This is a genomic window from Pseudarthrobacter sp. MDT1-56 (genome assembly GCF_059383555.1).
The window spans coordinates 1-57,671 of record NZ_JBWZCK010000009.1 but is presented as its reverse complement, the minus strand read 5'-3'; the positions used below and the strand labels follow the sequence as shown (position 1 = coordinate 57,671).

The window sequence follows — 57,671 nt, the reverse complement described above, 5'->3', positions numbered from 1 at the left end:
CGATACTGATGCCTTCGCTGCGCTGTCCATTGCCCTCGGCGTCCTGGAACTCTGGAGCCGCGCTGCTGCTGCCGCCGGCACGCATGGAGGTGCGTGCCGGCTCGTTAGCGGTGACTTTGCTGACGGAGGACATTGCGCTAGCGGACTCCCTGGGTTCCGGCGTAGGGCAGGAACCCCACCTTGGCGTAGACGTCGCGCAGGGTGACGGAGGCGATTTCGCGGGCCTTGTCGGCGCCGAGCGCCAGCAGCCGGTCGAGTTCCGCGGGGTCATCCAGCAGTTCGTTGGCCCGGTCCCGGATGGGGGTCAGACGCTCCGCCACGACCTCGGCGAGGTCGACCTTGAGGTGGCCGTACATTTTGCCCTGGTAGGCGGCGACGAGGGCCTCCACGCTTTGCCCGGTGATCGCCGAGTAGATGGTCAGGAGGTTGGAGACCCCGGGCTTGGCCTCGCGGTCGAAGCGGATCTCCGTCTCGGCGTCGGTCACGGCGGATTTGATCCGCTTGGCGATGACCTTGGGATCATCCAGGAGGTTGATCAGCCCCGCCGGTGATTCCGCAGACTTGGACATCTTGGCGGTGGGGTTCTGCAGATCGTAGATTTTCGCCGATTCCTTCTGGATGAAGGGCGCCGGAACGTTGAAGGTCTCTCCGAAGCGGGAGTTGAAGCGCTGGGCCAGGTCGCGGCTGAGCTCCACGTGCTGCCGCTGGTCCTCTCCCACGGGCACACCGTGCGGCTGGTAGAGGAGGATGTCCGCGGCCTGCAGGACCGGGTAGGTGAACAGGCCCACGCTGGCCTGGTCCGAGCCGTGCCGTGAGGCCTTGTCCTTGAACTGGGTCATCCGGGAGGCCTCGCCGAAGCCGGTGATGCAGTTCAGGACCCAGGCGAGCTGGGCGTGCTCGGGCACCTGGGACTGGACGAAGAGGGTGCACTTGTCCACGTCCACGCCGCCGGCAATGTACTGCGCGGCCGTGACCCGGGTGCGGTGGGCCAGTTCGGCCGGGTCCTGCGGCACCGTGATCGCGTGCAGGTCCGGGATGAAGAAGATGGCGTCAAATTCATCCTGCATCCGGACCCAGTTCACCAGGGCGCCGAGGTAGTTGCCCAGGTGCAGGGAGTCCGCCGAGGGCTGCATGCCGGAGAGGATGCGCTGCCTGACCCCCAGGGGTACAGCAGTGGTGGGGACGGCGGCGGTGGCGGTGGTGGTTTCGGCGGCGGCGCCGTTGACCGGGGTCACAGTGGAGGGAGAAGTCATGCGTGGGAGCCTTAAGACTAGAGCCGGTAGTCCACTACCAGCGGGGCGTGGTCGGAGAAGCGTGTATCCCAGGACGGTGCCCGGTCGACGACGGCTGACACTGCGGCAGCAGCGAGAGCGGGCGTGGCCATGTGATAGTCAATGCGCCAGCCGGTGTCGTTGTCGAAGGCCTGTCCCCGTTGCGACCACCAAGTGTAGGGGCCGTCGACGTTACCCGCCAGGCCCCTGTGAACATCCTTCCAGCCGATATCCTCGCCGAAGAACCGGTCGAAGTACGCCCGTTCCTCCGGCAGGAAGCCGGCACGTTTGACGTTGCCCTTCCAGTTCTTGATATCCAGTTCCGTGTGGCCGACGTTGAGGTCGCCCACCACGAGGGCGTGGTCGCTGTGTTTGCCCAGCTCGGGAAGCCGGTTGAGCATCACGTCGAGGAACCGGAACTTGTCGTCCTGCTTCGGGGTGCCCGCCTCGCCGGAGTGCACATAGGCGCTGGCGACGGTCAGCTGCGAGGCCTCCCCCTCCGCGTTGCGGACAATGTAGTCGGCTTCGACCCAGCGGCCAGCGGTGGCGAAGTAATCGTCCCCGATGCCCACGCGGGTCTTCAGGGGTTCGGTCCGGGAGGCGATGGCGACGCCTGCGCGGCCCTTGGCTTCGGCTTCGGCGTGCAGGATGTACCAGCCCTCGCCGAGCAGGTCGTGGACGATCGCGTCAGGCGCGCGGACTTCCTGCAGGCAGAGGATGTCCACTTCGCGGGGCTCAAGCCATTCCGCCATGCCGTTCCTGTAGGCGGCACGGAGGCCATTGACGTTGACTGATGCGATGCGAAGGTTGTCCTTCTTCAATGCCGAACTCACCCGATCCACTCTAGTCGACAATGGTTCCGGCGACAGGTTCGTCGGTGCCGGAGGACTTGATCATGTCCCGGGCGTTGGTGGCGGTGATCTCGATGGTCTCTAGTGCCCGACGGATCGTGTCCTGGTCCGAGGCGGCGCCCTTCGCCCGTTCCTGCTCGACGACGCGGACCTGCACCTGCACAATCTTGAACGAGTGGTCCAGTTTCAGGTCCCGGACCTCGTCGGATTCGCGGCGGGCCTGCACGAGGCGGGTGCCGCCGTGGTCAACACTGCCCGACGACGGCGCCCGGCCGGCGGCCGCGTTGAAGGCGTTCTGCGCTTCGGTGAGCTTGGCGCCGGCCTTCTTGGCTGCCTTCTGGATGCTGAAGACCACGAAGGAGGCCAGGGCGAGCCAGAAGCCGGCGATGATCGCCACGAGCCAGCCGACGACGTCGTTCTGGTTCGCAGCAAAGATGACCGCGACGACGAAGGCGATGATAAACACCATCATCCCGGGTCCGCTGATGCGGAACATGGAGAACTTGCCTGCGGCGCTGTTCGGGGACGGCTTGGAAGACGCGGGGTTGCCCAGAGATTGCATGAGCCCATTATCGCAAACCCTCGCGCCGCCCCGGGCACCTTCCACCCGGGGCGAACGGAGGACGCTCGGAGCGGACCTCGGTTTCATGAACTATTTGAGGAACAGCCGGCGCAGCCGGCCGGTGGTGAGCAGCACGCCGAAGGCGATCATCACGAGGTAGTAGCCGATGTGCACCGCCGTCGCCGGGGTGAAAACGCCCACGCTGATCTGCCGGAGCAATTCCACGCCGTGCCACAGCGGCATGGCCTGGATGAGCCACTGGATGTACTGCGGGTAGACGCTGAGCGGGTAGAAGGTGGCACTGAACAGGAACATCGGCAGCATCACGAAGTTGATCCAGTCCATCTGCTGGAACGTCTTCATAAAACTCGTGATGCCCATGCCGAAACTCGCGAAGCCGAAGGCGATAAGTACCGCGGCCGGGATCATCAGGATGGCCCACGGCGTCGTGATCAGCCCCATCACACCCATCACGGCGGTGAACCCCGTGGCGTACATCAGCCCGCGCAGCAGGGCCAGGAAAATCTCCCCCATGGCGACGTCGAGCGGGCCCAGGGAGGTGTAGAGCATGCCCTGGTATAGCTTGGCGAAGTTCATCTTGAAGAAGACGTTCCAGGTGGAGTCGTAGACCGCGCCGTTCATCGCGGACACGGCCAGCAGCGCCGGGGCGATGTAGGCGGCGTAGGAGATCTCCCCGCCGCCGGGCCCCTGCACCGAGCCGACGATCGCGCCCAGGCCGACGCCCATCGAGATCAGGTACAGCACGGGTTCGAAGAAGCCGGAGAGCATGACCATCCAGTTACTGCTCTTGGTGGCCATCAGCCCGCGGGCTACGACGGCGCGGACGTTGCGCGAGTACAACGGCCCGAACTTCCGGTTGCGGGCGGCCTCGGTGGCGCTGTGGCTGGTGGTTACGGCGCTCATCCGGCCATCCTTTTGATGAACTGGCGTTTGGCCAGGACCCAGCCCACCACCGTGAGGACCAGAAGGAAGACGAGGTGTGCGATGGTCAGCAGCGGGGGCTCCTGGTAGCCGTAGCTGAAGACCCGGCCCAGCTCGGTGCCGTGCCAGATCGGTGAGATCCAGCCGATCCAGCGCACGGCGAGGGGCAGGGTGTCCAGCGGGAAGAAGGTGCCGGAAAACAGGAACAGCGGCATCACGATGAAGCGCATCACCATGGCGAACTGGCCCTTGTCCTCCTTGATCGAGGCGGCGTAGGCCATCAGCGGCAGCCCGAAGGACAGCCCGGCGAGGGTGGCGACCAGAATCGATACCCAGCCCCAGCCGCTCGGCGACGCCCCGAACAGCGCCACCACACCGAAGTAGATGGCGGACTGCAGCGCGAAGCGCACCGTGACGGCGATGATCTGCCCGAGGGCGATCTGCTCCGGGGTCAGCGGCGAGGCGTGCGGCCCGTAGTAGACCCGGCGCCATTTGAAACCGTCCATCACCGGGAAGGTGAATTCGTTCGCCGCCGTCATGACCGCGGCCGAGATCAACAGCGCCGGTGCGATGAAGGTCAGGTAGCTGACCCCGCCGAAGCCGGCCTCGCTGTTGGTGTCGACCAGGGTGGCCAGTCCCACGCCCATCGCGAAGAGGTACGCGACGGGCTGCCCCACGCCGTACATCACGATGGTCCAGCCGTAGCTCTTCATCACCCGGAGGACGTGTTCGGCGAAGTAGAGGGAACCCCAGCGCCGTGCCCGGGCGGCCGAGACCTCCGGCGAATGCGCGCGCAGGACGGGAGAGGCCGGGGCGCCCGGGGCCGCGCCGGCCGCGGCCCCGGTAGCGGCCGCCGGCTCCGGCAGCCCGGCTTTCCTAGTCAACGAGGCTCCTGCCGGTCAGGCGCAGGAAGACGTCCTCGAGCGAGGACCGGCGCACCAGCGAGGTCACCGGGCGCAGTCCGCGGGCGGAGACCTCTTCGAGGGCGGCCTCGCCGTCGTGGGCGTAGATCAGGACGCGGTCCGGCAGGGTTTCCAGCCGTTCGCCGATGCCTTCGAGTTCGGCGCCGACCGTGGCGTTGCGTTCCGAGCCGAAGCGCAGCTCCAGGACCTCCCGGGTGGAGTACTCGCGGATCAGGCTGGCGGGCGAGCCCTCGGCCATGATCTTGCCCTTGTCCACCACGATCAGGCGGTCGCAGAGCTGCTCGGCCTCGTCCATGTAGTGGGTGGTGAGGATCAGGGTGACGCCCTGCTCCTTGAGCCGGAACAGCCGGTCCCAGAGGATGTGCCGGGCCTGCGGGTCCAGCCCGGTGGTGGGTTCGTCCAGGAGCAGGAGCCGGGGTTCATTGATGAGGGACCGCGCGATCGTGAGGCGGCGCTTCATGCCGCCGGAGAGCGCGTCGACCTTGGATTTGGCCTTGTCCGTAAGCTGCGCGAACTCCAGCAGCTCATCGGCTTTGGGCCTGAGGTAGCTCATGGGCAGGCCGAAGTAGCGCCCGTAAACCAATAGGTTGTCGCGGACCTTGAGTTCCTCGTCAAGGTTGTCCTGCTGCGGGACAACGCCCAGGTGCGCGCGGACCTCCGGCCCGTTCTGGTCGGGGTCCAAGCCCATGATGCTCAGGCTTCCGGAGGTCCGCTGCGACACCCCGCCGATCATCTTCATGGTGGTGGACTTCCCGGCGCCGTTGGGGCCCAGCAGGCCAAAGGCCTCACCGGCGGGCACGGAGAAGGAGATGCCGTCGACGGCGGCGACGTCGCCGTAACGTTTCGTGAGGTTTTCGGCCGTGATCACGTACTGCGGCGGGCCGGGTTCGGAGGGGCTGCTCAATGGGGCGTCCTTTTGGGAGGCTTCCTTGGCTGAGGATTCTCTTGAGACTAGTTCAGGCACCCGAATCACGGTAGTGGATACCGCCGAACTATGAAAGAGTCTTTTCGTAAAAAATCCAGACGTTTGCCGTTCCGTGATGTCCGGGGCTTAAACGGCTCGGGGCGCCACCTCCGGGAAGGAGGGGCGCCCCGGGCGCGGGCGGGACTCAGGCAGTGCCGGGACTCAGGCGGCGCCGGAGGGGCCCGCCTCTGCCAGGTGGCGTTCGGCGGTTTCGACCACATTGGCCAGCAGCATGGCGCGGGTCATCGGGCCCACTCCGCCGGGGTTCGGCGAGAGCCAGGCGGCGACATCGGCCGCGGCGGGGTCCACGTCCCCGGTGACCACCGCCTTACCCGAGCCGTCATCGACGCGGCTGACGCCGACGTCGAGCACGATGGCGCCCGGCTTGAGGTCCTCCGCCTTGATCATGTGCGGCTGGCCGGCCGCGGCAATCACGACGTCGGCCTGCCGGAGTTCGGCGGGCAGGTCGACCGTGCCGGTGTGCGCCAGGATGACCGTGGCGTTGACGTCCTTGCGGGTCAGCAGCAGTCCCACTGGGCGGCCGATGGTGACGCCGCGGCCCACCACCAGGACGCGCTTGCCGTTGAGGTTGATGCCGTGCCGGGTGAGCAGCTCCACGCAGCCCTTGGGGGTACACGGCAGCGGGGATTTCATCGGGCCGCTGACGTTGGCCACGAGCCGGCCGAGGTTCATCGGGTGCAGGCCGTCGGCGTCCTTCTCGGGGTCCATGGCCTCCAGGATGACGTCCTGGTCGATGTGCTTGGGCAGCGGGAGCTGGACGATGTAGCCGGTGCATTCCGGGTTGTCGTTGAGCTCCCGGACCACGGCCAGCAACTCCTCCTGGGTGGTCTCCTCCGGCAGGTCGCGGCGGATGGACGTGATGCCCACCTCGGCGCAGTCCTTGTGTTTGCCGCCGACGTACCAGGTGCTGCCCGGGTCGGAACCGACCAGGATGGTGCCCAGGCCCGGGACGATCCCGCGGGTCTTCAGCGCGGCCACGCGTTCGGTCAGTTCGGCCTTGATCGTGGCGGCGGTGGCCTTGCCGTCGAGGATCCGCGCGGTTTCAGCCGTTTGTGCGGTTTCAGCAGAAGTCATGGCCTACCACTGCTCGTGCTGCGGGTACAGCGGGAAGTCGGCGGCGAGCTTGTCCACGCGGGACTGGAGCGCCTCGATGTTGGTGGCGGAACCCGCCTTCAGCGCGGTCGCGATGATCTCGGCGACCTCGGTGAACTCCTCGGCGCCGAAGCCACGGGTGGCCAGGGCCGGGGTGCCGATGCGCAGGCCTGAGGTGACCATCGGCGGGCGCGGGTCGAACGGCACGGCGTTGCGGTTGACCGTGATACCGACCGAGTGCAGGAGGTCCTCGGCCTGCTGGCCGTCGAGCTGGGAGTTGCGCAGGTCCACCAGGACCAGGTGCACATCGGTGCCGCCGGTCAGGACGGAGACGCCGGCGTCGGACACGTCGGACTGGTTGAGGCGGTCGGCGATGATCCGGGCGCCCTCGATGACGCGTTCCTGGCGCTCCTTGAATTCTTCCGTGCCGGCGATCTTGAACGCGACGGCCTTGGCGGCGATCACGTGCATGAGCGGTCCGCCTTGCTGGCCCGGGAAGACGTTGGAGTTGATCTTCTTGGCCCACTCCTGCTTGGCCAGGATCACGCCGGAGCGGGGGCCGGCGAGGGTCTTGTGCACGGTGGAGGTGACGACGTCGGAGTGCGGCACCGGGCTCGGGTGCAGTCCGGCGGCAACGAGGCCGGCGAAGTGCGCCATGTCGGTCCAGAGCAGGGCGCCGACCTCGTCGGCGATCGAGCGGAAGGCCGCGAAGTCGAGGTGGCGCGGGTAGGCGGACCAGCCGGCGATGATGACCTTGGGCTTCTCGGCGATGGCCTGCGCGCGGAGCTTGTCCATGTCGATGCGGAAGTTGTCTTCCTCGACCTGGTACGCGGCGACGTCATAGAGCTTGCCGGAGAAGTTGAGCTTCATGCCGTGGGTCAGGTGGCCGCCGTGGGCCAGGGACAGGCCCAGGATCTTGTCCCCCGGAGTGATCATCGCGGAGAGCGCCGCGGCGTTGGCCTGGGCGCCGGAGTGCGGCTGGACGTTGGCGTATTCGGCGCCGAAGAGCTCCCTGACCCGGTCGATCGCGAGCTGTTCGGCGATGTCGACGTACTCGCAGCCGCCGTAGTAGCGGCGGCCGGGGTAACCCTCGGCGTACTTGTTGGTCAGGACCGAGCCCTGGGCTTCCATCACAGCGCGCGGGGCGAAGTTCTCGGAGGCGATCATTTCCAGGGTGCCGCGCTGGCGGCCCAGTTCCTGGGCGAGGACGGCGGCAATTTCGGGGTCAAGGTCGGCCAGCGGCTGGTTGCTCACGGCGGCTGAAGAAAGGCTAAGAGAGGTGGTCACGGGGGAACTCCTGGCTAGGCAACGGGCACTGCTTAAGGTCAGGTTACCGGCTGGCCCGCGGCGGCGCCCCAAGATTACGGCCCCGGGATGCGGGGACGTGCCAGGGGGCCGGCACCCGCAGTGGGCGCCGATGCGGGCCGGCAGCGGGGTGCTGCCAACCGGAAAAACATGACCCTCGGCCCAGGCGTACGATCCGTGGTCTTCGTGAGTGCCGCTCCCTGGTGGTTAGCCACCCAACGCCAGTTGCGACCGTTCCAGACTACCCCAGACCGGCGGCCCGGACCCAGCCCCTGGTTGACCGCGGGTAGGCTTGTCTTCCGTGACTGACGACCAGCTGACTGCTTCCTATATCCTGACCCTCTCCTGCCCGGACCGCCCCGGAATCGTGCACGCCGTCGCGGGCGCCCTGCTCGTCGCGGGCTGCAATATTACGGATTCGCAGCAGTACGGCAGCCAGAGCACCGGCACCTTCTTTATGCGCGTCGAGGCCACGACGGCCTCCTCCCAGCTGGAGCTCCAGGCCGCCCTGGAGCCCGTCGCCCAGGCCTTCGGCATGCAGTGGAGCCTCAACCCGGCCGGCCGGAAGGTCCGCACCCTGTTGATGGCCAGCACATCCGCGCACTGCCTCAATGACCTGCTGTTCCTGCAGCGCTCCGGCACCCTGCCGATCGAGATCCCGGCCATCGTGTCCAACCACCGGGACCTGGCGGGGCTGGCCGAGTTCTACGGCATCCCCTTCCACCACATCCCGGTCACCCCGGACACGAAGGTCCAAGCGGAGGACCAGCTGCGGGCGCTGATGGCCGAACACGACATCGAGCTCACGGTCCTGGCCCGCTACATGCAGATCATCTCCGACGAACTCTGCCAGCAGCTGACCGGCAAGGCCATCAACATCCACCATTCCTTCCTGCCGTCCTTCAAGGGCGCCAAGCCCTACCACCAGGCGCACGCCCGGGGCGTGAAGCTCATCGGCGCCACCGCGCACTACGTGACGGCTGCCCTGGACGAGGGGCCGATCATCGAGCAGGAAGTCATCCGGGTGGACCACCGGCGCACGGCCGAGCAGTTCGTCCAGATGGGCCGCGATGTGGAGGGCCGCACGCTGGCCCAGGCCGTGCAGTGGCATGCCGAGCACCGGGTCCTGCTCGACGGGAACCGGACGGTTGTTTTCAACTGAGCCCGGTTGTTTTCAGCTGACGGCGGTCATTGAATAGGGGTATGGCACTTTCCCCGGAAGATCCGCTGACCGAGTTCGTGGCCCTGCTCAAGGCCGAGGGGCGCGAGGGCGTCCTGGGCCTGGACTGCGGCCAGGGCGCGGACGGGCTGCGCTTTGTCCAGTCCGGCATCCATTTCACCGGCGTCGACCCGTCGGAGGAGCACATCCACTCGGCGCGCGCCCGGGGCCTGGAAGCCTCGGTCGCGGCGGCCGGCTCGCTGCCTTTTGCCGACTCGGTGTTCCCGTCCGTGTGGGCGGTGGACGCCCTCGCGGGACTGCCCCCGGAGGAATGGGACGACGTCGTCCGGGAACTGGGGCGGGTGGCGGCGCCCGGCGCGCCGATCGCCGTCGTCCTCCCGGAACAGGGCCTCCCGGAACAGGGCACCGGCTTCACCGTGCTCCGCTCCCCCGCCTGAAAACACCCGTTGACCTATCAGTTGTGGTTGTTCCCAGCGCTGAGAGTGACCACAACTGAAAGGTCAACGGCTCAGGGGCGGCGCACACTGCGCATGTAGCCGCCCAGGAAACCTCCAACAATCAGCACGACGCCGCCCAGCCGGGCCAGCCGCACGCCCAGCCTGTGACGTCCGCGGGCACGCGCAGCCCAGGAGGCCAGGAAGATCAGCGTCGCCGTGCCGTTCGCCGCGGCATGGACGACGCCGACGCGTCGGGTGGCGCGGTCCGCCTGGGCCCATTCGGCCCAGCCGGTGATTCCCGTGGGGCCGGCCGCGACGACGCCGAGGGCCACCAGCCGGGCGGCTGCCCGCCGGGTTCCCTCGTCGGGGAAGAGGTCCAGGAAGATCGCCATGAACCAGGCCCCGAACGGCACGTCGGTGGCGACGGCATGCGGGATGCTGCCGGTGGCGTCACCCCGGAAAAAGCTGCGCAGCCTGGGGTTGGCCACCAGCCGGCCCGCGAGAGGCTCCGCCGCCCGGACGGCCGGATCGAGGCGGTCCGACTCCTCCAGCCGCCGCATCACTCGTCGGAATCTCCCGTTTTCCGTCACCACGGACCACCTCCCGGACAGCGCCTTTGATGGCCCCGATCCTACTCAGCCCCGGCCCCGGTTCAACCCCCGTTGCGCTATCACTTGTGGTGGTTCTCAGCCCTGAAAACCTCAACAAGTGATAGCGCAACGGGTTGGGGGTGTGTCCTAGGCTGGAGGCATGGCTCCCATTTACGCTTTCGCCGGGGACACCCCGGCCGTCCACGCATCCGCCTTCATCGCACCGAGCGCCTCGGTGATCGGCAAGGCCACGCTCGCCGAGAACTCCAGCGCCTTCTACGGCGTCTCCGTCCGGGCCGACACCGCCGCGATCAGCGTGGGCGCCGGCAGCAACCTGCAGGACAACGTGGTGCTGCACGCGGACCCGGGCTTCCCCTGCACGGTCGGCGCCCGGGTCAGCGTCGGCCACAGCGCCGTCGTACACGGCTGCACGGTCGAGGACGACTGCCTGATCGGTATGAGCGCCACCATCCTCAACGGAGCGGTGATCGGCGCCGGCTCGCTCGTGGCCGCCGGCGCCGTGGTGCTGGAAGGCACCGTGGTCCCGCCCCGCTCGCTGGTCGCCGGGGTGCCGGCCAAGGTCCGCCGCGAACTTACCGACGAGGAGTTCGCGGGCGTGCAGCAGAACGCGGCGCACTACCAGGAGTCGGCCCGGGCGCACCGCGACCTGCACGGCTAAGCACGCCGGGAGACTCAGTCCAGCGAGATCGGGCCCAGTTCGTCCAGCACATCGCCCGGGCCCGGGTTCCCGGCGGCCGATGACCCGCCCAGGTGGTTGACGACGCCCCACACCGCGTTCAGTCCGGTGGTCACGGCGCCCTCGGCCCACCCGGCGGTGAAGGAGACGTCGTCGCCGGCCAGGAAGATCCCGCGCTGCCCCTCCGGGAGGGTGTCCTGCTTGAAGTGGCTGAAGAGGCGCTGCTGGTAGCGGTAGTGCCCCGGCAGGTTGGCTTTGAAGGCCCCCATGAAGTTGGGGTCCGCTTCCCACGAGACGGTGATGGGCTGACCGACGATGTGGCCGGCGATGTCCACGCCCGGGTAGATCTGCGCGAGCGAGTGCAGCATGAGCTCGACCCGCTGGTCCGCGTCCAGCGCCAGCCATTTGAGCGCGTCGTCGTTCCAGGTGTAGGAGAGCAGGATCACCGCAGGCTGGTCGGGTCCGTTGTCCAGCAGGTAGGTGGCCCGGTTCAGCCGGTCCGTCAGCGTCATGGACATGACCTCGCGTCCGGTAGCGGGATCGATGTCCTTCCAGAAGGGCCGGTCGACCATCACGAAGGTCTTGGACGACTGCATGTAGTGCGAGCGTTCGATCGCGGTCCACAGTTCTGCCGGGAACAGGGTTTCCTCGGTGTGGATCCGCGTCGAGAGCAGCCATGACTGGCAGGTGGTGATGACGGCTGGGTAGGCCGCCTCGCGGCCCCACCGTTCCCGGAGGCGGAAGTCGCCGCTGCCGTCCCGGGCGATCCGGTCCACGGCGCCCCGCGGGGCGCCGGCGTGCAGCGATGCCAGCGAGGTTCCCTCGGGCCAGTGGACCATGCCCGACGGCGCGTGCTGCCAGAGCGCTTCGGGGAGCCGTTGCGCTCCGCCGGCAATGAGCCGGTGCGCGTCGTCGGCGTCGGTGTAGACGACGCGCAGGATTTCCAGGATGGAGTTGGGGAAGTCCGTGTCCCAGCCGCCCGTGCCGAAGCCCACCTGTCCGAACGCTTCGCGGTGGGCGAATCCGGCCTGCTTGAAGGAGTCGCTGCCGGCGATGAAACCGTAGAAGGTCTGCTCATCCAGCAGGGGCAGCAGCGCGTTCCACAGCTCCTTGATCCGGGCGGTGTCCCGGGCGCGGATGGCGTCCTGCATCTCGGCGAACTTGGCGCCGTCGTTGACGGCCGCCTTCCAGGCCTCCGCGACTTCCCGGAAGAACGGCGGGAGGTCCGCCGGGGTGCGGGCGTAGTGCTTCTGCCCGGCGAGCTCGATCACCGTGCTGGAGGTCGCCGCCGCCAGCGGGTTGGGGAACTCCTGGGTTTCCAGTCCGAGCAGCTCGACGTAATGGTAGAAGGCCTTGCCCGAGACCGGGAAGCGCATCCCGCCGAGGTCGGCGACGACGCCGGCGGCCGAGGGGAAGGCCGCGGTCCGCAGCCGTCCGCCGATCTGGTCCGCTTCGTAGAGGACCGGGCGCAGGCCCAGTTTCATCAGCTCATAGGCCGCCACCAGCCCGGAGAGCCCCGCGCCGACGACGGCCACTTCGGTCCCGTGGAGCCCGGCCGGGATGGCGCCCAGGCCGTCCGGATGCGCGAGGTAGTGGTCGTAGCTGAACGGAAAGTCGGGGTTCAGCATGGTGATGGGAGGCTGGTCGCCGGAGCCCGGCGCTGCCGGTCCGGGGGCCGGGAGTTCTGTGGCGGTTGTCATGAGTGGTGTGCTTTCATCGGTTCGGGCGTGGTTGTGGAGTCGGACGGCGCCGCGGCGGATAGTTCACGGTATTCCTCGTGGCTGAGTGCCGCCACCCGGGAGTGCCTGCGGCCGTAGCCGAAGTAGACGGCCAGGCCCACCAGCATCCACAGCCCAAAGACCACCCAGGTGTCGGCGCCCAGGTTGAGCATGAGGTAGCCGCACATGGCGGCGCCGAGGATGGGGGTCAGCGGAAACAGCGGGACGCGGAAGCTGCGCGTGAGCTCGGGCCGGTGGCGCCGCAGGTGGATGACGGCGACGTTGACCAGGGCGAAGGCGAAGAGCGTGCCGATGCTGGTCGCGTCCGCCAGCGCTCCGAGCGGGACGAGGCCCGCAGTGAGGGCGACGGCGGAGCCCACAATCAGGGTTCCGGCAACCGGGGTGCCGGTGCGGGGCGAAACGCGGCCGAAGACCCTCGGCACCATGCCGTCCCGTGCCATCGACAGCAGGATGCGGGTCTGTCCGTAGAGGACCGTCAGCACGATGCTGGCGATGGCCAGCACGGCCCCGACGGCGAACACCAGCGCAATCCAGGGCTGCCCGGTGGTCTCTTCCAGGATCTTCACGAGGGCGGCTTCGGTGCCGTCGAACCAGCCCCAGGGCCGGGCGCCGATCGCGGCGACCGCGACGAGGATGTAGATGGTGGTGACGATCACCATCGAGAGCAGGATGGCCCGGGGCAGGTCGCGCTTCGGATTGCGGGCCTCCTCGCCGGCCGTGGAGGCTGCGTCGAACCCGATGTAGGAGAAGAACACCCGGGATGCGGCGGCGGAGACGCCGGCGGCGCCCATCGGCATCAGCGGTTCGAAGTGTGCGGCAGTAAAGGCGGTGAAGGCCACGGCGCAGAAGAACACCAGGATGCCCACCTTGACCACCACAATGGCCGTGTTGATCCAGGCGCTTTCCTTGGCGCCGCGGACCAGCAGCGCCGTGGCCAGGACAACGATCACGATCGCCGGCGCGTTGAGCACTCCGCCGTCTCCGGGCGGCTGCGAGATGGCGTCCGGCAGCGCCAGGCCGAAAACGGCGAGGGCTTCGTTGACGTATTGGCCGGCCCCGACCGCGACGGCGGCCACGGAGACGGCGTATTCCAGCACCAGGCACCAGCCGCAGATCCAGGCCATGCCTTCGCCCATGGTCGCGTACGTGTAGGAGTAGCTCGATCCGGCTGCGGGCACCATCCCGGCCATCTCGGCATAGGAGACGGCAGAGAGCAGCGCGGCGAGTCCGGCGATTGCGAAGGCGATCCAGATGGCCGGACCGGCCAGCGGCACGGATTCGCCCAGGATCACCAGGATGCCGGTGCCGAGGGTGGCGCCGACGCTGATCATCGTCAGCTGCAGCACACCGAAGCTGCGGACCAGCCGCGTGCCGCCGTGGCCGGTTTCGGCTTCGCTGACGAGCTGTCCGATCGGCTTGCGGCGAAGCAGCTGCGCGGTCAGTCCGGGACGGCCCGTGGTGGCCGGTGGCCGTTCTCCAATAAGAGTTGGCGCAGTCATCGTTGACGTCCTTATCTTCAGTAGTGGTCTTTTTTCCCCGCATCCAGCCTAGGCTTGTGAGCCAGCTCTCACGGTTGTGCAAAATGACCTATAGTCTTCAGCCATGAGACTTAATGCACCGACGCCCGCGGCCTTTGACCCCCGTGGCAGCCGTGGCTGCTGACGACGGCGAGCGGCTGGGCTTCGTCACCCTGGCGCAGTTCCTGCGCCAGCTGCCGCCGGAGTTGGTGGTGCTGCACGACGGCGGCAACGGAGCGGAGCGGCTGCGCTGGGTGGAGCCGAGCGAGCTGGAGGATCCCACCCCGTACCTGCTCGACGGCGAGTTCCTGCTCACCGCCGGCCTCCCGTTCCTGGGCGGGGGCGGCGCAGAGGAACCCGCGGATGCCTACGTGCAGCGCCTGGTCCGAGCGCGCGTCTCCGCCCTGGGCTTTGGCCTGGAACCGTACTTCGACGCAGTGCCCGATACCGTGGTGCAGGCCTGCCGGCGGCACAACCTGACCCTCGTGGCTGTCCCGAAGACCGTTCCCTTCGCCGCCGTCGGCCTGGAATTCTCGCAACTGCTGGAATCGGACAACGCCACGACGTTCCGGCAGCTCGCGGACACTAACCGGCAGCTCATGCGGGCCGTGCTGTCGGCGCGGCCGGAACACGAGCTCCTAGCCGCCCTCGTGCAGCGGGTTCCGGTCTGGGCGGTCCTCGTGGGCGCCGACGGGCGGGTGCGAGCCCGTGGAACCGCCGGCGCAGCGGGGGCCACCTCTCCGCCGGGCGTGGACGCGGCAGCGCTGCAGCCCCTGCTGGCGAGGCTGCTCTCCGGCAGCGGCCCGCGCGTGGAGCTGGACTCCTTCGGCACGGCAGGTTCGGCGCTGGTCTTCGGGTATCCATTGCGCAGCACCCGGGACGCCAACCTGGGTGCCCTGGTCCTCGGCACCGACGCCCCGCTGACCCCGGCCCAGAACAGCGTCGTCTCCACCGCCGTCGGGCTGCTGGAACTGCTGGTGCGCCAGCGCACCAGCGGCTCGCTGGCCCCCAGCCAGCTGGCCACCGCGCTGCTGCTGCATCCGGACAGCCTGGTCTCGGGAGGCACCCGCCACCTCAACGGACTCAAGGACCTGCTGGCGCAGAGCGTCTCCTCCACCCGGTCCGGGCAGCTGCGTGTGGTCCTGGGCATCCGCCCGGAGGCGGCCGGGACTCCCGCCGCCCCGGCGGGCACCGCCGTACCTGTGGGAACCGCCGCCCGTGGCCGCGCCGGCCACTCCGGCGACAGTCCCGTGCGGGAGCTGCTGGAGTGGCGGCGGATGTTTGATACCAAGCTGGTGGAGATCACCGCCGACGGCTTTGCCGCCATCACCCGGCTGAAGGTCGACGACGCCCTGCTGGCCGGTGTGGAACGGCTCGGCTGGCGGCTCGTGATCGGGAGCGCCACCGAGCTCTCCGGCTTGGGAGAGTCCTACCAGCGGGCCTGGTCCCTGCGCGGCCGCGTCACGACCACCGGACGCAGCGTCCGGGTTGATGACGTGACGTGGTCCGTGGCCGGACTGCTCGGCAAGGAGGCCGGCGGCATGCTGGCCGCCCGGCTGCTGGCCCCCGTGCTGGCGCTGGCCCCGGAACGGCGGGACGCCCTGCTCGGCATCCTCCGCGCCTGGCTCGGCGAGAACGGCAGCTGGGATGCCACGGCCAAAACCACCGGCCTGCACCGCAACAGCGTGCGCCGGCAGATCGGCATGCTCGCAGAGCTGCTGGAGCTGGACCTCAACCAGGCGCAGGCGCGGGCGGAGCTATGGATTGCCCTGCAGTACACGGACGAGCTGCCCGGGATGCCGGCGGAGGCGGCCGCCCCGGAATCCGGTACCGGTCAGCTGCCCCAGGAGCGGTAGATCTCCGGCCGAAGATCATCCAGGTAGGCTACATCCGGCCCGGCCTGGTCCGGCTCCGGCAGCTCGGCGTACAGCAGCTCGGCGCCGGTTCCGGCCGCGGCCAGGAGCCCGCCATCCGGGGCCGCGATGACGCTGCCGCCCAGGAAGTCGCAGCCGTCCTCGGTCCCGGAGTGGTTGGCGTAGGCCACCGTCAGATGGTTCTCCAGTGCCCGCGCCCTGACCAGCACCTGCGGCACGGCGTCGAATCCCTCCGCGAGGGCCGTCGGCACCAGCAGCAGTTCGGCGCCGCGCACCGCCGCGGCACGGACAGCCTCAGGAAACTCCACGTCGTAGCAGATCACCAGTGAGGTCCTGACCCCGTGGAAGTCCACGACGCCGGGGCTGGCCGCGGCCGGGACGAAGGCCTGCCGCTCCTCCGGGCCGAACAGGTGGACCTTGGCGTAGCTGAGGAGCTCGTCCCCGTTCTCATCGACGAGGGTGGCCGTGATCTGCCATTCCCCCGCAGCGGTGACGGCGGGGAGGCTGTAGACCAGCGCAATGCCGTTCCGGCGGGCAATTTCCGCCAGGGCGCGCCGGAGGGCGGGCAGCGCCGCCGGGTCCAGCTCCGCCCGCAGCCGCAGCGGCGCGTACCCCACCGGGAAAAGCTCCGGGGTGAGGACCAGCCGGGCGCCGGCTGCGGCGGCCTGGCCGGCGGCGGCATCCACCGCAGCGCAATTGGCGTCAATGTCCAGCACGGCGGCGTTCGCCTGCATCAGGGCCAGTAGCACCATTACCACCTCAGCGTCCCGGGGTCCGCCCTTGGCGGCGGACTCTCGCTCCTCCAGCGTAGCGACGCGGCAGCGTCGCCGTCGCGGTGCATTTCCGCCCGGCTGCAGCGGGAGCAGGACAGAATGCCCCGCAGGGCACGGCGGGCGCTGCGGCAGAGACGGCGTCGGGCCCCGCGCCGAACCCCGCACCGGCCCCGCCAGCGGACTTCCGACCCGCCATGCGTTAACTTCTTGACTACAAGACGCGGATGGGGCACTCTTCATTGCATGCCCTCACCAACGCGCTCAACGAGGAGCCGAACCAAAAACCCCGGATCACAATCCGCGCTCCGGCATCTGAACCAGCAGCGGATCATCGAATGCCTTCTCGCCGGGCCCTCTACCCAGGCGGAACTGGCACGGCAGACCGGCCTCTCCACGGCCACGGTCTCGAACATCGTCAAGATCATGCAGGACGCCGGACTGGCCTCCACCGAACCGATCACCAGCTCCGGCCGGCGGGCCCTGAACGTCCGGCTCAACAGCAACGGCGCCGTCGCCGTCGGCATCGACTTCGGCCGCCGGCACCTGCGCGTAGTCCTCGCCTCCCTGAGCTACCACGTGATCGCCGAGGATTCGGTCCTGCTCCCGCTGGGCCACCACGCCGAGGAGGGCATCACTGCCGCCGTCGGACTGCTGGACCGGCTCCTGGCCGGCAGCGGCGTGGAACGCAGCGCGGTCGTGGGCGCCGGTGTCGGCATCCCGGGCCCCATTGACCGCCGCACGGGAACGGTGGCGCAGGGTGCCATCCTGCCCGAATGGGTGGGCATCAACATCCTGCAACGCCTCGAGGAAGCACTGGATCTCCCGGTTTTCCTCGACAACGACGCCAACCTGGGCGCCCTGTCGGAGGTCACCTGGGGGCCGCACACCGGCATCAGCAACCTGTTGTTCCTCAAGATCGGATCCGGCATCGGCGCGGGGCTGATCCTGAACGGAATGCCCTACTACGGCAACGTGGGCATCACCGGCGAAATCGGCCACGCGACCATCCACGAGCACGGGCTGGTCTGCCGCTGCGGGAACCGCGGCTGCCTGGAAACCATCGCCTCGACCACCACCATGATTGAGCTCCTGGGCCGCGGCGAGGACGCGCCACTCACCCCGGAGGACATTGTCCGCAAGGCCCTCGCCCGGGACTCCGCGACCCTGCGGGTGGTGGACGACGCCGGACTCGCCGTCGGCCGTGCGCTGGGCAATGTGGCCAACCTGATCAACCCCGAAGTGATTGTGGTCGGCGGCCCGCTGGCGGGACTTGGCGAGCTGCTGCTGGACCCGATCCGGCGGGGCCTGGTCCGGCACGCCGTGCCCGTCATCGGCGAGACTACAACGCTCACGATGTCCTCCCTGGGGGACCGGGCCGAGGCACTGGGCGCCACCGCGCTGGTCTTCCAGCACGCCGGAATCCGGCGCGGCTGAGCTTTTCGTTATCGGGCCGTTGCGTTAAAGACTTGACGACAAGGCCTGTGATCCAGTTTACTTTTCCATCAGACGACCCTGCGGTTTGCAGGGGCGGACAACGAAGTCATGCATTGGAGGCGTAAGGGCAGATGACGTCCCTCAACACGCACAGCGATCCGATAATTCTCGAGATGCGCTCCATCACCAAAGAGTTCCCCGGCGTTAAAGCATTGTCCGAGGTGAACCTGCGGGTAAAGGCCGGTGAGATCCACGCGATCTGCGGTGAGAACGGCGCCGGCAAGTCCACCCTAATGAAAGTGCTCTCCGGGGTTTACCCCTTCGGCAGCTACGACGGCGACATCGTGTACCAGAGCGAAGTCCAGCAGTTCAAGGACATCCGGGCCAGCGAGCACGCCGGCATCGTGATCATCCACCAGGAACTCGCCCTGATCCCCGAGCTGTCCATCATGGAGAACATCTTCCTGGGTAACGAACCCACCAAGCGCGGGGTGATCGACTGGGCCGAGGCCCGGATCCGCTCCACCGAGCTGCTGGCACGGGTCGGTCTCCGCGAGGACCCGGAGACCCCGATCAAGGAAATCGGCGTCGGCAAGCAGCAGCTCGTCGAAATCGCCAAGGCCCTGAACAAGTCGGTGAAGCTGCTCATCCTCGACGAGCCCACGGCCGCCCTGAACGAATCCGACTCCCAGCACCTGCTGGACCTGATGCTCGGCCTGAAGGGCCGCGGCATCACCTCGATCATCATTTCCCACAAGCTGAACGAGATCGAGCAGATCGCGGACTCCATCACCATCATCCGCGACGGCAAATCGATTGAGACCCTGGACGTCAAGGCCGACGGCGTCGACGAGGACCGCATCATCAAGGGCATGGTGGGCCGGACCCTGGAATCCCGCTTCCCGGACCACGAGCCGAAGATCGGCGAGGTCTTCTTCGAGGTCAAGAACTGGAACGTGGGCCACCCGCAGGTCCAGGACCGCATGGTCTGCAAGAATTCCAACTTCTTCGTCCGCCGCGGCGAGATCGTCGGCTTCGCCGGCCTGATGGGCGCCGGGCGCACCGAGCTCGCCCGCTCCGTCTTCGGCCGGTCCTACGGCCGGTTCCTCTCCGGACAGATCCACATGGACGGCAAGGACGTCGAGCTCAAGAGCGTCAAGCAGGCCATCGACGCCGGCCTCGGCTACGTCACCGAGGACCGCAAGTCCCTGGGGCTGAACCTGCTCGATGACATCAAAGCCACCACGGTCTCGGCCAACCTGCGCAAAGTCAGCAAGCACAACGTGATTGACGCTAACAAGGTCTTCACGGTCGCCGAGCAGTACCGCAAGTCCCTGCGGACCAAGGCCCCGTCGGTGGAGGAGGGCGTGGCCAAACTCTCCGGCGGCAACCAGCAGAAGGTGGTGCTGGCGAAATGGATGTTCACCGACCCCGAGCTGCTGATCCTGGACGAACCCACCCGCGGGATCGACGTCGGCGCCAAGTACGAGATCTACGGCATCATCCAGCAGCTGGCCAACCAGGGGAAGGGCGTCATCGTGATTTCCTCGGAACTGCCCGAGCTGCTGGGCCTCTCGGACCGCATCTACACCATCTTCGAAGGCGCCATCACTGGCGTGCTCAACAAGGACGAAGCCAGCCAGGAAACCCTTATGAAACTCATGACTTCCGCCCGCAAGACTGCCTGACCCGCTGTGGCCAACTGCTCCGTACACTCCGGAAACAAGGACTGAAACAATGAACGCGCTCAAGAAGCTCTTTGGCGGCAACACCCGCCAATTCGGCATGATCTTCGCCCTGGTGGCCCTGATCATCTTCTTCCAGATTGCAACCGATGGCCGGACGCTCACCCCGGGCAACGTCATCAACCTCTTCAACGGCAACTCCTACATCCTGATCCTTGCCATTGGCATGGTCCTGGTGATCATTGCCGGCCACATCGACCTCTCTGTTGGTTCGGTTGCGGCGTTCGTGGGCGTTTGCGTGGCCCTCTTTATCCGGGACTGGGGCATCCCCTGGTACCTCGGAATCCTGATGGGGCTGCTGCTGGGCGTGCTGATCGGCGCCTGGCAAGGGTTCTGGACGGCCTACGTCGGCATCCCGGCGTTCATCGTCACACTGGCCGGCATGCTGATCTTCCGCGGCGCCAACCAGTACGTCGGCAAGTCGAACACCATCCCGGTGCCCGCCGACTTCCAGAAGATCGGCTCCGGCTACCTGCCCGAGATCGGGCCGAGCACGGGCTACAACAACCTCACCCTGCTGCTGGGCCTGCTCGCCGTCGCCTTTGTGGTCTTCAGTGAGATCCGCTCCCGCCGGAACGCCAAGGCGCTCGGCGCCGAGGTGCCCGAAGCCTGGGTCAGCATCACCAAGCTGGTCCTGATCTGCGGCGCCATCCTCTACGCAACGTACCTGTTCGCCACCGGCCGGCCGGGCACGTCCTTCCCGATCCCGGGCCTGATCCTGGCAGCGCTCGTGATCATCTACGGGTTCATCTCCTCCAAGACCGTCATCGGCCGCCACATCTACGCGGTCGGCGGCAACCGGCACGCCGCCGAGCTCTCCGGCGTGCAGTCCAAGAAGGTCAACTTCCTGGTGATGATGAACATGTCCGTCCTGGCCGGCCTCGCCGGCATGATCTTCGTCGGCCGTTCCACCGCCTCGGGCCCGTTCGACGGCGTCGGCTGGGAACTGGACGCCATCGCGGCCGTGTTCATCGGCGGCGCAGCGGTGACCGGCGGCGTCGGCACCGTGATCGGCTCGATCGTCGGCGGCCTGGTGATGGCCGTGCTGAACAACGGCCTGCAGCTCCTCGGCGTCGGCGCCGACCTGACCCAGATCATCAAGGGCCTCGTGCTCCTGATCGCCGTTGCGTTCGACGTCTACAACAAGTCCCAGGGCAAAAAATCCATCATCGGGCTGATGTTCAAGAACTTCGGCCGCAGCAGCGAGATGAAGCCCGACGAGACCACTTCCACCAAAGAGGTCATCTCCAAGGGCATCTGATCCTCTCCATCACGATTCTCCGTACACCATCTAAAGAAAGTGAACCAAGCAATGCGAATGATTGGTAAAGCAGGAAAGGCAGCAGCAATCGCTGCTATTGCGGCACTGGCGCTGACAGCCTGCGGCCGCGCCGACACCGGCACCACCGGCGGTTCCACCGCCGGCGGCGAAGCGTTCCCGAAAGACTCCATGATCGGCGTCGCACTCCCCCAGAAGACCAGCGAAAACTGGGTCCTGGCGGAGACGCTCTTCAACGACGGCCTCAAGACTGCCGGCTTCAAGCCGGACGTGCAGTTCGCCAACGGCGGCGTTTCGGAACAGCAGAACCAGATCAGTGCCATGATCACCAAGGGCGCCAAGGTCATCATCGTCGGTGCCATCGACGGTGCACAGCTGGGTACCCAGCTTCAGCAGGCCAAGGAATCCGGCGCCACGATCATCGCGTATGACCGTCTGCTCCTGAACACCGCCAACGTGGACTACTACGTGGCCTACGACAACTTCAAGGTCGGTGAACTCCAGGGCCAGGCCCTGCTGGACGGCATGAAGGCCAAGAAGCCGGAAGGCCCGTACAACATTGAGCTCTTCGCCGGTTCCCCGGATGACGCCAACGCGAAGGTCTTCTTCGACGGCGCCATGAGCGTCCTGAAGCCGAAGATCGACGACGGCACCCTTAAGGTGCTGTCCGGCCAGACGACGTTCGAGCAGGCCGTGACCCAGGGCTGGAAGGCAGAGAACGCTCAGCGTCGTGCCGACACCCTGCTGACCGGCAGCTACGGCACGGAATCGCTCGACGGTGTGCTGTCCCCGAATGACACGCTGGCCCGCGCCGTCCTGACCTCGGTCAAGGCTGCCGGCAAGCCGCTTCCGGTCATCACCGGGCAGGACTCCGAAGTTGAGTCCGTGAAGTCCATCATGGCCGGCGAGCAGTACTCCACCATCAATAAGGACACCAGCAAGCTCGTGGAGCATGCAATCACCATGGTCAAGGACCTCCAGGCCGGCAAGACGCCTGAGATCAACGATGACAAGTCCTACAACAACACGGTAAAGGTTGTTCCGGCGTACCTGCTGGAGCCAGTCATCGTGACGCAGGAGAACGTCAAGACGGCCTACGTCAACGATCCGGTACTCGGGCCGCTGACGAAGTAATTCGTTCGTTTTAGTCAACAAAGGGCCCCGGCCCCGCCACCTGGCGGGCCGGGGCTTTTTGCTGCCTGGCGTCCCGCCGCGCTTCACAGCGGATCCATAGCTCCGGAGGGCGATCCGCACAGCAGCCCGTACCACTCTGGGATGAGCCGCCGGCCATACCGGCCGGTCTGAGATCCCTAGGAGTCACGTGAGCGTCCTTGCCCGGAGTATAGGCAACGCCTTCAGAAACAAGGTCCGAACAGCGGCCGTGGTGGCCGTGCTGGCGGTTGCCATCGGCCTCGCGCTGGCCATGCTGGTGGCCAACCAGGCCGTCGCGGGGAAGGTCGCGGAGCTGAACGCATCGGTGGGCACCGTGCTGACCGTCAATCCCGCCGGCGGCCAGGGCTTCGAAGGCGGCGGCGAGCCGCTGACCGCCGAACAAGCCGCCACAGCGGCCACGGTGCCCAACGTGAGCACCGTCGTCGGCACCAAGGCGCTGCGGCTCCGCAACGCCGATACCGCCGCCCAGGCGGGCGGGCAGGGCGGTCCAGGCAGCCAGGGCGGGCCCGGCGGGCAGTCCGCCACCGTGACCACAAGCCTCACCGCCGCCGTCGACGCCGGGACGCTCGGCACCCGCAACCAGGCCGCGGACGGCAGCACGGGTGCGTCCGGCGGTTCTGCAGCCTCCACCCCCGTGCCCGCCTTCTCCGTGCCGATCACGGCCACCGGCATCGGAGCCGAGGTAGACGCCACCGGCAAAGCCCTGGAACTGACGCAGGGCACGGGCCTGGGCGACTACGCCGCGGCCTCCACCGGCGCCCTGCTGGGCACCACCCTGGCCGAGAAGAACGGGCTGGCCGTCGGCTCGACGTTCACCGTCAAGGACCAGAGCTTCACCGTGGCGGGCCTGTTCGACGCCGGCACGGCCTTCGGCAACAACACCCTCTACCTCACGCTCCCCACTGCCCAGACGCTCGCGGAACTCCCCGGGGAGCTGTCCACGATGATCGTCACGGTGAATTCCCTGGAGAACGTCGACGCCGCCAAGACGGCGTTGCAGGCAGCGCTCGGCACCGACGCGGCGGATGTCAGCCAGGGCCAGCGCAACCTCGAAACCGCGGTCAGCTCGCTCGACAGCGTCAAGAACATCTCCTTCATCGCCTTCGTGGCGGCCCTGGCCACCGCGGGCCTGATCATCCTGCTGATCATGGTCATGCTGGTCCGCGAGCGCCGCCGGGAAATCGGTGTGCTGAAGGCGATCGGCGCCCCGAACCGCACCATCGGCCTGCAGTTCGTCCTGGAGGCGCTGGTCCTCGTCGCCCTGGGCAGTGTGGTGGGTGCCGCCGTCGCGTCCTTCGCCAGCGGCGGTATCGCCTCCGTGCTGATCAGTTCCAACACCGCCACGGCCACCGCCACCACCATGGCCGGGCAGCGCGGGGGCACCGGGGTGCCCGGCGGGATTCCCGGCGAGAACCCCTTCGGCGGGGCCGGCCAGCTGCTGACCTCCGTGACTGCGAGCGCCTCCCCCGGCGTCATCGCCGCGGGAGTTGCCGCCGTGTTTGGCGTCGCCGTCATCGGGGCGCTGGTGCCGGCCCTGCTCACTGCCCGCATCCGTCCCATCGAAGTCCTCCAAGGAGAGTAGCCATGATCGAAGTCAAAAACCTGGTCCGCACGTTCAAGTCCGGCGACCGCACCATCAAGCCGGTCAACGATGTCAGCTTCGTGCTCGAGCAGGGCACCCTGGCCTCGATCGTGGGCAAGAGCGGCAGCGGCAAGAGCACCCTGCTGTCCCTGCTTGGCGCCCTCGACAAACCGACAAGCGGGGATGTGCTCGTCAACGGCGTGAGCCTGGCCGGCATGCCGGACAGCAAGCTCACCGAATACCGGAGGCGCGACATCGGCTTTGTGTTCCAGCAGTTCAACCTGATCCCGAACCTCTCCGCGGTGGACAACGTCATGCTGCCGATGGAGTTCGCCGGGGTCCGGAAGGCCGCCCGGCTGGAGCGTGCCCGGGAGTTGCTGGAGCAGGTGCAGCTCGATCCGGACAAGCATGGGCGCCGCATCAACCGGCTCTCCGGCGGCGAGCAGCAGCGGGTGGCGATTGCCCGTGCGCTGGCCAATTCGCCGAAGCTGATCCTCGCTGATGAGCCCACGGGCAACCTGGACGAACAGACCGGGGAACACATCATTGAGCTCCTCAGCTCGCTCAGCCGGGACCACAACACCACCATCCTCGTGGTGACCCATGACCGTTCGCTGGCCAACAAGACCGAGCGGCGGTTCCGGCTCCAGCAGGGCCGGCTGACCGAGGAGCCGGCGCGCGGCCGGGCCGTGGCAGGGGCCCCCGCGTAGCGACCCGCGCCGCAACTGGCGCACAGCCGCCGCGGAAGCCGGAGGCGGGACCCTCGACCCACTCCGGCCTCCGCGGCCCCTCCGCCGGCGTAACAGCCCGCACGGCGTGCACAGCCGGATCTTCCGTACCCGGGTGAGAAGATGACTCCATGACCGCCCACATCGCAACACCCTGGCTGTTCAGCCAGCCGGACACCGATCCCCGCACAGCAACCGGCGCCAGGCTGCGCTGGGGCGTCATCGCCACGGGAGGCATCGCGGCGTCCGTAACCCGCGACCTGGAGCTCCTTCCCGATGCCGAGCTCTACGCGGTCAGTTCGCGCAGCCAGGCGGCAGCGGACGCCTTCGCCACGGATTTCGGCTTTGCCCGGGCGTACGGGGACAACAACGGGCAGGCCGGCTATGAACGGCTGCTCGCCAACGACGACGTCGACGTCGTGTACGTCGCCACGCCGCACGCCCACCACCACGAAATCGCGCTGGCGGCCCTGACCGCCGGCAAACACGTGCTGTGCGAGAAGGCGCTCACCGTCAATGCCCGGGAGGCCGCCGAGCTGGTGTCGCTGGCGCGGGCCAAGGGCCTGTTCCTGATGGAGGCCATGTGGAGCCGCTTCCTGCCCAGCATGCAGCGGGCCTTCGAGATCGCGGCTTCCGGCGAGATCGGCGAGGTCAAGTGGGTAGGAGCGGATCTGGGCTTCCCGGCGCCGTACTCGCCCGTCTCGCGCCTTTGGGCCCTCAAGGACGGCGGCGGGGCCCTGCTGGACCTCACGGTGTACCCGCTGCTCTGGGCGCTGGGAACCTTGGGCTTCCCGCAGACCGTCAGTGCCACCGGCTGGCTGAACGACGACGGCGTGGACGCCCAGAACGCGCTGACCCTCGGCTACCACCACGGCGCCCAGGCGCAACTGACCTCATCCCTGCTGGCGCACGGTCCCCGGACGGCCACGGTGGCCGGCAGCGAGGGGTTCCTGCAGGCCATCGGATCGATCAACAATCCCAAGGAGCTCCTGGTACGGGTCGGCTTCGACGAAACCCGCAGCGAGTCCTTTGACGTCGTCGGCCGGGGCTACAGCTACGAACTGCGCGAGGTGACCCGGTGCATCCAGCACGGACTCACCGAGAGCCCCGTGATGCCGCTTGAGGACTCCCTCAACACCATGCGGCTGTTCGACGGGGTGCGCGCCCAGCTGGGCGTGAGTTATCCGAATGACGCGCGGTGACGGGCGCCTGCGCCGCCTGAGCCCTTAGAGTTTGCGGCGCGCTATGGACTCGCCCCCGCGCGCGGACTTACCCTATAGGGAACCGTCGACCTTTCCGGGAAATGGGGTGTGCGAGTGGACGCAGCAACAGTCCCGCTACGCCCGCGCCGTCCACTCCGGCGGGTCATCCTGGGCGGCGCCGCCGGACTCGCCTGGCTGGTTCTCTCGGCAACGGCTGCCAGCGCGGACGATGCTGCCACCCCCGCTCCCACGACCGACGTCACTGTCTCGGAAACCATCGCGGCCAATGCGCCCGACGTTGCCGCGCCAACACTCGCACCGCCACCAGCCTCAGCAGTAGGCGATACCGCAGTCGGGGCCAGCGTCGCTCCCGCGGAAACACACTGGGCCACGGCCCCGGTCACGGCCCCGGCCTCCACCGTGGAGCCGGCACCGATCCTCCCGACCGAGCCCGTTCCGGTTCCGGCTCCCGACCCCGAGCCCACTGCCCTGCCGACTACCCCGGCGCCGGAACCCGAACCTACAACGCTGCCGACCACCCCGCCGACTCCCGACCCCGTGTCCGAGCCGGTCACCGACCCGACGCCAACCCCCACGCCGACTGATTCCGGCCCCACGCCCTCGCCCGCTCCGGACCCGGCCGTCACGTACCCGGCTCCCGCACCGGATCCGACCGCACCCGTCGTCGATCCCGAGCCAACACTGCCCGTCACTTCCCCGGCCCCTTCCCCGTCGCCCACGGCGCTGGTCCCTGATCCGTCACCGACGGCACCAGCCGACCCGGCGGCAACGGACCGGCTGCCGGCCGCGCCGCCGGTTCCGCCGGCCGGACCGGCAGTTCCGGACTTGGTCCTCCTTGATTCCGCGTTCCCGGGCCTGTTGGCCCCGGCGCCGGTTCCCATTCCCCCGGACCCCGTGCCCGCTGCGGAATCCGAGGTCCCGGCAGGCTGCGACGTCACGCGCGATCTCCTGGCTGCTTTGCAGGAACCCCCGCCCGCGCCAGGCATCGAGGTGTTCGGAACCGGCCTATACCTCCCGGCCCTGGACACTGCTGTCCGGCCGAGAGCGGACGGCCAGCAAAACGAAGGCGCTCCCCCGGCGGGCGCCATTCCGGAGGGCACCGTGCCGCCATCACCTGCCGGCGACGACAGCCCCACCCGCTTGCCCAACGGGACAGGTCTGCCCGCTCCCGATGCGTTGCCCGCGGCTCCCGGCTCTGGATCCGGAAACAGCGCCTCCACCGGCGGACCCGCCGGCGGCGCCGCCTGGCTTCCCAGCCCTTACTTGGTCATTCCCACAGCCGGCGCTGATCCAATCCGTGGTCCGCTGCAGCACGTGCACTCAGCCGTCGCCGCTGACCCCGGTTCATCTCCTGACTAGTTAGCCGTCTCTGCCCTCCACAGAGCACGGCCACTCGGGCTGCCCTGCGCGCCCGCCAACAGTCATTCAGGAGACCCCCAATGGACGGCACCGTCCGCTGCCGGTATTCCGGCGCACCATTTTGCCCTCCCGCTTCCCCCGCCAACGAACGGACGCCTTCAGCGCCCGCGGCGCTGCACGCTGCGCCGGCCCGCCCGGCCGGACCCCTGACGCGCCGCAAACCGTCCCCGCACGCCCAGGAACGCCCGCCTTAGGGTCTCTGCCGCTTCTGCGCGGGTCTTGTGAGTCCGGAGTGAAGTCGTTGGGTCCGCTGGGGGACTCAACGGCCTCGCGGGCTCCGGAAAAGCAGTCCGTCGTTGGGTCCGCTGGGGGACTCAACGGCCTCGCAGGCTCCGGAAAAGCAGTCCGTCGTTGGGTCCGCNNNGTCGTTGGGTCCGCTGGGGGACTCAACGACCTCGCAGGCTCCGGAAAAGCAATCCGTCGTTGGGTCCGCTGGGGGACTCAACGACCTCGCAGGCTCCGGAAAAGCAATCCGTCGTTGGGTCCGCTGGGGGACTCAACGACTGTTGCAGGATACGCCAGCATCCACGCGCACTGCGGCCGCCGGTCCGCGGCCGCAGTGCGCGGAGCCGATACCCATCCCGGTATCATTCTTGAGGGGCGCCGCCGTGGCGCACGGGGGAAGGGACGGGGACAGCGTGGACAGCGTGGACAGAAGTTCGCCCAATAGCGTCACGGCAGAGCTCTTGAGCGGCCGCTACCAACTCGGGGACGTGATTGGACGGGGCGGAATGGCGTCCGTCTATAGCGCCAAAGACGTGAACCTCGGCCGCGACGTGGCACTTAAGCTGTTTGCCCCGCAGTCCGCCGACCCTGACGAACTCCGGCGCCAGGAAGCCGAAATCGAACTCCTGGCCACCCTGAACCATCCGAGCCTGGTGACCCTCTTCGATGCCGGCACGGACACCCGTATCCCGGAGGAACCGCGGCCGTTCCTGACCATGGAACTGGTGGACGGGCAGGACCTTCGCGCCCGGATCCGGCACAGCCCGCTTCCGCTGGCCGAGATCGCCGTCATCGGAGCCGGCGTGTCGGACGCCCTGGCCTACGTCCACTCGCTCGGCATTGTCCACCGGGACATCAAGCCGGCCAACATCCTGCTCGTTACGGTCCGGCCCGGAGAGCCCCTGCGTCCGAAACTCACCGACTTCGGGATCGCCCGCATGGTGGATGGGACCCGTCTAACGGCTACCGGCACCATGGTGGGAACCGCCGCGTATTTGAGCCCGGAACAGTCCCGCGGCGCCGACCTGGGGCCGGCCAGCGACATTTACTCCCTGGGGCTGGTCCTGCTGGAGTGCATCAAGGGTGAGCTCGAGTACCCCGGCAGCGCCGTGGAATCCGCCGTCGCGAGACTGCACCGGGCCCCGGCCATCCCCGACTCTGTGCCCGCGGAATGGGCCACACTGATCCGGGCCATGACAGCCCTGGATCCCCTGGACCGTCCGTCCGCCGCGGACCTCGAAGTGGCGCTGCGGCATGCCTTGATCTCGCCCGAGGCACTTCCCGGGCTCCTCGCCGAAGAACGCACCCGCGTCCTGCCTGCCCCGCCGGCCCGGCCCCCGCGGCGGCCCTCCGCCGGACCAGACGCCCCCACCGGCTCCCTTGCCGCTCCTCTGTCCTCCCCCGCTGCCGCCACCAGCAACGGCGCCAATGCCGGCACCGGTGCCCCGGCCGGATTCCTGCTGGACCCGGATGCGGTCACCACCCCGCAGGCGCGGCGCGGCTCCTGGAGGTCCCGGACCGCCTCGCGCTTCCGTCTGGCCCGCCGCCGCACCCAGATCCTGCTGTCCCTCGCGCTCCTGGCGCTCGTGACGGGCGCCGTCACGGCCGCCGTCGCCCTCGCAGCGCCGGCTCCACCCGACGTCGTCCCCTATCCGGCCGTGACCGGGGACCTTGGACAGCACCTTCAGGAGCTGCAGAAGAGCGTGGAACCATGAACCTGACCACTCCGCCGGCCCAGGGTACCCGGCCCAGCGGCTCCCGCCCCAGCGGCGCCCGTCCGCGCCGCATCCGTCCGCTCCTCGCGGGTTGGCTCCTCGGCACGGTCCTGCTCACCGGCGCCCTGGCTGGCTGCGCCGCCGCGCCGGAACTAGACCGTGACGCCGCCCGGCAACTCCAGTCCCAGGTCCTTGCCGTGACCGAGGCCGCCGCGGCGAATGATCCGGCGGCGTCGCTGAAACACCTTGACGAGCTCGTGCTGAAGCTGGACGAGGCGGCCGCCCGTGGTGAGGTGTCCTTTATACGGCACCAGAGCATCCGGAAGTCTGTCGATACCGTCCGCGCGGACCTCGGCGCCCTGCAGGCCCAAGCTGAGGCCGCAGCCGAAGCCGCCCGGGTTGCCGCCGAACAGGAAGCGGCAGCGCAGGCCGCGGCAGCCGCAGCGCAGGCCGAAGCGGACGCGGCAGCCGCGGCGGCGGCCGCTGCGGCAGCGGCAGCTCCCCCGCCCGCCGTTGCTCCCGCGCCGCCTGCCGACAATGGCAAGGGCAAGGGCAAGGGCAAGAACGACGACTAGTACGACCCTTGCCATGCCGGCGGGCCGGAACACGAAGGAGGGAGCAGCCCCGCGGGGCTGCTCCCTCCTTAGTTTCCGTCCATCCTCCGAGCCCTGCGGCCGAAGGGTTGCGAGGGCGTCGTTGGGGGTCTAGACCCCGGTCGCCGGGAAGCGTTCCCATGCCCGGTGTGCAGCGAGCAGCCCGGTGAGCTGCGCCACGACGTCGTCGGGCCCCTCCCCCAAGGCGATTCCCGCAGCATCCGGCGGGATGCTTGCCCCGGCAAGGCACGTGACGGCCGGGCCCCAGCCGCCGATTGCCTTGGCGTGGCGGAACATCTCCGAAAGCAGCAGCACAACACGGGGGTCAAGCGATGCCCCCGGCTCGCCGGCTTTGGCGTCCCGTCCCTGCGCGGCATCCTTCGCCGGCGCCCCCGAAGCGGCAACCAGCACGGCGTCGAACTCGGTCGAGCGGGCCGTGAGATAGGTCCGCTGAACCGGGATGCCGCCGTCGGCTCCGCCGAGGAAGCCGCCGGCCGGGGCGATCACGAGCGGTACGATCCCGGCTGCGTCGAGGGCGACCCGGGCAGCCTGAACGGCGTCCAGGTCACTGTCCTCATCGGCGATGATTCCCACCACCCGGCCGGCCACCGGCCAGGAGCCTCCCAGTTGGGAGACCGCCGGGCTCGGCGCCGTATCTTCCACCTGTTCGCTGGCCTGCGGGGCGGGCATGCCGAGTCCGGATGCCACGGCCGTGCACAGGTCGGGGTCGATGTTGGCCAGTGCCAGCAGCTGGCGCTGGCGGACGGTCTCCTCGCGGCACTTCCCCAGTTCGAAGGTGTACGCCTGGATGACGTGGTCCTGTTCCACCGGGGTCAGGCTGCGGAAGAACAGCCGCGCCTGGCTGTAGTGGTCATCGAAGGATGCGGGCGACTTCCGTTCCTTGACCGCGGCGGCGAGTTCTTCCGGGACGTCGATGAACGCCCCGAGGTCGGCGCCGGCCAGGAACGGGCAGCCGCCGTCGAGCGAGTTCGGGTGGTAGGGCGCTGCTCCCCCGTGCACCGCCGTCTGGTGCATGCCGTCGCGCAGCATGTCGTTGACGGGGGCGTGCGGCCGGTTGATCGGGAGCTGGCTGAAGTTGGGGCCGCCCAGCCGGCTGATCTGGGTGTCGATGTAGGAGAACAGCCGGACCTGCAGCAGCGGATCGTTGGTCACGTCGATGCCCGGGACAAGGTGGCCGGGGTGGAAGGCGACCTGCTCGGTTTCGGCGAAGTAGTTCACCGGGTTGGCGTTCAGGGTCATGATGCCGATCGGCTGGACGGGCGCGAGTTCCTCGGGGACAAACTTCGTCGGGTCGAGCAGGTCGATCCCCTCGAAGAACTCCTCCTCCGTGTCCGGGAAGACCTGCACGCCGAGTTCCCACTGCGGGTAAGCGCCAGCCTCGATCGCGTCCGCCAGGTCCCGCCGGTGGAAGTCCGGGTCCATGCCGTTGATCAGCTGGGCTTCCTCCCAGAGCAGTGAATGCACGCCCTGCTTCGGCTTCCAGTGGAACTTCACCAGGCTCGTGGTGCCCTCGCCGTCGACGAAGCGGAAGGTGTGGACGCCGAACCCCTCCATGGTGCGGTAGGAGCGCGGGAGGGCACGGTCGGACATGTTCCACATGGTGTGGGCCTGGGCTTCTGTATGCAGCGAGACGAAGTCCCAGAAGGTGTCGTGGGCGCTCTGGGCCTGCGGAATTTCGCGGTCCGGGTGCGGTTTTGCGGCGTGGACAATATCCGGGAACTTGATGCCGTCCTGGATGAAGAAGACCGGGATGTTGTTGCCCACGAGATCGAAGGTGCCCTCGTCCGTGTAGAACTTGGTGGCGAAACCGCGGGTGTCCCGGACGGTGTCGGCCGAACCGCGGGAGCCCAGCACGGTGGAGAAGCGAACAAAGACGGGCGTCTCGACGTCCTTGGCCAGGAACCCGGCGCGGGTGATGTTCGACGCCGAACCGTAGGACCGGAAGACGCCGTGCGCTCCGGCGCCGCGGGCGTGGACCACACGTTCCGGAATGCGCTCGTGGTCGAAGTGCGTGATCTTCTCGCGCAGGTGGTGGTCCTGGAGCAGCACCGGGCCGCGCCGTCCGGCCTTCAGCGAATGGTCCGTGTCCGAAAGCCGGAGCCCCTGGGCCGTGGTGAGATAGGCGCCGGACTGTGCCCGCGAGTTCACCGGGGCGCCGGTGGGGCTGCCGGTCGGTGACACGGCCTCGGGTCCCTGCTGGTCAGGCTTGGGCGGAAGGGGTTCCCGCGGCGTGGTGGGCTCCTCCAGCGTGGGCGGTTCCACGGAGACGGCACCGGGGATCTGGATGTTGCGCTCTGCTGGCATGCGACGACTCCTCAGGGTAGGCAACCTTGGCCCCGAACCGGCGGCCCTGTGGCGCGCCAGCCGAAACTAAGCTTGCTTAGTACACTAGGTGACGGCGTCCTCCCAGGCAACAGTCATCCGGTGGCCGATCCCATAAAACGCCGAACGGCGCACCGGAAATCTCCGGTGCGCCGTTCGGGGTAAAACGCCCATTCGGGGTGAAACTGCCGGCAGGAGGCCGGCTCAGCGGAACTAGCCGAGCATGGACAGCACGTCGCTGAACTTCGCCGAGGGCCGCATAGCCGCGGTGACCTTGGCTTCGTCCGGGTGGTAGTACCCGCCGAGGTCCACCGGGGAGCCCTGGACGGCAAGGAGCTCGCCGAGGATGGTCTCCTCTGCGGAGTCCAGCGCGCCGGAGACGGCGGCGAACGCAGCGGCCAGCTCGGCGTCGTCGGCCTGACGGGACAGTTCCTGGGCCCAGAACTTGGCCAGGTAGAAGTGGCTGCCGCGGTTGTCGAGCTCGCCGGCCCTGCGCTTCGGGGACTTGTCCTCCAGCAGGAAGGTGCCGGTGGCGCGGTCCAGGGTGTCGGCAAGGATCTGTGCGCGGGCGTTGCCCGTGGACGTGGCCAGGTGCTCGAAGCTGACGGCCAGGGCCAGGAACTCACCCAGGCTGTCCCAGCGCAGGTGGTTTTCCTTGAGCAGCTGCTGCACGTGCTTCGGGGCGGAGCCACCGGCGCCGGTTTCGAAGAGGCCACCGCCGTTGATCAGCGGCACCACCGAGAGCATCTTGGCGCTGGTACCCAGTTCCAGGATCGGGAAAAGGTCCGTGAGGTAGTCGCGCAGCACGTTGCCGGTCACCGAGATGGTGTCCTCGCCCTTGCGGATGCGCTCCAGGGTGAAGGCCGTGGCCTCCTCCGGGGACATGATGCCGATCTGCAGGCCCTCGGTGTCGTACTCCTTGAGGTACTCCTCAACCTTCGCGATCATCTGGGCGTCGTGGGCGCGGCCCTTGTCCAGCCAGAAAATCGCCGGCATGGCGGAGGCGCGGGCGCGGGTGACGGCCAGCTTGACCCAGTCACGGACCGGGACATCCTTGGTCTGGCAGGCGCGCCAGATGTCGCCCGGGGCGACCTGGTGCTCGATCAGGACGGTGCCGGCGTCGTCAATCAGCTGGACGGTGCCGGCGGACTGGATCTCGAAAGTCTTGTCGTGGCTGCCGTATTCCTCGGCGGCCTGCGCCATCAGGCCGACGTTCGGGACGGTGCCCATGGTGGTCGGGTCGAAGGCGCCGTGGGCACGGCAGTCATCGATGACGACCTGGTAGATGCTGGCGTAGCTGCTGTCCGGAAGGACGGCGAGCGTGTCGGCTTCCTGGCCGTCGCGGCCCCACATGTGGCCGGAGCTGCGGATCATGGCCGGCATGGAGGCGTCCACAATCACGTCCGAAGGCACGTGCAGGTTGGTGATGCCCTTGTCGGAATCGACCATGGCCAGCTCGGGGCCCTCGTTCAGGCCCTTCTTGATAGCCGCCTCGACGTCGCCGCGGATCTCCTCGGGGAGATCCTCGAGGCCGTTGAGGATCGAGGCCAGGCCGTTGTTGGGGCTCAGGCCGGCTGCGGCGATCTGGGCGCCGTAGGTGTCAAAGAGCTCGGCGAAGTACGCCTTGACGACGTGACCGAAGATGATCGGGTCCGAGACCTTCATCATGGTCGCCTTGAGGTGGGCGGAGAACAGCACACCGTCTTCCTTCGCGCGGGCAACCTGGGCTGCAAGGAAGTTGTCCAGGGCGGCGGCGCGCATCACGGTGCCGTCGATGATCTCGCCGGCGAGTACGGGGAAAGCCCGCTTGAGGATCTTGACCGTGCCGTCCTCCTTGACCAGCTGGATCTTGACGTTACCGTCAGCCTTGATGACCACGGACTTCTCGTTGGAGCGGAAGTCATCGGCGTCCATGGTGGCGACGTTGGTCTTGGACTCGGCGGTCCAGGCGCCCATGCTGTGCGGGTTCTGGCGGGCGTAGGCTTTGACCGAGAGCGGTGCGCGGCGGTCGGAGTTGCCTTCACGCAGCACCGGGTTTACGGCGGATCCCTTGATCTTGTCGTAGCGGGAGCGGATGTCCGTCTCTTCGTCCGAGGAGGGGTTGTCCGGGTAGTCCGGGAGGGCGTAGCCCTGGCCCTGGAGCTCCGCGATGGCGGCCTTCAGCTGCGGCGTCGAGGCGCTGATGTTCGGCAGCTTGATGATGTTGGCTTCGGGCTTCTTCACGAGGCCGCCAAGTTCAGCCAAGGCGTCAGTGACGCGCTGCTCTTCGGTGAGGTAGTCGCCGAACGCGGCGATGATGCGGCCGGCCAGCGAAATGTCGCGGGTCTCCACTTCCACACCGGCCGTCGAAGCGAAGGCTTCAACAATCGGCAAGAACGAATAGGTGGCCAGCATCGGCGCTTCGTCGGTGTGGGTATAGATAATCTTTGCCATTGCTCGGGCGTCTCCCTGAAGGTCTGGGTATTTCCGGAATTTTGTGCCAATTCAACACACCTAACTTACCCGAGGGAGTAGGGTTGCCGCCTACCGGCGTCGTACGCCAGCGGCTCCGTGACGCCAGCAACATATCGTGACAAGAATTGACAATATGCTTTACAAGCCCGTCAAACTCCCGTAGTTTCGTTCCCATCACAGCGGCCACCACCGGCAGCCGCCCCGCTTTCCACCGGTTAGGACAACCATGAGAACACCCAAGACTCTGGCCACCAGCCTCCTCAGCCTCTCGGCAGCGGCACTGTTGGCTCTGAGCGCTGCGGGCGCAGCGAGCGCCGCCCCGGCACCCGGCAACGCACCAGCGGAAACGTCGGGGGTCAGCAGCCACACCGTCGTCGAGACCGGCGGAGCGGAGTACTGGACGGAAGAGCGGATGCGCAACGCCATCCCCGGCGACGTCCTGGCCGAGAAGGCCATGCAGAGGAGCGCCAACTCCAAGACCGCCGTGAACCGCCCGGCGGAAGCGGGGGCGCCCAGCACCGTCGAGTCCCAGGCGCCGAGCCTGCAGGCGAAGGAGATCCAGAGCAAGGCGAACGCGAGCGAAACCCCGGTCAAGCACATCGGCAAGGTCTTCTTCACCCTGGGCGGCTCAAACTACGTTTGCTCCGGCAACTCGGTCTCCTCCACGAACAGGAACACCGTTTCCACGGCCGGGCACTGCCTCAACGAGGGTCCCGGCGCCTTCGCCACCAAGTTCACCTTTGTCCCGGCCTACCTCAACGGATCCGCTCCCTACGGCATGTGGACGGCCAAGTCCCTCCACGCGCCCACCCAGTGGAGCTCCGGCGGCGACATGACGTACGACACCGGCTTCGCGGTCATGAACCCGCTCAACGGCCAGACGCTTTCGGACGTCGTGGGGGCCTCGGGCCTGGAGTTCAACGCCGCCCGCGGCCTGAGCTACAAGGCGTTCGGCTACCCCGCAGCCCGGCCCTTCAACGGTGAGTCCCTGAAGAGCTGCAGCGGCACCGCCACGAACGATCCCTACAACCCGCAGTTCAACTCCCAGGGCATCCCCTGCAACATGACCGGCGGATCCTCGGGCGGCCCGTGGTTCATCGGCTCAAGCTCGACCGGCTACCAGAACTCGGTCAACAGCTACGGCTACGGCAGCAAGTCCACCACGATGTACGGCCCGTACTGGGGCTCCGTCATCCAGCAGGCCTACAGCACCGCGGCCGCTTCCTAGGTAGAGCTTCCCGCACCCAGCACCACGCACACCAGCGCGGGGTCACTCGAGGCCCATCTCCAGCAGCGGGGATGGGACCGGGTGGCCCCGCGTTGCCGTGTGATCAGGGGCCGGGCCCGGGCTGGCTGGATGGCTGGACATGTTCCCGGCACCCCCGCACCACAGGACATGTCCCCCGGCATGCCCCGGCTCCACAGGACATGTCCCCCGCAAGGCCCGGAGCTTGGACATAGTCCCAATATGCCCAGTCCTTAGCTCGAACAATGAGCATGTCCCCCGGCCCACGACTCCGCGCGCGAGCCTGGTCCTCCCCGCACCACGGGACATGTCCCCCGCAGGGCCCGGAGCATGGACATAGTCCCAATGTGCCCAGTCCCCGGCTCGAACAATGAGCATGTCCCCCGGCCCACGACTCCGCGCGCGAGCCTGGTCCTCCCCGCACCACGGGAAATGTCCCCCGCAAGGCCCGGAGCATGGACATAATCCCAAAGTGCCCAGTCCTCGGCTCGAAGACTGAGCATGTCCCCAACCCACGACTCCGCGCGCGAGCCTGGTCCTCCCCGCACCACGGGATATGTCCCTCGCAACGCCCGGAGCATGGACATAGTCCCAATATGCCCAGTCCTTAGCTCGAAGACTGAGCATGTCCCCCGGCCGACTCCGCGCGCGAGCCTGGTCCTCCCCGCACCACGGGATATGTCCCCCGCAACGCCCGGAGCATGGACATAGACCCAATACGCCCACCCGTAGCCACGAAAAATGGACATGCCCTCCGGTAAAGGGAGGGCATGTCCATTCGTGCTGAAGCAGTGTGCGGAACCCGTGAGGATTCAGCGCGGCCTCTTAGTGGAAGAAGTGCCGCGCGCCGGTGAAGTACATCGTGATGCCCGCGGCGTTGGCTGCGGCGATGACTTCCTCGTCGCGGACCGAGCCGCCGGGCTGGACGACGGCGCGGACGCCGGCGTCGATCAGGATCTGCAGGCCATCGGCGAACGGGAAGAACGCGTCCGACGCCGCCACGGCACCGCGGGCACGCTCGGGTGCCCCGCTCGCCTCTGCTGTCGACGGACCAGCTGCACCGCCGGCGCCCTCGACGTCGGAGTCCACGCTCACACCCAGGGAGTTGGCGCGCTCGACGGCGAGCTTGCAGGAGTCGAGCCGGTTGACCTGGCCCATGCCGATGCCCACGGAGGCACCGTGGTTTGCCAGCAGGATGGCGTTGGACTTCGCCGCGCGGCAGGCGGTCCAGGCGAAGGCAAGATCGGCCAGGGTGCCGGCGTCGGCGGCCTCACCGGCGGCGAGGGTCCAGTTGGCCGGGTTGTCGCCCTCGGCGTCGACCCGGTCCGACATCTGCACCAGCACACCGCCGGAGACCTGGCGGATTTCGGAGGGATAGCGGCCGTAGCCCTCGGGCAGGGCGAGGAGGCGGATGTTCTTCTTCTTGGACAGGATCTCCACGGCCTCGTCCTCGAAGCCTGGGGCAATGACGACCTCCGTGAAGATGCCGGCGACGGTCCGGGCCATGCCGGCGGTGACCGTGCGGTTGGCCGCAATCACACCGCCGAACGCGGAGACAGGGTCGCAGGCGTGCGCCTTGGCGTGCGCGTCAGCGATGGGGTCCGCGGCGGAGGCCGAACCCACGGCCACGCCGCAGGGGTTGGCGTGCTTGATGATCGCGACGGCGGGCTCGGCGAAGTCGAACGCGGCGCGCAGGGCGGCGTCGGCGTCGACGAAGTTGTTGTAGCTCATCGCCTTGCCGTGCAGCTGGTCGGCCTGCGCGATGCCCGCCGGGGCGGCTTTGTCCACGTAGAGGGCGGCCTGCTGGTGCGGGTTTTCGCCGTAACGGAGCACCTCGGAACGCTCAAGCGCCAGGCCGGCGTAGGCGGGCCAGTCGATAACGCCGTCGCCGTCCTCATCGAGGAACTGGCTCGCGGTCCAGCTGGCCACGGCGGTGTCGTAAGTGGCGGTGTGAGCGAAGGCCTTGGCGGCGAGCCGGCGTCGGGTCTTCAGGTCAAAGCCGCCGGAAGCGGCGGCGGCAACGACGTCGTGGTACGAGGACGGGTCCACCACAATCGCGACGGCGGCGTGGTTCTTCGCGGCGGAGCGCACCATCGCGGGGCCGCCGATGTCGATCTGCTCGACGACGTCGTCCTGCGCAGCGCCCGACTTCACGGTTTCCACGAAGGGGTAGAGGTTCACGACGACAAGGTCGAACGGTTCGATGTCCATCGACGTGAGCGTGTCCATGTGGGCCGGGACGCGGCGGTCGGCGAGGATGCCGCCGTGGACGCGCGGGTGCAGGGTCTTGACCCGGCCGTCGAGCATTTCCGGGGAGCCGGTGACTTCTTCGACTTCCTGCACCGGGATACCGGCGGCGGCGATCTTCTTGGCGGTGGAGCCGGTGGAGACGATCTTGACGCCGGCGTCGTGCAGGCCCCTCGCGAGCTCCTCCAGACCGGTCTTGTCGTAGACCGAAATCAGGGCCCGGCGGATGGGAACACGGTCGATGGATACACGGTCAAGCGGCGTGAAGCTCACAAAAGTCTCCGTCTTATATCGCGGCGGGGCCGCGGGTGGTGGGGATGCGGCCAGTTTATCGCGTCAGCGCGCCGGGCCTTCCCGCGCGCCGGAGTATGAAGCGCACCGCACCTGCTCCCCGGGCCACGTAGAGTTTTCCCAGGAGGCTGAGATGAATACGTACACCACTGTGCCCAGCGGCGAACAGGTGGTCCAGGAACTGCCGTGGCGTTGGAAAGTGCAGGGCCGGATCTTCCTGATCGGCGGCCTGGGCTTTATGTTCGATGCCTGGGACGTCACGCTCAACGGCATCCTGATCCCGTTGCTGTCCAAGCACTGGTCCCTCACCCCGGGCGAGGCCGCCTGGATCGGGGCCTCGAACCTGATCGGCATGGCCCTGGGCGCCTTCATCTGGGGCACCATCGCGGACACCATCGGGCGCAAGAAGGCCTTCACCGCCACCCTGCTGATCTTCTCGCTCTTCACCGTGCTCGGCGCCTTCTCCCCCGATTTCCTCTGGTTTGTCGCGTTCCGATTTATGGCCGGCTTCGGCCTGGGCGGCTGCATCCCGGTGGACTACGCGCTGGTGGGCGAGTTCACGCCCCGCAAGCAGCGCGGCAAGGTCCTCACCGCGATGGACGGCTGGTGGCCGATCGGCGCCGCATTGTGCGGGTTCGTGTCCGCCGGGCTCGTGGCCCTGTACGGGGACTGGCGGCTGACCATGCTGGTGATGGTGCTGCCGGCGCTGCTGGTGTTCTGGGTCCGCCGCAGCGTCCCCGAATCCCCGCTGTTCCTGATCCGCAAGGGCCGCCGGGAGGAGGCCGCCAAGGTGATCGATGACCTCGTCGCGGCGACCGGCGCCGAGCCCCGCGTCTACAGCCTGCCCGAGGCGCAGGACGCGCCGCGGCTCTCCGCCGGCAGCGCCTGGACCCAGCTGCGCCTGCTCTGGCAGTACGACTGGAAGATCACGACGGCGGCCTGGTCGCTGTTCTTCAGCATCCTGCTGGTCTACTACCTGTCGTTGACCTGGATGCCGCGGATCCTGATCGGCGCCGGCTTCGAGGAGTACAAGGCCTTCCTTACCACCGCCTCCATGGCCGCCGTCGGGCTCCTGGGCGTGGTGGTGGCCGCGCTGCTGGTGGAGCGGGTGGGCCGGAAATGGATCCTGGCGATCACCGGCCCGCTGTCCGCGCTGACCCTGGTGATCGTGGCGATCGTGGTGGACATCCCGACGGCGGCCGTGTTCTGGCTGCTGGTGTTCGGCTTTGTGGTGCAGGTGGCCATCCCGGTGCTCTACGCCTATGTCTCGGAGCTGTATCCGACGGAGCTGCGCGGTTCGGGCTTCGGCTGGGCCTCGACGTTCTCCCGGCTCGGCGCCGGCTTCGGCCCGCTGATCTTCGCGGCGTTCCTCTGGCCGGAACTGGGCCTCGCGACCTCGTTCGCCATCGCCGGGGTGCTGGTGCTGCTGAGTGTGCTGTGGATGGCGTTCTTCGCCCCCGAGACCAAGCAGCGCCACCTCGCCTAAGCCGCCGGACTGCGCCCGGTTGCGCCCCTCCCCTCGGTTTGCCCTGTCACTTTTGGTGCTTCTGAGGGGCTCAGAGGCACCAAAAGTGATAGCGCAACGGGGTGTTCAGGCGTGTGTTCAGGCGGGGGCGGGGGTTTCCGCGGTGGCGAGGGAGGCCAAGGTGGAAACCAGCAGCCTGCGCTCCACCACCTTGATCCGTTCGTGCAGGGACTCCTCGGTCTCGCCGTCCGCGACCGCCACGGCTTCCTGGGCAACGATCGGGCCCGTGTCCACCCCGGCGTCGGCCCAGTGCACCGTGCAGCCGGTGACCTTCACGCCGTAGGCCAGCGCGTCGCGGACCCCGTGCGCGCCGGGGAACGAGGGCAGCAGGGCCGGGTGGGTGTTGAGGTATTTGCCGCCGAACGCGTCGATGAAGTCCGCGCTGACGATCCGCATGAACCCCGAGGACACGACGACGTCGGGCGAGTACCCGGCCACGGTGTCGGTGAGCGCGGCGTTCCAGGCTGCCCGGTCCGGGTAGGCCTTGAAGTCCACCACGAAGGTCGGGATTCCGGCGGCGGCCGAGCGCTCCACCCCGAAGGTTCCGGGCCGGTCCGCGCCGACGGCGGCGATCTCGACGTCGAGCCTGCCCTCGTGCACGGCGTCGATGACGGCCTGGAGGTTGGAGCCGGTGCCGGAGACGAGGACTACGATGCGCATTGTCCTAGCTTATGGGGCCGCTCGCGTAGGCTGGAAACCATGAATCCCCCGAACGACTCCGCCGGCAGCAAGGGCGGCCAGCCGCAAGGCCAGCACCCGCTCAGCGACGCGGCCAAGGCCTCGCAGGCCAAGACCCATAATCTGTTCCGCAGCTTCGTTGTGGCGGTGCTGGGGTCGTTCTTCGTCTACCAGCTGGACATCAATTACCTCTGGCTGAGTGCACTTCTGACGGTGGCCGCGATCGTGCTGGGCATCATGGTGCTGGTCCGGTACGCCAAGCTCAAGGAATCCAAGTTCGTGCTGTTCGGGACGATTTCGGGGATGGTGGTCCTGGCCGTCCAGGTGCTGCTGCTCGTGACCTCGGCACTGTTCTTCAACCAGGTCCGGGACTACCAGCAGTGCAGCCGCCAGGCCCTCACCCAGCAGGCCGCCTCAATGTGCCAGACCCAGCTGGAAGAGTCGCTGCCGCGGTTCCGCTGAGTGCGGTTCCGCTAACCGCCGGGCGGCGTTAGACGGACGCCGTCTCCAGGTCCGCTTCGCGCAGCTTCTGCTGGCGTTCCAGCCACGGTCCCGCGGCGTAACCGATCACGACGCCGATCCCCACCTCCGCGGCCACGAACAGTGCCGTCCGGAGCGGGTCGGGTCCGATCTCCGTGAGCCGTCCGATCCCGGCGGAGCCGCTCGCCAGCCAGGCCAGGCCCGCTGCCAGCAGCCCGGCGACGCTGCCGACCATCACGCCGAGCGCCAGGGTGGAGACCGTGGCGGTGAACCAGCGGGCGTGGATCTTGATGGAGAGCCATTCGTCGAAGTGGTTTTCGCCTTCGCGCAGGAACCACCAGCCGGCCAGGGTTCCGGCGAGGACCGGCACCACCATCGCGGCCACCGCGAAGTCCAGCGGCCCGGCCGGCAGCGCCGCGAACACCGGGATTGAGGGCAGCGGCCCGACGGCGGTGCCCAGCGCCCCGGCCTGGGAGCCGACGCCCAGGGCGACGCCCGCACCGGAGATCCAGGCGAGCGCGAACACCGCCAGGTTGGGCAGGAAGCCGAGCTGCGCGATGGTGAGCATGGCACCTCCCGTCGCTCCGGCGTCGAGCGCTTCATAGACCGCGACCACGAGGTTCCAGTGGACGAAGAAGGTGGCGGCGAGCAGCACGCAGGACATCGCCAGGCTCGCCATCAACGCCACGAATCCGGCCTTGAGCGCGGACCCAAGGTAGGAGCCGGCCCAGCGTGAATGCTGGCTGGTGCGGGCGAGCCAGTCCACGGCGTCGACGCCGATCAGGCGGCTCCAGGAACCTGCCTCGCGGCGGGCGCCGATCACCATGCCCAGCCCGAACGGGATCAGCGGGATAAAGGCGGCGGACCAGAGGCCCACGCCGACGTCGTCCGTACGGCAGACAAAGCCGGTGGTCAGACCGAATGCGGCGTACATCAGCCAGGAGCCGAGCAGCGCCTGCCAGAGCTGATCCGTGTACGAGGCGCGGGCCAGCCGCCGGCCCGCGCGCCAGGCCAGCAGGAACGGGATCAGGGTGAGCCCCAGCGGGGTAAGCGAAAGGACGCCGGACTGCGGTTGGGCGGCCGCGGAGCCTGCGCCCACGATGTCCAGCAGCAGCGGGACGCCATGGATCAGCAGCCATGCCTGGCCGGCGAGGCGGGCCAGGGCGTCGGGTGCGCCGTTCAGGAAACCGGCGGTGGCCCACACGGCGAGGATCGGGGCGGCCACCACCAGGGCGGAGATAATGGCTGCCTGCGCGGACTCAAGGGCTCCCTGCAGCCACAACGGCATCGGAAGTCCACGTTCCCCGGTCTGATCAGCGCGCAGTTTCATCGTGTTCCATGGTGCCATGTGCGGGGGTTCCTGCCCGTTCCGACAGGCTCAATCGGCCGATTTGACCGGGATTTTGCGCGTATTGCGGGGTTCCGGGATGAATTCAACTGCCCTCCTTGCCGGCGCTTTTTTCCCTACTCCGCCGTAAAATTGGAGTGTCCGCAATCAGTGGTTGGAGGCAGAAAATGACTACCGCATCTCCACATGCACACGGCGCTCACTTCGGACGGACAGACGTCCAGAACGTCGGCATGGGTGTAGGTATCGTCTTGATAGTCGTGGGCATCCTGGGGTTCATCCCCGGCATCACCACGCAGTACAACTCATTGGCGATCGTTGGACCGAATTCCACGGCCCTGTTCCTAGGCCTGTTCCAGGTATCGATGCTGCTGAACATCATTCAGGCCCTCATCGGCACCATCGGCATAGTGATGTCCCGGGACAACCCCATGGGCGCCCGGAACTTCCTCATGGGCTTTGGCCTGCTGTACATCGTCCTTAGCGTCTACGGGCTCATCGTTGGTGTGGACTCGGCGGCCAATTTCCTGTCGCTGAACGTCATGGGCATCTGGGGCTTTATGATCTTGGGCGTAGCAATGGTAGGCGCCGGTTGGCTGATGTCGAGGCATCTGGCTGACGACGCAGGAACCCGGTAAGCAAACAACCGGGAAAAAGGGAGCCGCGAATGAGTAACGTTTCATAGCATTCTGAAAATTCGTACTACCTGCTGGTGCAGTCGCCTCGCGGAAACGCAGCGGCTGCACCAGCTTTATTTGTGCTCGGGGCCTGGTGGGAGTTGGTCGTGTTTCGGGGGTTGGTCGTGTCTCGGGACGTGGCGGGGGGCACCCGTTCGCCACACCCGCCGGCCCGGCAGACTGACGACGAAGGCTCCAGGCTTCCGCACCGTCGGTGCCTGGTATCGACGAACTCACGCCCATACGCCACAAGCGGCCGCTAAGCATCCTTTCTTAGCGGCCGTTTGCGTCCAATCGCCCACATATGGGCTGCGGCTAGAAGCGGATCAACGAGTACGGCAGGCTCGGCAGGTTCCCCGCAGTCCAAGGGCGGTCCGATTTTTCGACCGGAATGAGCCCGCGGCCGTCGCGAACCACCAGCACCACCGTGCCAACGATGGCGAGCAAAGCTACCGCAGCCAGAATGATCAGCAGAACCACAAAGGACCCAGTCATGTCCAACACCTCTAACATCAATTTTACTGCGGTCTGCTGCTGCGAGAATGGCCAGATGACCGCCATCATCCTGGGCTGGAACCCGGACCGCTGGAATGACTGGAACTACGCCGACGCCGTGGAGCGCGTGGCCGCGACCGGGCTGCACCTTGAGCGCTGGAGCGTGGGCCGCCACCGGAATATCAGCGCAGGTACGGACGCCTGGCTGCTCCTGCAGGGAGACCGCGGCCGGGGACTGACCGGCCATGGTGTCGTGATTTCCGTCCAGCCCGAAGCCGGCCCGCACTCGCTCTCCTCAGAGGAAGCCGCGCCGGATGAGGCCCCGATGTATGCGCAGGTCGCCTTCGACGCCCTCCTGCCGCCCGGTGAGCAGATCGCCGTCGACGTACTCACGGAGGCGCTGCCCGGGGTGCCGTGGGACAGCGATGATGCCATCGAGCTGAGCGTTGAGCCGGCCGAGGAAGCGACCATCCGGGCACTTTGGCAAGACTTCGGACCCCCGCTGGGCGTGGACCCCACCCGGCCCGGACATGGCACCTACCCGCAGCACGCACTCACCCGGGTCATGGTGAACCGCTACGAACAGGACCCCGACGCGCGGCGGGCCTGCATTGCGCACCACGGCAGCAGTTGCGCGGCCTGCGGCTTCTCGTTCGAGCAGACGTACGGCGAGATCGGCATGGACTTTATCCCGGTACACCACCTCGTCCCGGTCTCCCAGCTCGGCAGCGGCTACCAACTCGATCCCATCACCGACCTCGTCCCGCTGTGCGCCAACTGCCACGCCATGGCGCACCAGGGTGTGGGCACGCCGCGGACGGTGGCCGAGCTGCGCCGGATCATCGGCGACGCCGGGTTCCTCCGCGGATCCACGGTCACCGAAGAACAGCTCGAGGCCCAGCGGCAGGCCCGCGAGCTCCTGGGACCGCAGTAGCACCATCCGTTTGCCACAAATGGCCGCTATCCGCGGTTGGACATGCTCATTCTGCGCTGCAACGGGTGGGCATATGGGGACTATGTCCAGTCCTCGGCCCGCACGGAGGGCATGTCCAGTGGGCCAAGCGCCCCCAGCCCTGAACCACGCCCCGTTAACCCACTCTTCCCTCCCGCGCCATCCCCCTCACCCCGCGCCGACAGCCTGCCCCCGCACTGTGGAGGGGTGAGGATCGCAATTGTTGCTGAGTCATTCCTGCCGCTGATGAATGGGGTAACCCACTCGATCCTGCGGGTCCTGGAGCATCTGCAGGATCGCGGAGACGAGGTGCTCGTGATCGCGCCCTCCACGCAGGACGCGGAGTCCCCCACCGAGGTCTACGGGGCGCATGTCCACCGGCTGCCCTCGGTTCCGCTGGCGGGCTACGCGAACGTACGGGTGGCGATGGGCGGTGTCTCTCGGGTCAAGCGAATCCTTGCCGAATATGCGCCCGACGTGGTCCACCTGGCGTCGCCGTTCGTGCTCGGCTGGCGCGCGGCCCAGGCCGCCCACCAGCTGGGGATCCCCACCATCGCCATCTACCAGACCGAGGTCCCGGGCTACGCCGGCCGGTACGGTGTCCCGTTCCTGGAGAACTGGGCCTGGAACAGGGTGGAGAACATCCACCTGCTCGCCTCCCGGACCCTCGCCCCGTCCAGCTTCGCGCTCAACCAGCTCCGCGGCCGCGGCATTCCGCGGGTCGAGATGTGGCGGCGCGGCGTGGACACCGAACGGTTCTCCCCGGGCAAGCGCGACGCCGGCTGGCGGACCGCCGTCGCCCCCGCCGGCGAGCGCATCATCGGCTACGTGGGCCGGCTCGCGGTCGAGAAGCAGGTGCAGGACCTCGCCGTGCTGGCCGATGTCCCCGGCACCCGGCTGGTGATTGTGGGCGACGGGCCCCAGCGGCAGGCCCTTGAGGACGCCCTGCCCCACGCGGTCTTCACCGGATTCCTCGGCGGCGAGCAGCTGGCCCGGGCGGTGGCGTCCTTCGATCTCTTCGTGCACCCCGGCGAGTTCGAAACCTTCTGCCAGACCATCCAGGAGGCGATGGCCTCGGGCGTGCCGGTGGTCGCCACCGGCCGCGGCGGCCCACTGGACCTCGTCGAGAACTCCTGCACCGGCTGGCTGTATGAGCCGGGGAACCTGACCGCACTGCGCTCCCATGTGGTGGACCTGATGGGCGACGACGCCAAGCGCCGCGCGTTCGCAGCGGCGGCCCACGCCTCGGTCCAGGGCAGGACGTGGACCGCCCTCGGCGCCGAGCTGGTCCAGCACTACCAGGCGGTCCTCGCCGCCGACATTTCCAGCACAACCACTCAAGGAGTCGCCCTGTGAGAATTTCCGTGATCGGCTGCGGTTACCTGGGAGCGGTGCACGCGGCCACCCTCGCCTCGATGGGCCACACCGTGGTGGGGATCGACGTCGACGCCGCCAAAGTGGAGCAGCTGGGCCGCGGTGCGGCCCCGTTCTTCGAACCGGGGCTGGACGAACTCCTCCGCGACGGCATCGCCACCGGCCGGCTCAGCTTCTCCACGGAATTCGCCGACGCCGCCCGCGCCGAGCTGCATTTCCTCTGCGTGGGCACACCGCAGTCCAAGACCTCCGACGGCGCCGACCTCAGTTACCTCGTCGCCGCTACGGAGGCGCTGCTCCCCCACCTCGCCGCACGCTCCGCCGTGGTGGGCAAGTCCACTGTCCCGGTCGGAACGGTGGACATGCTCACCGGTGTACTGTCGCCGCGGCCGGACGTGCTCCTGGGCTGGAACCCCGAATTCCTGCGCCAGGGCACCGCGGTCAAGGACTCCTTGGTCCCGGACCGCCTGGTTTACGGCGTCCCCGAGCACGGCCCCGCCCGCACCGGCCCGGCCCCCACCAGCTCCGCCAGGCCCACCAGCCCCGCCAGCACCGGCGCAGCGATCACCGCAGCCCTCGATGCCGTCTACGAACCCCTGCTCACCGCCGGGATTCCGCGCCTGGTCTGCAACTTCGCCACGGCGGAACTGATCAAGTCGGCGTCGAACGCGTATCTCGCCACGAAGCTCAGTTTCATCAACGCCATGGCCGAGCTCTGCGACGCGACGGGCGCGGACGTGAAACAGCTGGGCACGGCGATGGGCTTTGATCCGCGCATCGGCAGCCGGTACCTCCATGCCGGCCTGGGCTTCGGCGGCGGCTGCCTGCCCAAGGACATCCGCTCCCTCCGGGTCCAGGCTGCGGGGCTGGGCGTGGATTCGGTGGATCAGTGGATGGCGGTGGTGGATTCCATCAACCAGGACCAGCGTTCCCGCACTGTCGGGCTGGCCCTGGAACTGTGCGGCGGCCAGCTCGGCGGCCGCCGGGTCACCGTGCTCGGCGCCGCCTTCAAACCGGACACGGACGACATCCGGGACTCCCCTGCCCTGGCCGTTGCCCTCCAGCTGGCATCGGCCGGTGCCCATGTCACGGTGACGGACCCGGCCGCGATCAACAATGCGTGGCTCCGCTACCCGCAGCTGCGCTTCGAGCCGTCCACGTCCCAGGCCCTGGAAGGGGCCGAACTCGTGCTGCTGCTGACGGAGTGGGACGAGTACACCGCGATCCAACCGGCGGTCGCCGGCGCGCTGGTCCGTCGCCGGACCCTGCTGGACGCCCGGAACGTCGTCGACGCTGCCGCCTGGGAAGCGGAAGGCTGGACGGTCCGCGGCCTGGGCCGGGGCCAGGCGGCCAGCCCGGGCGAAGCCGCAGGTCACCGGCTGGTTTCGGCCAGCCCAGCCACCGCAGGCCGGTCCCAATGACGCACCGGGCGCCGAAACCCGGCCGCTGAAACGCCGGGCGCATGTGGTCACCGCCCAGCCGTGAGGCCCCTATGATTTCCTGAGGGGAGGACTCTATATGAACTACCGGTGGTCTCAAACTCTTACGGCGGTGGCACCGTGACGGCTTCCTCGCACCCGCCGCCCGGCGTCGACGCGGTGCTGGAATCCAGCCCCGATGCCCTTCTGGTGATCTCCGAGGACGGCACCATCCGCCTGGTCAACGCAGCCACGGAGCGCATGTTCGGCTACACCCGCGAGGAGCTCGTGGGCCAGGACCACCGCATGCTCCTCGCCGAGGGCTTCCGCAGCGGCTTCCACCGGCTCCTCTTCGCCCTCCGCAGGGAGGCCGACGCCGGCCCCGTCACCAACGCCGACGCCGCCGGCCCCGCCACGGAGCCAGACGCCACCGCCTTCGCTGCCTCCACCACCGCCAACCCCGGCCTCCCGCCGGTCGAGGCCTACGGGGTGCGGCGCGACGGCACCGAGTTCCAGGGCGAAGTGGCCTGCTCGCTGCTGGTCCAGGACGCCGACGGCGCCCCGATGAGCATGGCCGTCGCCGTCCGCGACACCTCGCACCGGCTCGCAGCGGACGCGGGACTCCGCGAAGCCCTGTCCCTGCTCAGCGCCACGCTGGAATCCACGGCCGACGGCATCCTCGTGGTCGGCGGCAACGGCCGGATCGCCGGCGTCAACAACCAGTTCATCTCCATGTGGGGCGTCCCGCGGGAGCTGCTGGCCACCCAGGACGACGAGGCCGTGATGGGCTTCGTCCTGGACCAGCTGGTGGATCCCGCACAGTTCGTCGAAAAAATCACCGCGCTCTACGCCGATCCGGACGCCGAGAGCCACGACGTCCTGGACTTCCGTGACGGCCGCACCTTTGAGCGCTATTCCCGCCCGCAGAAGGTCGCGGACCGGGTGGTCGGCCGGGTGTGGAGTTTCCGCGACGTGACCCCGGCCCGGATCGCGCAGGACAGGATCACCCAGGCCCTGGCCGATCTTGCCGAGCAGGCCGCCCAGCTCAAGGCCCTCGCGTTCCAGGACCCGCTGACCGGTCTGTCCAACCGGCAGCTCTTCAACGACCACCTCGAAGCAGCCCTGCGCGGGCCGTGCGGCACCGCCGTCGACGTCCTGCTCCTGGACCTGGACGACTTCAAGGAAGTCAACGACATCCTGGGCCACCACGCCGGGGACCAGCTGCTGATCGAGGTCGGCCGGCGTCTGCGGGAGTGTGTCCGCCCGAACGACGTTGTAGCACGCCTGGGTGGTGACGAGTTCGTGGTGCTGCTGGTCGGTGCGCTGGCCCCCGACGCGGTTGCCGAACGGATCGTCGCGTCCCTGCGGGTGCCGCTCTGGATCGACGGGACCATGCTGCGCCCGAGCCTCAGCCTGGGCCTGGCGTCGATCAACGAGGACGCCGTGGACGCCTCCGAGCTGCTGCGCCGGGCCGACATCGCGATGTACGCGGCGAAGGCGGCCGGGAAGAACCGGTACCTGCGGTTCCGCCCGGCGATGATGAAGTCACTCGTGGAACGCACCGAGCTGGAGGCCGGGCTGCGGCTGGCCGTGGACGCCGGCCAGATCACCGTGCACTACCAGCCCATCGTCTCGGCCCGGAGCGGTGTTGTGGTGAAAGTGGAGGCACTGGCCCGCTGGGAGCGCGACGGCGGCACCGTCCCGCCGTCGCAGTTCATCCCGGCAGCGGAGCGCAGCGGCCTGATCGTAGAGATCGGCACGGAGGTGCTGCTGAAGGGCTGCACCGAGCTGAAACCCTGGCTGGCGGAAGACGCCGAACGGTCCCTCGCCGTCAACGTCTCCGGGGTGCAGCTGCAGCACGGGGACTTCGCCGAGCTGCTGCTGGCCGTCGCCAGGAACACCGGCGTGGAACCGCGGCAGCTGGTCGTGGAAGTTACCGAAAGTGTCTTCTTCGTCGACGACTGCCATGTGATCCAGCAGCTCAGCGCCCTGCGGACCGCCGGCGTGCGGGTGGCGCTGGATGACTTCGGGACCGGCTTCTCTTCGCTGGGACGGCTTCAGGGGCTCCCCGTGGACACCCTGAAAATCGACCAGTCCTTCACGTCCATGATCCACACCGGCGATGAGAAACTGCCGATCCTCAGCTGCATGATCGCCATGGCCCACGGCCTGGGCCTGAGCGTCACGGCGGAAGGCGTGGAGACGGCAGCGCAGGTCGAATACCTGATGAAACTGGACTGCGATTCGCTGCAGGGCTTCCTGTTCTCCCGCCCCACCGCCGGTCCCGGCCTGAGGTCCGCCATTGCCCGGTCCAACGACGCGTTCGCCGCCTTGCGGGGAGAACGGGTGTCCGGGCCGCGGTGACCCGGCACTTTGGGTTGCCGGGGTACTGGACAAGGACCCCCTGACCCTATGATTCAGGAACGCACTGTCCGCGGCGCCGCCGTGGAACAGCCATCAACACATCATCCGTCGCTTCGGGGGGCCGGTATCACCGTGGGAACAGGGATTGAAGAAAGCCTGCTGGAGCATGGTCCCGATGCTGTCCTGCTGCTGACCGCCGAGGGAACCATCGCCTTTGCGAACGCGGCCGCCGAGCGTCTCTTCGGCTACCCCCGCGAGCAGATGCTCGGAGCACAACACACCATCCTGCTCTCCGAGGACGAGCGCGGCGGCTTCCTGCGGGTCCTGGGCCGGCTGGGCCGCGGCAGCCTGTCCGGCAGCCGGCCATTCGCGGCGGCAGGCCGGCGTCGGGACGGCAGCGAACTGTCCCTGGAGATCACCTGCTCGCTGGTGACGCTCGACGGCGGCCCGGCCATGGCGGTTGCCGTCCGGGACGGCAGCCACCGGGAGGACACCGATTCCGGCCGCCGGCTGGCGGTCTCGCTGCTCGACGCCACGCTGGAATCCACCGCCGACGGGATTGTGGTCATCTCCAATGAGGGACTCATCACCGGCATCAACAACCAGTACCTCAAGCTGTGGGGCATGCCGCCGGAGCTGCTCGCAGCGGAGGACCCGACGGCGCTGGTCACCTTCATCTCCCGGCAACTGCGCGATCCGGAGTACTTCCTGCAAAAAGTCACGGAACTCCAGGCCGACCGGTCCAGGCAGAGCCACGATGTGCTCGAGTTCAAGGACGGCCGCACCGTGGAGCTCTACTCCCGGCCGCAGAAAGTCGCGGACAAGATCGTGGGCCGGATCTGGAACTTCCGCGACATCACCTCCACACAGCGCGCCCAGGACCAGGCACGCCGCGCCCTGGCGGAACTCGCCGAGCAGGCGGACAAACTCAAGGAACTCGCGTTCCAGGACCCGCTGACGGGGCTGGCCAACCGGACCCTCTTTACCGAACGCGTCGCAGCCGCCCTGCTGACCCACGACCCGGTGCACGTGCTCCTGCTGGACCTGGATGACTTCAAGGAAGTCAACGACATCCTCGGCCACCACGCCGGCGATGAGATGCTGGTGAAAATCGCCGGCCGGCTGCAGCAGTGCGTCGGGCCGCACGGCACCGTGGCGCGCCTTGGCGGGGACGAGTTCGTGGTCCTGCTGATCGGCTGCAACGATTCGGACGCCGTGGCCCAGCGGATAGTGGCCACCCTTAACGCCCCCTTCTCCATCGAGGGAAGCCTTATGCGGCCTGCCCTCAGCCTGGGGGTCGCCTCGCGCGGCGCCGGGGCCATGACCTCCTCGGAGCTGTTGCGGCAGGCGGACTTGGCCATGTACGCGGCCAAGGAAGCCGGCAAGAACTGCTACCTCCACTTCCAGCCGGCGATGCTGGCCGAGCTGGTGGCACGGACCCAGCTGACTGCCGGGCTCAGGCGGGCCGTGGAACTGGGGCAAATCGTGGTGCACTACCAACCCGTGGTGTCCACGGAGCTGCTGGAGGTGGTGCAGTTCGAGGCCCTGGCCCGCTGGCAGTTCGAGGGGAAGCTGATGCCTCCGGATGAGTTCATCAGGACCGCGGAACGCAGCGGCCTGATCCGGGACATCGGGGCGGAGGTGCTGCGGCGCAGCTGCGTTGAGCTGCAGCCCTGGCTGGCGGAGGACCCGTCCCGGACCCTGGCGGTGAACGTGTCCGGCGTGCAGCTGCTGCACCGGGACTTCGCCGAACGCGTCCTGGACATCGCGGAGTGGGGCAACGTGGACCCGCACCAGCTGGTGCTGGAGGTGACGGAGAGTGTGTTCTTTGACCCCCGGTCCCACGTCATCGACCAGCTCGAGAGCCTGCGCGGGGCCGGCGTCCGGGTGGCCCTGGACGACTTCGGCACCGGCTACTCCTCGCTGGGCCGCCTGCAGCAGCTCCCGGTGGACATCGTCAAGATCGACAAGTCGTTCGTCTCCATGCTGCGCACCGGGGCGGAGAAACTCCCCATCCTGACCTCGATGATCCACATGGCCCGCAGCCTGGGCTTGAAGGTCACGGCCGAGGGCATCGAAACCCCGGAACAGGCCCACTACCTGATAGCCCAGGGCTGCGATGCCCTGCAGGGCTTCCTCTTCTCCCGCCCCGAGCCGGAGCACCGCCGCGAGCTGGGCATCCGCAACACCGCCGCGGCCGCCGCGGCCCTGGCCGGCGCCTCCCGCCCGGGATAGCCACCAGCCCGGGGTGCCTGGGGGCATCTTCTTGGGCGCGGCATGAGGCGCAGCACGCCGCAACCGGCTCCTGCGCATATGCTTCAGGGAGCGCAACCCGCCTTGCTCTCCGCAAGTGTGGCTGCCATCCATATCCACCGGCTTGGGGGCAGGCAAACACATGGAAGCTGGACTCGCACAAGTGCTGCTGGAGCACGGCCCGGATCCGATGCTGCTGCTGGCTGCGGACGGGTCCATCTCCTACCTGAACACCGCCGCGGAGCAGCTCTTTGGCTACTCCCGGTCACAGCTGCTGGGCACGGACTCCAGCCTGCTCCTGGCCGAACCCTTCCGCGCAGACTTCCTCGCTCTCCTCGCCGGGCTGTCCGGCTCGGCACCCCGCTGCGCCGAGCCCTTCACGGGCTCCGGCCGCCGGGCTGACGGCACCGATATCCCGCTCGACATCACGTGCTCACTGCTGCCAGCGGCCGCGGGGGCAGGCTCGGCCGCGCCGTCCGTCGCGGTGTCGGTCCGCGGCGCCGGGCACCGAGCCGAGCTGCGCGGAAACCACCCGGACGACGGCGGCAGTACAGCGGGCGGGGCGGCGCACCGCCGTCGGACGCTGGCGGCGTCCACGGCCGCTCCCGCCGCCTTCGCCGGGCACGATGACCAGGTGCGGGCCGGGGTGCTGCGCGATCCGCTGACGTCGCTGCCCAACGGCACCCTGTTCAACGAGCGCCTCGCCGCGGCGCTGCGCCGCCCGGACCCGGTGGACGTACTGCTGCTGAACCTGGATGACCTCAGGAACCTCAACGACGTGCTGGGGCGCTCCGCCGCGGACCAACTGCTGGTGGAGGTCGCGAGACGGCTGCGGAACTTCGTCCGCCCGCATGACACCGTCGCCCGGCTCGGCGGCCGCGAGTTTGCGGTGCTGCTGACCGAATGCCTCAACGCGGAGGCGGTGGCGGCTCGGATCGCCGAGTCGCTGCACGTGCCCCTGCGTGTTGGTGGCGCGCTGGTCCGGCCGGGTGTGAGCATGGGCCTGGCCTCCCGGACTTCTCCGACGCTCGACGGCGCGGAGCTGCTCCGGCGGGCCGACGCGGCCATGACGGCGGCGAAGACCGGCAAGAACGCCTGGTTGCAATTCCAGCCGGAGATGCTGGAGTCCGTGGCCATCACGGCCGAGGTGGACACCGGTGCCGACGGCCAGGCCGGGCTCCGGCAGGCGGTGGAGCTGGGCCAGATCTCGGTCCACTACCAGCCCGTGGTGTCCCCGGGGCTCGGTGCCGTGGTGCAGTTCGAGGCGTTTGCGCGCTGGGAACGGCACGGCCGGCTGGTTCCGCCCAAGCAGTTCCTGCCCGCGGCGGAGGAGAGTGGACTGATCCGCGAGATCGGCGACGAGGTCATGCGCCGGGCCTGCGGCGAGATCCGGCCCTGGCTGGCCGGCGACGCCGCGTGCAGCGTTTCGGTGAACGTCTCCGGCCTGCAGTTCCAGAACCGCGACTTCGCCGCGGGGGTACTCGCGATTGTGGCCTCCGCCGGGGTGGACCCGCGCCAACTCATGCTGGAACTGACGGAGAGTGCGTTCTTCGCGGCGGACTCGGCCGTGCTGTACCAGCTGCGGCAGTTGCGGGACGCCGGGGTGCGGATCGCGATGGACGACTTCGGCACGGGCTACGTGTCCCCGGACCGGCTCACGGAGCTGCCGCTGGACAAGGTGAAGATCGACCGCTCCCTGGTGGCCATGATCAGGACCGGCCAGGAACAGCTGCCGTTCTTCGGCATCATGATCGACGCGGCGCACGCCCTGGGCCTGAAGGTCACGGCCGAGGGCGTCGAGACGCCGGCCCAGGCCCGGTACCTCATGGACCGCGGCTGCGACTCCCTGCAGGGCTATTTGTTCGCCAGGCCGGCCCCGGCCAGCGGGCTGGCCGGGGCAAGGGATCGCGCACTGGCGGCGATCGCCACGGTTGACGCCGCTCAGTAGCCCCGCTGGGGCCGGCGGGTGCTTGCGCTTACTGCCGGGCCTTACTGCCGGCGGTCGAGCTCGTCGAGGTCCGCGCCCACCATCGCCGCGCTGCGCTCCCACAGCTCCCTGGCCAGCTCCGGGTCGTATGCCTGTTTGTTGGCTTTCGCCAGCGCCCGCTTGGTGTAGTACGCGCCGGATATCCAGTCCTGCCCCGGAGTGGCCGTGGCGAGCCACACCAGGGTGTCCGCGCCTTGTTCGGGGTTCAGCATGAACCGGTTGAGGAAGCTCCGGTAGATGAACCGGAACGGGCTGGTGGTGTCCGCGGCGAAGTTGGTGGCCACGACGCCGGGGTGGAAGGCCGCCGTCGAGATCCCTGCCGCCTGGTAGCGGTTGTTCAGCTCGGCGGTGAAGAGAATGTTCTCGAGCTTGGCGTTGCCGTAGGCCAGGTTGGCGGAGTACTTGTTGGCGGTCTCGAGGTCGTTGAGGTCCAGCTTGCCGTACAGCGAGTTCGCAGCGCTGGAGGTGTTGATGACGGTGGCGTGGCTGGCGGTGAGCACGTCCATCAGCTCGGTGGTGAGCAGGAACGGGGCCAGGTGGTTGATCTGGAAGGTCTTCTCGTGTCCGTCCACGGTGAGCCCGCGGTGGCCCATGATGCCGCCGGCGTTGTTGGCCAGGACGTCGATCCGCGGGTACGTCTCCTTCAGCTGCGCGGCGAGTTGGCGCACCTGTGCCAGCTCGGCGAAATCGCTGACGAAGTAGTCCGCGCCGATCTCTTTCGCGATCCGCTCGGTTTTCTCTGCGGAACGCCCGACGACGACCACCCGCTCTCCCTGTTGGCTCAGCGTCCGCGCGGCGGACGCGCCGATGCCGTCGCTGGCTCCGGTGATGACAATGGTCCGAGCGGTCATGAGGAAATCCTTTGAGTTGAGCGAAGGCGGCAACGGGCCTGGTCTGCATCGAGCCTACCGAACCCAGTATCCGCGAACGCCCAGGAGCCCGCAGATTCGGCGATGACCAGCAGAATTATGGGCGGCTGGCGGCCGAAAATCGAGTCACGGGCCACTAATACTTGGTTCTATTTTCCCAATCACTGGCCAATTCCCATACGTCTACTTGGGTCATGGACAGGGCTACGTGGGATCCAAGAATTATTCCGGAAGAACGTACTCGGACAGCGCGTGGGCGGTCATTTTCCGTTGAGTTTCAGCGCTTTTGTCATGATACTGAACGCGTGCGCTGATGCTGGGGCGAGGTCCAGAGTCAGCGTGCGCCGCAGGCACATCGGAGTTTCCAGATGTGGCTGGGGTTTCGGGGGGAACGGGATTGTGGGCACAGTTTAACAGGTGCCCGGGGGGATATCGCGTATTCCATGACAGTTCTTTCTCCGCCATGAAAGACAACTGAAAACTACAGAAAAGAAAAGGACTCTTTTTCGCTTCCGGTCAGAGTGGCTAGCTTCACGCTAATCGGGAGTTATCAGCAGGACCACCATGGAAACGGCGATCAAACGCATGAAAGAAACGGCGATGAACATGAAACGTACCGCCAGCTGGCTCAGCAGAGTCGTAGTAATAGCGTTAGTTGCAGCCGGGGGGCTGTTGGGAATTTCCACCAGCGCTACCGCGGCCGATGACTACGGCTATGAGGGCAACAGCTTCGCCGGCGTGAGCAATCCGCCCACCTCGGACAAACCGCAGAGCAAGCTCTGGTGGCATGACGGATCCTGGTGGGCCGACATGTGGACCACCGGCACCGGCTGGGAGATTTACCAGCTGGACGTTGACTCGAAAACCTGGGTCAGCACGGACCTCACAAACGACACCCGTGCCAACACGCTGGCGGACACCCTGTGGGACGGCACGCACCTGTACATCGCCTCGCACGTCGTCACGGTGACCGGTGACACGACGCCTACGGCGTCGGTCCCAGGCCAGCCGGCCAAGCTGTACCGCTACAGCTACGCAAACGGAGAGTTCTCGCTGGACAGCGGTTTCCCGACCACGATCATGAACAACAGCAGCGAGTCGATGACGATCGACCAGGACAGCACCGGCGCCATCTGGGCCACCTGGACCCAGGTCTCCGAAGATTCAGCGGGCGACTTCACCAACACCGTCTATGTCAACCGCTCCGCGCCCGGCGGAACCAGCTGGAATTCCCCGTTCGTCATCCCCGTCGCCAACCCGACCCTGGCACCGGATGACATCTCCGCGATCGTGGCCTACAGCAGCAACAAGATCGGCGTCATGTGGAGCGACCAACTCACAGGCGCCGTGCGCTGGGCGACCCGCACCGATGGGACCAGCCCCACCGCGGCGTCCTCATGGAAAGTCCAGGACGCGGTCAAGGGCAACAAATACGCCGACGATCACCTGAACCTCAAGACGCTGCAGTCCGACAACTCGGGCCGGGTGTTCGCCGCGATCAAGACCGGCCTCAACGATAACGAAACCGACCAGAGCCTGGCGCAGGTTGAGCTGCTGGTCTTCAAGCCCGGAACCGGTTCTTTCACGGTGTCCACGATCGCCACCATCGAGGACTGCGTGTCCCGCTCGCAGATCGTCCTCGATTCAGAGCACAACACGGTGCACGCCTTCCATACGGCGCCGGGCACCGATGTCAGCGGCTGCGCCTACTCCGGCATCCCCGGCGCCATCTATGAAAAGACGGCATCCATGGACGATCCGGTCTTTGAGCCCGGACGAGGCACGCCGATCATCCAGGACGGTGCGTCCGACAACATGAACGATGTGACCACCAGCAAGCAGAGTGTCAACAGCACCACCGGCCTGGTCGTGCTGGCCAGCAACAACGTGACCAAGCGCTACTGGTTCTCCTACCGGGACCTCGGTGACACGACGGCGCCGGCAGCTGCTCGCCTGAACGATTTCGACAATGACGGCAACACTGATGTGATCGCCCGGGACGCTTCGGGGCAGCTGTGGCTGTACCCGGGCACGGGTACCGGTGACTGGTTCACCCGGCAGAGCCTGGGCGGCGGCTGGAATGTGATGACGTCGATCGTCAGTGCCGGTGATTTCAATGGCGACGGCGATGCCGATGTTATTGCCCGGGACAGCAGCGGGGAACTGTGGCTCTACCGGGGCACCGGGACCGGCGACTGGCTCCAGCGCCAGAACATGGGTGGGGGCTGGAACGTGATGACCTCCATCGTGGCACCGGGAGATTTCAACGGCGACGACATGCCGGACCTGATTGCGAGGGACAGCAGCGGTGAGCTGTGGCTGTACCCGAACAACGGGGAGGGCGACTGGTTCAAGCGGGTTGACCTGGGCGGCGGGTGGAACATTATGAGTTCCATCGTGGCTCCGGGGTACTTCGACGCCGATGGGAACGTGGACCTGGTGGCCCGCGACACCAGTGGCCGGCTGTGGCTCTACCCGGGTAACGGGCAGAACGAGTGGTTCACCCGGGAGAGCCTTGGGGCGGGCTGGAACGTCATGAACGCCATCACCGCTCCCGGCGACATGGACTCCGACGGCCTCTCTGATGTAATTGCCCGCGACACCACAGGGGAACTCTGGCTCTACCCGAACGACGGTGCCGGTGACTGGTCCACCCGCATCGATCTGGGTGGTGGGTGGGGTCCCATGACGGCGATCCTGTAGGACTGTAAGAGGTGGGTTAAATGCGGGAGAGCCCCGACCGTGTGGTTGGGGCTCTCGACCGTTTAATGATGTTCCGGCGGTGACCTACTCTCCCACACCCTCCCGGGTGCAGT

Annotated in this window: 45 protein-coding genes and 1 riboswitch (1 of these 46 running past the window's edge); of the genes, 25 read left to right on the top strand and 20 right to left on the bottom strand. The window is 67.9% G+C overall.

The window, feature by feature from the left end:
• From AC50YC_RS13505 to glyA, 9 genes are all read right to left on the bottom strand, one after another.
• A protein-coding gene (locus AC50YC_RS13505) for a 2'-5' RNA ligase family protein (RefSeq protein WP_494954020.1) crosses the window boundary here: on the bottom strand, window positions 1-133 show its 5' portion. Its footprint begins 539 nt before the window's first position; only the first 133 of its 672 coding nucleotides appear in the window; it begins with the start codon at window positions 131-133; its stop codon lies beyond the left edge, outside the window.
• Window positions 134-137: 4 nt separating this feature from the next.
• Window positions 138-1,253: a tryptophan--tRNA ligase gene (trpS, locus tag AC50YC_RS13500; protein WP_494954019.1), complete on the bottom strand. Its 1,116-nt coding sequence runs from the start codon at window positions 1,251-1,253 to the stop codon at window positions 138-140.
• Between the two features lie 17 nt (window positions 1,254-1,270).
• Window positions 1,271-2,104 (bottom strand): exodeoxyribonuclease III, encoded by an 834-nt coding sequence (locus tag AC50YC_RS13495; RefSeq protein ID WP_494954018.1) that lies wholly within the window; start codon window positions 2,102-2,104, stop codon window positions 1,271-1,273.
• A gap of 10 nt (window positions 2,105-2,114) precedes the next feature.
• Complete coding sequence (locus AC50YC_RS13490; RefSeq protein WP_494954017.1) at window positions 2,115-2,684, bottom strand: hypothetical protein; 570 nt, start codon at window positions 2,682-2,684, stop codon at window positions 2,115-2,117.
• 90 nt (window positions 2,685-2,774) lie between these two features.
• Window positions 2,775-3,608 carry an ABC transporter permease gene (locus AC50YC_RS13485; protein WP_494954016.1) on the bottom strand — a complete coding sequence of 278 codons (834 nt, stop codon included), beginning with the start codon at window positions 3,606-3,608 and terminating at the stop codon, window positions 2,775-2,777.
• Window positions 3,605-4,492 (bottom strand): ABC transporter permease, encoded by an 888-nt coding sequence (locus AC50YC_RS13480; RefSeq protein WP_494954147.1) that lies wholly within the window; start codon window positions 4,490-4,492, stop codon window positions 3,605-3,607. The genes AC50YC_RS13485 and AC50YC_RS13480 overlap by 4 nt, the downstream gene beginning before the upstream one ends.
• 10 nt (window positions 4,493-4,502) lie before the next feature.
• Window positions 4,503-5,453, bottom strand: coding sequence for an ABC transporter ATP-binding protein (locus AC50YC_RS13475; RefSeq protein WP_494954015.1), 951 nt, complete (start codon window positions 5,451-5,453; stop codon window positions 4,503-4,505).
• 222 nt (window positions 5,454-5,675) lie between these two features.
• Window positions 5,676-6,608 (bottom strand): bifunctional methylenetetrahydrofolate dehydrogenase/methenyltetrahydrofolate cyclohydrolase, encoded by a 933-nt coding sequence (locus AC50YC_RS13470; RefSeq protein WP_494954014.1) that lies wholly within the window; start codon window positions 6,606-6,608, stop codon window positions 5,676-5,678.
• Between the two features lie 3 nt (window positions 6,609-6,611).
• On the bottom strand, window positions 6,612-7,913 hold the full coding sequence (gene glyA / locus AC50YC_RS13465) for a serine hydroxymethyltransferase (protein ID WP_494954013.1): 1,302 nt from the start codon (window positions 7,911-7,913) through the stop codon (window positions 6,612-6,614).
• Window positions 7,914-8,084: 171 nt separating this feature from the next.
• A riboswitch (ZMP/ZTP riboswitch) is annotated at window positions 8,085-8,170 on the bottom strand.
• A 62-nt stretch (window positions 8,171-8,232) separates the two neighbouring features.
• Here glyA and purU point away from each other — a divergent pair.
• Both purU and AC50YC_RS13455 read left to right on the top strand, forming a co-directional pair.
• Window positions 8,233-9,093: a formyltetrahydrofolate deformylase gene (gene purU / locus AC50YC_RS13460; RefSeq protein WP_494954012.1), complete on the top strand. Its 861-nt coding sequence runs from the start codon at window positions 8,233-8,235 to the stop codon at window positions 9,091-9,093.
• A 41-nt stretch (window positions 9,094-9,134) separates the two neighbouring features.
• Window positions 9,135-9,548, top strand: coding sequence for a class I SAM-dependent methyltransferase (locus AC50YC_RS13455; RefSeq protein WP_494954011.1), 414 nt, complete (start codon window positions 9,135-9,137; stop codon window positions 9,546-9,548).
• A 71-nt stretch (window positions 9,549-9,619) separates the two neighbouring features.
• Here AC50YC_RS13455 and AC50YC_RS13450 read toward each other — a convergent pair whose 3' ends face one another.
• Entirely contained in the window at window positions 9,620-10,108 is a 489-nt protein-coding gene (locus tag AC50YC_RS13450) for a DUF2231 domain-containing protein (RefSeq protein ID WP_494954146.1), read from the bottom strand.
• 190 nt (window positions 10,109-10,298) lie between these two features.
• On the opposite strand from AC50YC_RS13450, the gene AC50YC_RS13445 reads away from it, so the two are divergent.
• Window positions 10,299-10,817: a gamma carbonic anhydrase family protein gene (locus tag AC50YC_RS13445; protein WP_494954010.1), complete on the top strand. Its 519-nt coding sequence runs from the start codon at window positions 10,299-10,301 to the stop codon at window positions 10,815-10,817.
• A 14-nt stretch (window positions 10,818-10,831) separates the two neighbouring features.
• Here the strand turns inward: AC50YC_RS13445 and AC50YC_RS13440 are convergent, their stop codons facing one another.
• Together AC50YC_RS13440 and AC50YC_RS13435 are read right to left on the bottom strand one after the other, a co-directional pair.
• Window positions 10,832-12,535, bottom strand: coding sequence for a flavin monoamine oxidase family protein (locus tag AC50YC_RS13440; protein ID WP_494954009.1), 1,704 nt, complete (start codon window positions 12,533-12,535; stop codon window positions 10,832-10,834).
• Window positions 12,532-14,073: an amino acid permease gene (locus AC50YC_RS13435; RefSeq protein ID WP_494954008.1), complete on the bottom strand. Its 1,542-nt coding sequence runs from the start codon at window positions 14,071-14,073 to the stop codon at window positions 12,532-12,534. The genes AC50YC_RS13440 and AC50YC_RS13435 overlap by 4 nt, the downstream gene beginning before the upstream one ends.
• A gap of 113 nt (window positions 14,074-14,186) precedes the next feature.
• Here AC50YC_RS13435 and AC50YC_RS13430 point away from each other — a divergent pair, with 113 nt between their 5' ends.
• Window positions 14,187-15,947, top strand: a complete 1,761-nt coding sequence (locus AC50YC_RS13430; protein ID WP_494954007.1) for a PucR family transcriptional regulator — start codon at window positions 14,187-14,189, stop codon at window positions 15,945-15,947.
• Here AC50YC_RS13430 and AC50YC_RS13425 read toward each other — a convergent pair.
• Window positions 15,926-16,717: a nitrilase-related carbon-nitrogen hydrolase gene (locus AC50YC_RS13425; RefSeq protein ID WP_494954006.1), complete on the bottom strand. Its 792-nt coding sequence runs from the start codon at window positions 16,715-16,717 to the stop codon at window positions 15,926-15,928. The genes AC50YC_RS13430 and AC50YC_RS13425 overlap by 22 nt on opposite strands.
• A 264-nt stretch (window positions 16,718-16,981) precedes the next feature.
• Between AC50YC_RS13425 and AC50YC_RS13420 the strand changes: the two genes are divergently transcribed.
• The 10 genes from AC50YC_RS13420 (at window position 16,982) to AC50YC_RS13375 (ending at window position 29,836) form a co-directional block, all read left to right on the top strand.
• Window positions 16,982-18,172 (top strand): ROK family transcriptional regulator, encoded by a 1,191-nt coding sequence (locus tag AC50YC_RS13420; protein ID WP_494954005.1) that lies wholly within the window; start codon window positions 16,982-16,984, stop codon window positions 18,170-18,172.
• 131 nt (window positions 18,173-18,303) lie between these two features.
• A complete protein-coding gene (mmsA, locus tag AC50YC_RS13415; RefSeq protein WP_494954004.1) occupies window positions 18,304-19,860 on the top strand; it encodes a multiple monosaccharide ABC transporter ATP-binding protein in 1,557 nt (518 codons plus the stop codon).
• Between the two features lie 49 nt (window positions 19,861-19,909).
• Window positions 19,910-21,178: a multiple monosaccharide ABC transporter permease gene (gene mmsB / locus AC50YC_RS13410; protein WP_494954003.1), complete on the top strand. Its 1,269-nt coding sequence runs from the start codon at window positions 19,910-19,912 to the stop codon at window positions 21,176-21,178.
• Between the two features lie 51 nt (window positions 21,179-21,229).
• Window positions 21,230-22,330 carry a substrate-binding domain-containing protein gene (locus AC50YC_RS13405; protein WP_494954002.1) on the top strand — a complete coding sequence of 367 codons (1,101 nt, stop codon included), beginning with the start codon at window positions 21,230-21,232 and terminating at the stop codon, window positions 22,328-22,330.
• A gap of 187 nt (window positions 22,331-22,517) precedes the next feature.
• Window positions 22,518-23,951: an ABC transporter permease gene (locus AC50YC_RS13400; RefSeq protein ID WP_494954001.1), complete on the top strand. Its 1,434-nt coding sequence runs from the start codon at window positions 22,518-22,520 to the stop codon at window positions 23,949-23,951.
• A 2-nt stretch (window positions 23,952-23,953) separates the two neighbouring features.
• Entirely contained in the window at window positions 23,954-24,661 is a 708-nt protein-coding gene (locus tag AC50YC_RS13395) for an ABC transporter ATP-binding protein (protein ID WP_494954000.1), read from the top strand.
• Between the two features lie 149 nt (window positions 24,662-24,810).
• Entirely contained in the window at window positions 24,811-25,881 is a 1,071-nt protein-coding gene (locus tag AC50YC_RS13390) for a Gfo/Idh/MocA family protein (RefSeq protein ID WP_494953999.1), read from the top strand.
• A gap of 114 nt (window positions 25,882-25,995) precedes the next feature.
• Window positions 25,996-27,261: a hypothetical protein gene (locus tag AC50YC_RS13385; RefSeq protein WP_494953998.1), complete on the top strand. Its 1,266-nt coding sequence runs from the start codon at window positions 25,996-25,998 to the stop codon at window positions 27,259-27,261.
• 791 nt (window positions 27,262-28,052) lie between these two features.
• On the top strand, window positions 28,053-29,261 hold the full coding sequence (locus AC50YC_RS13380; protein WP_494953997.1) for a serine/threonine-protein kinase: 1,209 nt from the start codon (window positions 28,053-28,055) through the stop codon (window positions 29,259-29,261).
• On the top strand, window positions 29,258-29,836 hold the full coding sequence (locus AC50YC_RS13375) for a mucin-associated surface protein (protein ID WP_494953996.1): 579 nt from the start codon (window positions 29,258-29,260) through the stop codon (window positions 29,834-29,836). The genes AC50YC_RS13380 and AC50YC_RS13375 overlap by 4 nt, the downstream gene beginning before the upstream one ends.
• Before the next feature lie 129 nt (window positions 29,837-29,965).
• Here AC50YC_RS13375 and AC50YC_RS13370 read toward each other — a convergent pair whose 3' ends face one another.
• Window positions 29,966-32,179, bottom strand: coding sequence for a catalase (locus AC50YC_RS13370; RefSeq protein ID WP_494953995.1), 2,214 nt, complete (start codon window positions 32,177-32,179; stop codon window positions 29,966-29,968).
• A 231-nt stretch (window positions 32,180-32,410) separates the two neighbouring features.
• Window positions 32,411-34,630: an NADP-dependent isocitrate dehydrogenase gene (locus AC50YC_RS13365; RefSeq protein WP_494953994.1), complete on the bottom strand. Its 2,220-nt coding sequence runs from the start codon at window positions 34,628-34,630 to the stop codon at window positions 32,411-32,413.
• A gap of 247 nt (window positions 34,631-34,877) precedes the next feature.
• On the opposite strand from AC50YC_RS13365, the gene AC50YC_RS13360 reads away from it, so the two are divergent.
• Complete coding sequence (locus tag AC50YC_RS13360) at window positions 34,878-35,879, top strand: trypsin-like serine peptidase (protein WP_494953993.1); 1,002 nt, start codon at window positions 34,878-34,880, stop codon at window positions 35,877-35,879.
• An 843-nt stretch (window positions 35,880-36,722) separates the two neighbouring features.
• Here AC50YC_RS13360 and purH read toward each other — a convergent pair.
• Complete coding sequence (gene purH, locus AC50YC_RS13355; protein ID WP_494953992.1) at window positions 36,723-38,417, bottom strand: bifunctional phosphoribosylaminoimidazolecarboxamide formyltransferase/IMP cyclohydrolase; 1,695 nt, start codon at window positions 38,415-38,417, stop codon at window positions 36,723-36,725.
• A gap of 151 nt (window positions 38,418-38,568) precedes the next feature.
• On the opposite strand from purH, the gene AC50YC_RS13350 reads away from it, so the two are divergent.
• Window positions 38,569-39,921, top strand: coding sequence for an MFS transporter (locus AC50YC_RS13350; RefSeq protein ID WP_354173328.1), 1,353 nt, complete (start codon window positions 38,569-38,571; stop codon window positions 39,919-39,921).
• 117 nt (window positions 39,922-40,038) lie between these two features.
• Here AC50YC_RS13350 and purN read toward each other — a convergent pair whose 3' ends face one another.
• Window positions 40,039-40,620, bottom strand: a complete 582-nt coding sequence (gene purN, locus AC50YC_RS13345; protein WP_494953991.1) for a phosphoribosylglycinamide formyltransferase — start codon at window positions 40,618-40,620, stop codon at window positions 40,039-40,041.
• A 39-nt stretch (window positions 40,621-40,659) separates the two neighbouring features.
• Here purN and AC50YC_RS13340 point away from each other — a divergent pair, with 39 nt between their 5' ends.
• Window positions 40,660-41,100, top strand: a complete 441-nt coding sequence (locus AC50YC_RS13340; protein ID WP_494953990.1) for a hypothetical protein — start codon at window positions 40,660-40,662, stop codon at window positions 41,098-41,100.
• A 28-nt stretch (window positions 41,101-41,128) separates the two neighbouring features.
• Here AC50YC_RS13340 and AC50YC_RS13335 read toward each other — a convergent pair whose 3' ends face one another.
• Window positions 41,129-42,448: a cell division protein PerM gene (locus AC50YC_RS13335; protein WP_494954145.1), complete on the bottom strand. Its 1,320-nt coding sequence runs from the start codon at window positions 42,446-42,448 to the stop codon at window positions 41,129-41,131.
• A gap of 251 nt (window positions 42,449-42,699) precedes the next feature.
• Here AC50YC_RS13335 and AC50YC_RS13330 point away from each other — a divergent pair, with 251 nt between their 5' ends.
• Window positions 42,700-43,104 (top strand): DUF4383 domain-containing protein, encoded by a 405-nt coding sequence (locus AC50YC_RS13330; protein ID WP_494953989.1) that lies wholly within the window; start codon window positions 42,700-42,702, stop codon window positions 43,102-43,104.
• Window positions 43,105-43,458: 354 nt separating this feature from the next.
• Here the strand turns inward: AC50YC_RS13330 and AC50YC_RS13325 are convergent, their stop codons facing one another.
• Window positions 43,459-43,638 carry a hypothetical protein gene (locus tag AC50YC_RS13325; protein WP_494953988.1) on the bottom strand — a complete coding sequence of 60 codons (180 nt, stop codon included), beginning with the start codon at window positions 43,636-43,638 and terminating at the stop codon, window positions 43,459-43,461.
• A 55-nt stretch (window positions 43,639-43,693) separates the two neighbouring features.
• Here AC50YC_RS13325 and AC50YC_RS13320 point away from each other — a divergent pair, with 55 nt between their 5' ends.
• The 6 genes from AC50YC_RS13320 to AC50YC_RS13295 all read left to right on the top strand — a co-directional run bounded on the left by AC50YC_RS13320 (window position 43,694) and on the right by AC50YC_RS13295 (window position 53,947).
• A complete protein-coding gene (locus AC50YC_RS13320; protein WP_494953987.1) occupies window positions 43,694-44,572 on the top strand; it encodes an HNH endonuclease in 879 nt (292 codons plus the stop codon).
• Between the two features lie 225 nt (window positions 44,573-44,797).
• Complete coding sequence (locus AC50YC_RS13315; protein ID WP_494953986.1) at window positions 44,798-45,946, top strand: glycosyltransferase family 4 protein; 1,149 nt, start codon at window positions 44,798-44,800, stop codon at window positions 45,944-45,946.
• The gene (locus AC50YC_RS13310; RefSeq protein WP_494953985.1) at window positions 45,943-47,385 is read left to right on the top strand and encodes a UDP-glucose dehydrogenase family protein; all 1,443 of its coding nucleotides are present in this window, start codon (window positions 45,943-45,945) and stop codon (window positions 47,383-47,385) included. The genes AC50YC_RS13315 and AC50YC_RS13310 overlap by 4 nt, the downstream gene beginning before the upstream one ends.
• 108 nt (window positions 47,386-47,493) lie before the next feature.
• Window positions 47,494-49,746, top strand: a complete 2,253-nt coding sequence (locus tag AC50YC_RS13305) for an EAL domain-containing protein (protein ID WP_494953984.1) — start codon at window positions 47,494-47,496, stop codon at window positions 49,744-49,746.
• A gap of 48 nt (window positions 49,747-49,794) precedes the next feature.
• Window positions 49,795-51,981: a putative bifunctional diguanylate cyclase/phosphodiesterase gene (locus AC50YC_RS13300; protein WP_494953983.1), complete on the top strand. Its 2,187-nt coding sequence runs from the start codon at window positions 49,795-49,797 to the stop codon at window positions 51,979-51,981.
• Window positions 51,982-52,141: 160 nt separating this feature from the next.
• Window positions 52,142-53,947, top strand: coding sequence for a putative bifunctional diguanylate cyclase/phosphodiesterase (locus tag AC50YC_RS13295; RefSeq protein ID WP_494953982.1), 1,806 nt, complete (start codon window positions 52,142-52,144; stop codon window positions 53,945-53,947).
• A 41-nt stretch (window positions 53,948-53,988) separates the two neighbouring features.
• Here the strand turns inward: AC50YC_RS13295 and AC50YC_RS13290 are convergent, their stop codons facing one another.
• Window positions 53,989-54,837: an SDR family NAD(P)-dependent oxidoreductase gene (locus AC50YC_RS13290; protein ID WP_494953981.1), complete on the bottom strand. Its 849-nt coding sequence runs from the start codon at window positions 54,835-54,837 to the stop codon at window positions 53,989-53,991.
• A 618-nt stretch (window positions 54,838-55,455) separates the two neighbouring features.
• Between AC50YC_RS13290 and AC50YC_RS13285 the strand changes: the two genes are divergently transcribed.
• Entirely contained in the window at window positions 55,456-57,558 is a 2,103-nt protein-coding gene (locus AC50YC_RS13285; protein WP_494953980.1) for an FG-GAP-like repeat-containing protein, read from the top strand.
• Window positions 57,559-57,671: the final 113 nt, after the last annotated feature.

Coding starts and splice junctions, on each gene's coding strand:
- AC50YC_RS13485 (WP_494954016.1), bottom strand. CDS start 3,608: ATGAGCGCCGTAACCACCAGCCACAGCGCCACCGAGGCCGCCCGCAAC.
- AC50YC_RS13320 (WP_494953987.1), top strand. CDS start 43,694: ATGACCGCCATCATCCTGGGCTGGAACCCGGACCGCTGGAATGACTGG.
- AC50YC_RS13340 (WP_494953990.1), top strand. CDS start 40,660: ATGAATCCCCCGAACGACTCCGCCGGCAGCAAGGGCGGCCAGCCGCAA.
- AC50YC_RS13290 (WP_494953981.1), bottom strand. CDS start 54,837: ATGACCGCTCGGACCATTGTCATCACCGGAGCCAGCGACGGCATCGGC.
- AC50YC_RS13295 (WP_494953982.1), top strand. CDS start 52,142: ATGGAAGCTGGACTCGCACAAGTGCTGCTGGAGCACGGCCCGGATCCG.
- AC50YC_RS13435 (WP_494954008.1), bottom strand. CDS start 14,073: ATGACTGCGCCAACTCTTATTGGAGAACGGCCACCGGCCACCACGGGC.
- AC50YC_RS13395 (WP_494954000.1), top strand. CDS start 23,954: ATGATCGAAGTCAAAAACCTGGTCCGCACGTTCAAGTCCGGCGACCGC.
- AC50YC_RS13325 (WP_494953988.1), bottom strand. CDS start 43,638: ATGACTGGGTCCTTTGTGGTTCTGCTGATCATTCTGGCTGCGGTAGCT.
- AC50YC_RS13455 (WP_494954011.1), top strand. CDS start 9,135: ATGGCACTTTCCCCGGAAGATCCGCTGACCGAGTTCGTGGCCCTGCTC.
- mmsB (WP_494954003.1), top strand. CDS start 19,910: ATGAACGCGCTCAAGAAGCTCTTTGGCGGCAACACCCGCCAATTCGGC.
- AC50YC_RS13285 (WP_494953980.1), top strand. CDS start 55,456: ATGAACATGAAACGTACCGCCAGCTGGCTCAGCAGAGTCGTAGTAATA.
- AC50YC_RS13420 (WP_494954005.1), top strand. CDS start 16,982: ATGCCCTCACCAACGCGCTCAACGAGGAGCCGAACCAAAAACCCCGGA.
- AC50YC_RS13440 (WP_494954009.1), bottom strand. CDS start 12,535: ATGACAACCGCCACAGAACTCCCGGCCCCCGGACCGGCAGCGCCGGGC.
- AC50YC_RS13490 (WP_494954017.1), bottom strand. CDS start 2,684: ATGCAATCTCTGGGCAACCCCGCGTCTTCCAAGCCGTCCCCGAACAGC.
- AC50YC_RS13430 (WP_494954007.1), top strand. CDS start 14,187: ATGCACCGACGCCCGCGGCCTTTGACCCCCGTGGCAGCCGTGGCTGCT.
- AC50YC_RS13350 (WP_354173328.1), top strand. CDS start 38,569: ATGAATACGTACACCACTGTGCCCAGCGGCGAACAGGTGGTCCAGGAA.
- AC50YC_RS13450 (WP_494954146.1), bottom strand. CDS start 10,108: ATGCGGCGGCTGGAGGAGTCGGACCGCCTCGATCCGGCCGTCCGGGCG.
- trpS (WP_494954019.1), bottom strand. CDS start 1,253: ATGACTTCTCCCTCCACTGTGACCCCGGTCAACGGCGCCGCCGCCGAA.
- AC50YC_RS13405 (WP_494954002.1), top strand. CDS start 21,230: ATGCGAATGATTGGTAAAGCAGGAAAGGCAGCAGCAATCGCTGCTATT.
- mmsA (WP_494954004.1), top strand. CDS start 18,304: ATGACGTCCCTCAACACGCACAGCGATCCGATAATTCTCGAGATGCGC.
- AC50YC_RS13445 (WP_494954010.1), top strand. CDS start 10,299: ATGGCTCCCATTTACGCTTTCGCCGGGGACACCCCGGCCGTCCACGCA.
- purN (WP_494953991.1), bottom strand. CDS start 40,620: ATGCGCATCGTAGTCCTCGTCTCCGGCACCGGCTCCAACCTCCAGGCC.
- AC50YC_RS13375 (WP_494953996.1), top strand. CDS start 29,258: ATGAACCTGACCACTCCGCCGGCCCAGGGTACCCGGCCCAGCGGCTCC.
- AC50YC_RS13300 (WP_494953983.1), top strand. CDS start 49,795: ATGATTCAGGAACGCACTGTCCGCGGCGCCGCCGTGGAACAGCCATCA.
- AC50YC_RS13360 (WP_494953993.1), top strand. CDS start 34,878: ATGAGAACACCCAAGACTCTGGCCACCAGCCTCCTCAGCCTCTCGGCA.
- AC50YC_RS13390 (WP_494953999.1), top strand. CDS start 24,811: ATGACCGCCCACATCGCAACACCCTGGCTGTTCAGCCAGCCGGACACC.
- AC50YC_RS13470 (WP_494954014.1), bottom strand. CDS start 6,608: ATGACTTCTGCTGAAACCGCACAAACGGCTGAAACCGCGCGGATCCTC.
- AC50YC_RS13380 (WP_494953997.1), top strand. CDS start 28,053: ATGGCGTCCGTCTATAGCGCCAAAGACGTGAACCTCGGCCGCGACGTG.
- AC50YC_RS13330 (WP_494953989.1), top strand. CDS start 42,700: ATGGGTGTAGGTATCGTCTTGATAGTCGTGGGCATCCTGGGGTTCATC.
- AC50YC_RS13370 (WP_494953995.1), bottom strand. CDS start 32,179: ATGCCAGCAGAGCGCAACATCCAGATCCCCGGTGCCGTCTCCGTGGAA.
- AC50YC_RS13425 (WP_494954006.1), bottom strand. CDS start 16,717: ATGGTGCTACTGGCCCTGATGCAGGCGAACGCCGCCGTGCTGGACATT.
- AC50YC_RS13335 (WP_494954145.1), bottom strand. CDS start 42,448: ATGAAACTGCGCGCTGATCAGACCGGGGAACGTGGACTTCCGATGCCG.
- AC50YC_RS13365 (WP_494953994.1), bottom strand. CDS start 34,630: ATGGCAAAGATTATCTATACCCACACCGACGAAGCGCCGATGCTGGCC.